Raw genomic sequence first — 51,951 nt, forward strand, 5'->3', positions numbered from 1 at the left:
AATATAATGTTTGGTGACGACAGCGAAGAGGTCACACCCGTTCCCATGCCGAACACGGAAGTTAAGCTCTTCAGCGCCGATGGTAGTTGGGGGCTGTCCCCCTGTGAGAGTAGGACGTTGCCAAGCGAATTAAAAGGAGTAGCAGAAATGCTACTCCTTTTGCGTTGTTATCGGTATTTTATACTTTGGAACAGGATATAACTGGCAATCGGACAATAAATGATGGTTCGCGGACAATAAATAGTTGAGTCCGGACAATAAAAGGTGAATTCTGGACAATAAATCACTTTACTTGGACAATAAATAGAATAGTGATTGAATTCTCGGTAGTATTTTCAAAAACCGGCCGCTAATAAGGCGTAATAACAGACAATATTAGCCAAATTTCTTCTTTTCCTAATAGACAGACACAAATAAATAATTCTTTTCATAAAATAACATTACCTAAACGTTTGTAATGACTATTAAGTTTATTCGGAATAGTGTATAAACTTTTTCTTAATTGGTAATACTGAGGCTGTGGAGGTGGACACCGGATGGATTCTAATACGAATGGAAAATCAAATTCGGATCAAAAATTAAACATAAATAAAAATACTGTTGGGGAAACGTGTGTCATTTGTGAACAAAAAAAAGAAAATGGCATTCATATATATACGCAATTTATTTGCAATGAATGTGAGCAGGAAATAATATCAACTGAAACAAATAATGAAAAGTACAAATATTATTTAAATCAACTGAAAAAGGTAATCGAGCCAACACTATATGCAAAATAAGGAACAGAGCCAATTAAGTTTAGGATCTGTTTTTTAGTATGTTTTCATACCATAGGCAATGCGTGTAACGTAAAATCCACAGTATTTTAATGATACGAATGATGTACTATATGTATGGATAAAAAAACAAATCATTCAGGCAAGAACTTGTGTCTATAATGTCCATTATCATATTGTGTGGTTGGTGAAGTATAGACGAAAAGTTCTCTTTAAAGAAATTGAAAACGATATGAAAAACTCTTTGAAGAAATCGCATCGGTAATTAATTCAAAAATTAAACACTATTGTTTGGAAAGTCCCGGTGAGGATAAGTATCATCGGGACTTTTTGTAAAATGGTGGAATATTATGATTACGTTAGGTGATCGAATTAAATGTTATTGCAAAATCGAGTTCTTTCCAAGGCAAATAAGTTGTTCCCTTGGTCAAATGAATTGTTCCCTAAAACGAGTGAAAGTTGGAGGATTGCCCCATTAGTGCATACGATTTACCCCAAGTCTAAAATGTTTCAGATTGAAGTATCTGATGTAGCTGATTGTATAGCGTTGCCATTTCTTCTTTAGTACCTATTGAAATTCGCAATTTGTCTAAAAGTCGTGGGGTTTCAAAGTAGCGAACATATATATTTCGTTCCAGTAGTTTATTGTATAATTCTTTAGCGCCATTTCTCCCAAGTTTTGAAGGAGGGGAACACAAAATAAAATTGGTTTTGGATGGGATGACGGCAAATCCCAATTTGCGTAAGTTATTGGAAAAGGCTTCACGAATATGTTTAACAGCGGTGGTTGTACGTACCAAGTGTTCCTGATCCATTAACGCTGCTAAGGCTAGTTTTTGGCTAATTACATTAACATTGAAAAGATTTCTCCCTGTTTCCAGAGCAGTAATAAATTCCTTATTAGAAAAACAGTAGCCAACTCGTATCCCGCATAAAGAATATACTTTTGAAAATGTACGGATAACTATCAAGTTATTATACTTTTTTAATAAAGGAATAGCAGATGAACTAGGGTTTGCAAAATCTATATAGGCTTCGTCTACAATAACTAGTCCAGAGAACTTACTAACAAGCCGTTCTACTTCTGCAATATCCAATAATCGTCCAGTTGGGGCATTAGGATTCACAAGGATAATGGCATTGGCTTTAGATTCCAATAATAAGTCGATGTCTACTGAAAAATCATCACGGGTTGGTATTTTCATACATTCGACTTGATAGATTGACGCTACACTATAATAAAGCGAAAAGGTGGGGTCTGGAATAGCAATTGATCTATGTGGACCTATAAATAATTTAAAGATTAATGAAATAATCTCACTCGACCCATTTCCACAAAAGGTTTGTTCCTTTGTTACCCTATACTCTTTTGCTAATGCTTCTCGAAGCTCATCACAGTGCTGGTCAGGATAAAGTCTTAATGTATCTTCCTGAATTGTATGAAGGACACGAAGGACATTTTGGGATGGAGGAAAAGGATTTTCATTTAGATTTAATTTAATCATTTTTCTTTTCTCGGATGGTTGTATCCCTGCTTCATAAGGTTTCATTTCCCTAATATGTGGAAGTATATATGTCATTGTTTTCTTCTCCTCACTTCATATTTTTTTGAATTATCTGTTCTTTCATTTCAATGAATAAGATGATATTATGATCATAATTGGAAATTGGCACTCTTAAAATAGACAGTTTTAGAATTTTTGAAATGTCAGTTGAAAGTAACGGGGAGGGAAAATGAATGATTGAATTAACGCCTATAATTGATAAATCATCCGATGAGGCGGTCTATATTCAACTTTATCATTATATTCGTGGGGAGATTGTAGCTGGTCGTATAGTCAAGGGTAGTAAACTACCATCTATTCGAAGGCTGGCGGCTCATCTTGGAATTAGTAGAACTCCTGTAGAGCTAGCTTTTGAACAATTAATAGCAGAGGGATATATTAAAAGTAAGCCAAGATGCGGCTTTTTTGCAGTTGAGGTAGATTCATTTATTTCATCGCAAAAATCAACGCATCTAATGTCTAGTTCTTCTGATAAACTTTCCCTTCCACATTTTTATCACGCATACCAAGACAAATTAATCCAATATGACTTTGGATACGGGAACATTGATTTGGCACATTTTCCACTAACTAAGTGGCGAAGAATAATGAATAGATGTTTATTGCCAGAGAATAGTCAATTTTTGTTGTATGGAAATGTCCAAGGAGAGCGGGAGTTACGGGTAGAAATTGCCTCTTACCTTCATCAAATACGGGGAGTTCGATGTTTACCTGAACAAATCGTAATCGGTGCAGGCACCTATCATTCACTTGATCTGCTTTTTCAGCTGATTAAGAGGGATATTATAAATATGGGAGTAGAAAAATCGGTTAACATTGGAGTAAAAGCGTTGCTGGAACAGTTTCAATTTAATTGCATCCCTCTTGAGTTAGAAAGTGACGGTATTCGAATAGAAGATGTATACAATAGTAATGCACAGGGAATTTATGTAACCCCTTCACACCAATTTCCTTATGGTATGACATTGTCTGTAAATAAACGGATTAAATTGCTGAAATGGGCACAAGAACGACGGGCATACATTATTGAAAATGACTACGGCGGAGAATTTCGCTATAATGGTCGTCCCATTCCTTCGCTACAAAGTCTTGATGATTTTGGAAGAGTTATTTATATGGGAACCTTTTCAAAATCATTAACCCCATCATTTCGTATCAGTTATCTTGTTCTTCCCCCTGAGCTTCTGGAGAAGTTTTTACTTAGAAAGCATAGTTATGACCAACTTGCTTCCCCAATTTTTCAAAAAACTCTTCAATGGTTCATGGAATCTGGGGACTTTGAAAGGCATGTGAGAAAAATGAAAAGATTGTATCATAAAAAACATGATGCAATGCTACAGGCTGTGGCTAAAGTTTTTCAAGACGATGTCGAGGTAATTGGTGCAGGTGCAGGTCTTCATATCATGCTGAAGGTAGAAAACGAAATGAATGAAGCAGAACTCATTCATACAGCTAAACAATTGGGTGTAAAAGTTTATCCTACGTCCATTTATGAATTAGAGAACAGTCAGAATAGTAGCGCCAAGGTTTTGCTTGGTTTTGGAGGACTGTCTGAAGCGGAAATTTTTGAAGGAATTGAATTACTCAAACAGGCTTGGTTTAACTAGAGGAACAAGGTAGTAGGTACTTTCTCATAAGTGAAACTATTTTATTCATAATAAAATTTTCAAACTAAGAGAGGAAAAAAATAAGAAGTTCGTTGTTTATTATTTTCATAATAGGATTAGTTAGTGCTACTTATTTTGAAACTTGCAAATTATTGGCAATGAAGGAGCAGAATCCAAATAAAATCGACTATATTGTTGTTTGTTGAACATGGTGTAAATAAGAGAATGATTGTCATGGAAGATCAATCAACAAGCACACAAGAGAATTTCGAATTTACAAAACAATTAATGCTCATCAAACATCCGAAAGTAATCGTAGTCACTAGCGATTTCCATTTGTACTGTGCAAAATATTATGCTAATAAAGCAGGCTTTGAACCATATAGTGCAGGAGCATCAACTCCTCTCAGTATTGTTCCATTAACTCACTCAAGAGAAACTTTAGCTGTTGGATTTATGAGTGTAAGGGATTAGGTGCACGGAATTAAATTCTGGATTGTTAAATGATTTATTCGTGAATGAGAGGGGATTCATTTGTATACGTTGGTAATCTTGTCGCTTACTTATAAAGAAATGAGAAAATGTAAAAAAGAAGTAGTTCCAATCCAACAAGCGGTTGGTCATATTGCAGCAACTTCCATCATCCCCTACCCGCCTGGAATACCGCTTATTTTTGAAGGTGAAAAAATAACAGAAAACCATATCGAACAAATAGTATCGTTGAAAAAGGCAGGGGCTTATTTTCAAAATGATAAGGATCTTTTAAAAAATGGACTTGAAGTTTTTAAAATGCAATAATAGACTTGCTGAAGACAAGATCAATAAAAGGATAGAAGATGTAGGAGAATTTTCATGAAAAATGGATTATTTATCACCTTTGAAGGCCCAGAAGGAGCAGGAAAGTCGACGATTATCAAGCGCGTAAACGATGAATTAGCAAACAGAGGCTTGGATGTTATTTTAACACGTGAGCCAGGTGGGATTGAAATTGCGGAGAAAATCCGTTCTATTATATTAGACCGGAGTCATACAATGATGGATGGACGAACAGAAGCTTTGCTATATGCGGCAGCAAGATGCCAGCACTTAGTTGAAAAGGTCATTCCAGCCCTACAAAATGGACAAATTGTCTTATGCGATCGCTTTATTGACAGCAGTCTTGCTTACCAAGGCTATGCACGCGGACTTGGCATCGATGAAATCCTATCCATTAATCAATTTGCCGTTGATGGCTATATGCCGCATTTGACGTTGTATTTAGATGTTACGCCTGAAACAGGCTTGGACCGTATTAATAAAAGTAAAGACCGGGAAATCAATCGCTTAGACTTAGAAACGATGGAGTTTCACTATAAAGTGCATGAAGGCTATCAACAGCTTATCAGCCGTTTTCCAGAGCGAATAAAAGCAATTAATGCGGAAAGACAAGAGAACGAAGTCTATGAAGATGTGAAAGCGATTATTGATCAATATATATAAATGTGGTGATGATAAATGCAAACTTGGGAGCAGTTACAAACAATGCAGCCCAATGTAGTAAGGATGTTGACAAATAGCATCACAAAAGACCGAATAGCCCATGCCTATTTATTCGAAGGTGGTCGTGGGACAGGTAAAAAAGAGGTCAGTCTGCAGTTTGCCAAAAGCTATTTTTGCAAAAATAGAAATGGAGCAGAGCCATGCTATTCTTGTATTGAATGCAAGCGAATTGAATCGGGCAACCACCCTGATGTTTATTTAGTATCACCAGATGGTTTATCGCTAAAAAAGGAACAAATTAAAGATTTACAGAAAGAGTTTTCAAAAAAGAGTGTTGAAGCAAAAGGGAAAATCTATATTATTGAGCATGCTGATAAAATGACAAATCAAGCGGCAAATAGTTTATTAAAGTTTTTAGAAGAGCCAGAGGGAAGGACAATCGCGATTCTTCTCACCGAACAGGTGCAGCAAATACTTCCGACTATTTTATCTAGATGTCAGATTTTGAATTTTAGACCGTTAACATCGGAATTGCTTTTAGAGAAATTAGCAGAACAAGGTATTCCTAGTTATCTTGGGAAAATTGTTGCCTCTCTTACCAATAATATTAATGAGGCCCTTGCGATTATTTCGGACGATTGGTTTGCACAAGCCCGAAACATAGTGATACAATTAAATGAGGTTCTTTTAAAAAGGAGCCACCATGCTTTCCTTTTTTTACATGAACATTGGCTGTTGCATTTTAAAGAAAAAGAACAGCTGAATATAGGCTTAGATTTACTATTATTATGGTTTAAAGACCTTTTATATATCCAAATTGGCGAAGAAAATAGCCTTATTTATATAGATCAAAAGGAATTACTTGAAGCGCAATCGATCAGGTTTTCACAAAAGAAGATTGCAGATCATTTATCCGTTATATTAGAAGCAAAAAAGCGGCTAAATGCTAATGTCAATCCTTCATTATTGATGGAGCAGCTGATACTAAAGTTGCAGGAGGGATAACGCTTGTATGAAGTAGTAGGGGTTCGCTTTAAAAAGGCGGGTAAAATATATTATTTTGATCCAGGAGAATTTAAAATTTCCAAAGGGGATTATGTAATAGTAGAAACAGTTCGCGGCATTGAGTTTGGTAGAGCCGTTATTAGCTCCAAAAAAGTCGACGAAAATGATGTTGTTCTGCCGTTGAAGAAAGTGATTCGTCTTGCAAATGAAGAGGATCTTATAAATGTTGAGGAAAATAAAAGAGAAGCAAAAGAAGCGTATGAGGCCTGTACGAAAAAAATAGAAGAGCATGGTCTAGATATGAAGCTAGTAGACGTAGAATATACGTTTGATAGAAATAAAATCATATTCTATTTTACTGCGGATGGTCGCATTGATTTTCGAGAGCTAGTAAAAGATTTAGCAGCCATTTTTCGGACAAGAATTGAGTTGCGCCAGATTGGTGTACGCGATGAGGCGAAAATGCTTGGAGGAATTGGACCATGTGGTAGGATGCTCTGCTGTTCTACGTTCCTAGGTGATTTTGACCCAGTATCGATTAAAATGGCGAAAGACCAGAATCTATCGTTAAATCCAGCAAAAATATCTGGGCTTTGTGGTAGACTAATGTGCTGTTTAAAATATGAAAATGATGAATATGAAACAGCAAAAGCAGAGCTGCCTGATTTAGGAGAACCAATTCTAACGCCGCAAGGAAGTGGCAAGGTTGTCGGTCTTAATATACTAGAAGGTATTATCCAAGTTGAGCTTTTTGAGCCTGAACGTGTTGTAGAGTATACGATTGGTGAATTAGTTGAGCAAGGGACCGTGTCGTTTTAGCCCACAAAATTTAGAGGTGTATTCAAGTGGACAAAAAACAATTATTTGATCAAGCGATTAAAATTGAGGAACAAATTGGTCAATTATACAAAGAGTTAGGTGAATTCAAATCCCATTTAGCTGAGCTATTAGAGGAAAATCATCATCTAAAAATGGAAAATCATCACCTGAGACAGCGGCTTGAGAAAGAGAACGGGCCAAGACCAGGCAATTCGAAAAAAAAGACGAATAAGAAAGAAGAGTCAGTAGCAGATATTGGTGAAGGATATGACAACCTAGCCCGTATTTATCAAGAAGGGTTTCATATTTGCAATGTCCATTATGGAAGCCTGCGAAAAGATGGAGACTGTTTATTTTGCTTATCGTTTTTAAATAAAAAATAAATGCAGCCTTTCCTGTTATGGAGAGGCTTTTTTAATAAAAAAGGAAGGTTACATATGATTGAATTACATGGTGATGAGCGCTTAGATTATTTATTAGATGAACGGATGAAAATTATACAAAGCCCATCGGTTTTTAACTTTTCATTGGATGCTGTGTTATTGGCGAATTTCGTTTATGTTCCTATTCAAAAAGGAAATTTACTTGATTTATGTACAGGCAATGCTGTCATCCCCTTGTTGTTAAGCGAACGTACGAAGGGGAAAATTACTGGGGTTGAAATCCAAGAACGGATTTATGATATGGCGCTTAGAAGCATCAACTATAATAATTTGGAAGAGCGTCTGACAGTTATTCATGGTGATCTTAAAGATATGCCAACCGTTTTAGGGAACGCTCAGTTTGATGTAGTTACTTGTAATCCGCCGTATTTTCCAACACCGAGTGAAACGGAGTATAATGAAAATCCTCATTTAGCAATTGCCCGCCATGAAATTTTTTGCACTTTAGAAGATGTTGTTAGAGTTTCAAGCACACTTGTCCGTCACGGCGGCAAAGTAGCATTTGTTCATCGCCCTGAGAGGCTGCTTGATATTGTTACATTCATGAGACAATATAAAATAGAGCCAAAGCGAATAAGATTTGTTTATCCAAAGGTGGGAAAAGAAGCGAATACATTACTAATAGAGGGTACAAAGTATGGGAAAGCTGGCCTGAAAATTTTGCCCCCTCTTTATGTGTATAAAGAAAATAATGAATATACAGAGGAGCTGCTTGAGATTTTATATGGAAAACGGGGATAGACATTATGTTTATATTTTGGAATGCAGCGATGGGTCGTACTATACGGGCTATACGAATAATTTAGAAAAAAGAATTGAAAGACATCAGGCTGGCAAAGGGGCAAAATATACAAGAGGACGAACGCCTGTACAGCTTTTATACTCCAAGGAATATGAATTAAAAACGGATGCGATGCAGGAAGAATACCGCATTAAACAATTATCAAGGGAGCAGAAAGAACAGATTATTAAGGAAAGGGAGGGATATTTTTGAGAAAGCAGCAAAAAAGCTTTAATTCAGCTAATCAAGGAGCGCTCTATTTAGTTCCCACTCCGATTGGCAATTTAGAAGATATGACTTTTCGGGCCATTCGTGTTTTAAAGGAAGCGGATTTAATTGCCGCTGAAGATACAAGGCAGACGGTTAAGCTTCTTAATCATTTTGAAATTCCGACAGCGCTAACAAGCTATCATGAGCATAATAAGCGGGAAAGCGGGATAAAAATACTAGATGAAATAAGGAATGGGAAAACAGTGGCATTAGTTAGTGATGCTGGTATGCCCGCTATTTCCGACCCTGGCTATGATTTAGTAGTCGATGCCCTCGCGGAAAATATCGCTGTTATTGCCTTACCCGGTGCAAATGCAGCCCTTACTGCTCTAATTGCTTCCGGGTTGCCGACCAATCATTTTTATTATTATGGTTTTTTGCCTAGAGGAAAAAAGGAAAGAGTCGCGGAGCTTGAAAGATTACAGGAAATAAACGACCCGATTATTTTTTATGAAGCCCCACACCGCTTAAAAGAAACATTATCAGCTCTTGAAAAAGCTTGGGGACCAGATCGGAAAGCGTCCCTTTCAAGGGAGTTAACAAAAAAGTTTGAAGAATATATTAGAGGAACGATAAGTGAGCTTATACAGTGGGCAGATGAAGAAGCAATCCGCGGTGAATTTTGTATTGTTGTTGAAGGTGCAAATATCGATGATTTTGCCACTGAGAATAATTGGTGGGCGGACTTACATATAAAAGAACATGTAGAGCATTACATGGAAAAGGAAGGTTTGCGTTCGAAAGATGCGATAAAGAAAGTGGCAGATGAGCGGGGAATACCGAAGCGAGATGTGTACCAATCGTTTCATATTGAATAACAAAAAGAGGCTAGCAAACTAGCCTCTAAAACTTTAAATCGTACTATTTCGCCACTGCAAGATTATCTTGAAGTTCTTGTAATAATTGTTCTGCTCCTTCACGGCTTAGGACAATTTTACCTTCGGCAAGTGTGAAATTGTAATCAGAAACTTCCCCAGTAATAAAGCAAGTCATATTAGGTTTATATTTCTTTAAAACAATGCGGTCATCATCTACATAAATTTCAAGTGCATCTTTTTCTGCGATACCTAATGTACGGCGTAATTCAATTGGAATAACCACGCGACCTAATTCATCAACTTTACGAACAATACCTGTAGATTTCATTTAATCATTCTCCCCTTAAAATAAAAATTTTATTTTTATAATTCGTCATGTTTCGACAAATTTCATCTGTTTTCATCATACCAATATTTCCAAAAGTAGTCAATTTTTATTTTGTAAAAAAGTGTAGATTATATAAAAAAAAGTATTTAGGATTCTTGTAAACTATTGATATATAGACTTTCTTTATTCTTATTATAAAAATAGTTAATAGACTTAATTTTACAGTTAATTACTGTTTTCCAAAAAACTGTATGTTTATATTATGACATAAAGAGACGACAAAACTCAACATATATTTCAACAAAAATTTTCGCAATTTGGCCGAATCTTGACATGATTACTTTCAGTTCGGTATATTTTGGTGATAATATAAAAGTACGAATACAAAAGGTTTAAAGGGGACATTAAGTATGAGTGGAAAAAAATCATTTTATTTAACAACACCAATTTATTATCCAAGTGACAAATTACATATAGGGCATGCTTATACAACTGTGGCTGGAGATGCAATGGCACGCTATAAGCGTTTGCGCGGTTTTGATGTGATGTACTTGACAGGTACTGATGAGCATGGACAAAAAATTCAAAGAAAAGCAGAGGAAAAAGGCGTTAGTCCACAACAATTTGTCGATAATATTGTTTCAGGAATTCAGGATTTATGGGAAAAGCTTGATATATCTTATGATGATTTCATTAGAACAACGGAAGAACGCCATAAAAAAATTGTTGAAAAGATTTTTGCCAAGTTAGTGGAGCAAGGGGATATTTATTTAGATGTGTATGAAGGTTGGTATTGTACACCTTGTGAATCGTTTTTTACTGAGCGTCAAATCGAGGAGGGCAATTGTCCGGATTGTAGCCGCCCGGTTGAAAAGGTGAAAGAAGAATCTTACTTTTTTAAGATGAGCAAGTATGTCGACCGGCTGCTTCAATATTATGAAGAAAATCCAGAATTCATTCAACCAGAATCACGCAAAAATGAAATGATTAATAATTTTATAAAGCCTGGCTTAGAGGATTTAGCTGTATCAAGAACAACATTTGATTGGGGTATTAAAGTGCCTGGAAATCCAAAGCATGTGATTTATGTATGGATTGATGCGTTATCAAATTACATAACAGCTTTAGGATATGATACTGAAAATGATGAAAACTATCGAAAGTACTGGCCAGCTAATGTTCATTTAGTTGGTAAAGAAATTGTCCGTTTCCATACGATTTATTGGCCAATCATGTTAATGGCGTTAGATTTACCGCTACCAAAAAAGGTTTTTGCACATGGCTGGTTATTAATGAAGGATGGAAAAATGTCAAAATCAAAAGGAAATGTCATTGACCCGGTTACGTTAATTGACCGTTATGGCTTAGATGCGCTTCGCTATTATTTATTGCGTGAGGTGCCGTTTGGTTCAGACGGTGTATTTACACCAGAAGGTTTCGTTGATCGCATAAACTTTGACTTGGCCAATGATTTAGGAAACTTATTGAATCGTACGATTGCGATGATTGATAAATATTTTGACGGTGAAATCCCAGAGTACAAAGGGCAAGTAACGGCTTTTGATGAAGTAATAGAAAAAACAGCAAAAGAAACAGTCGAAAAAGTGGAAGAAGCGATGGAAAAAATGGAGTTTTCCGTCGCCTTAACAGCAATTTGGCAGCTTGTTAGTCGCACGAATAAATATATTGACGAAACACAGCCGTGGGCTTTAGCAAAAGAGGAAGAAAAGAAAGTTGATTTAGCTTCTGTTATGTACCATTTAGCGGAGTCTTTAAGGCAAATTTCAATCATGTTGCAACCGTTTTTAACAAGAGCGCCTAAGAAAATGTGGGAGCAATTAGGTATTAGCGGGGACAAATTAACATCTTGGGAAAGTTTACATCAATTTGGTTTAATCGAAAGTGGTACGAAAGTACAAAAGGGAGAGCCTATTTTTCCACGATTAGAGGCTGAAAAAGAAGTTGCAGCCATTAAACAAGATATGCAGCCGCCGGCACAGGCGCAACAAACAGAAGCGAATTCGGCAAAAGCATCAAAGGACGAAGACGCTGTTCCTGAAGTTGAAGAAATAACAATTGATGATTTTATGAAGGTTGAACTTCGTGTTGCAGAGGTAATCAAAGCGGAGAAAATTAAAAAGGCAGATAAGTTACTAAGGCTGCAATTAGATCTAGGCTTTGAGAAGCGCCAAGTTGTTTCTGGGATTGCTGAATACTATTCCCCTGAAGAACTTGCGGGTCAAAAAGTCATTTGTGTAACGAACTTAAAGCCGGTGAAATTACGCGGTGAGCTTTCCCAAGGAATGATTTTAGCAGGTAAAGATGATGGAAAGCTAAAGCTTGCTTCCATTGATGCGAGCATTCCGAATGGCACAAAAATAAAGTAACAAGGGAGTTATTATATGTTATTTGATACCCATGTTCATCTCAATGCAAGTCAATTTGCAGACGATGTCGAGGAGGTCATAAAGCGAGCGCAATCTGAAGGTGTTTCGGCGATGGTTTGTGTCGGCTTCGATAGACAAACGATTCAAGAAGCGATTAGAATTGCTGAAAAACATGATTTTATATATGCTTCGGTTGGCTGGCATCCCGTTGATGCAATTGATATGCAAGAAGATGATCTACTATGGCTGGAGGAACTTGCAAGCCACCCAAAGGTCGTTGCCCTAGGTGAAATGGGTTTAGATTATTATTGGGATAAATCACCGAAGGATATTCAAAAAGATGTTTTCCGAAAACAAATTCGCTTAGCTAAAAAAGTGAAGCTGCCAATCATTATTCATAACCGAGAAGCAACGCAGGATATTGTGGAAATTTTAAAAGAAGAGGATGCCGCTGAGGTGGGCGGTATTATGCATTGTTTTAGCGGCAGTTTAGAAATAGCGAAGGAATGTATCGCCATGAATTTTTATATTTCATTTGGTGGTCCTGTAACATTTAAAAATGCAAAAAAACCAAAAGAAGTTGCTGCTGAACTGCCGCTGGAGAAGTTATTAATTGAAACGGACTGTCCATACTTAACACCGCATCCATATCGCGGAAAAAGAAATGAGCCTGCATACGTAAAATTCGTAGCCGAACAAATTGCTGAGCTAAAAGGAATTTCCTATGAGGAAGTAGCTCGTCAAACAACTTTAAACGCCAAAAGAGTTTTCCAAATTTCATAAAATGTCGAAAGGGGCTGTCTATAAATGAACAGCCCCTTTTTCTATTGCAATTAGCGAATAATGCTGTCGATATTTTTGGGTGGATTTTCAAAACAAAAAGCCTTTATAATGTGAAACAATAGACAATCACACATGTCTAAAATATTGTCAAGAAAAAGTGAGGTGGTAAATTATAGTTGACAACTTACGAAAGGCTCTTATATAATCACTCCGTATGAAGGAGGCAAATAAATGCTGAAATCGAAAACGAAAAAAGTTGCCTTATTTAGCATTCTAGCATTAGTATTGGCCTTGATACTAAATAATGAGGTGACGAAACAATCTGTTATGGTCGTCTTAGATGGGAAAGAGGAGAAGGTGCGAACGCATGCCAAAACTGTTAAAGAACTGCTTAAAGAGCTTGATTTGGAGATTTTAGAGCAGGATAAAGTCAGCCCATCATTAGATTCACCAATAATAGCAAAAATGAACGTCTCGTGGGACCCCGCAAAACCTATTAGATTAATAGCTTGGGGGAAAGAACAAACGGTTTGGTCAGCAGCAAAAACTGTAGGGGATTTTATTAAAGAACAAAAAGTCGTATTAAATGAACATGATAGAATCAGTCCAAGTAGGGATACAGAGCTAGATCAAAACACAGAAATTATCGTAGATACTGCTTTTCTTGTAACGATTAAAGACGGAAGTGGGAAGAAGCAAGTTTGGACAACTTCGACTACGGTCGTTGACCTTTTAAGGCACCAAGAAATTAAACTGAATGAACTTGACCGCGTTGAGCCAAAAGCCGATACTCAAGTCACAGAAAATATGGTTGTAAATGTTATACGCGTAGAAAAGGTCACCGATGTGGTGGAAGTACCAGTTGATTTTGCAGTTGTAACTCGAAAAGATTCATCCCTACCAGCAGGTGTTGAGCAGATAGTCACCAAAGGTGAAAAGGGACTAGAAAAGCAAACCTTCGAAGTAATCTTAGAAAATGGAAAAGAAGCTTCTAGAAAACTTATTAGTACAGAAAAAGTAAAAGATAGCAAAGACAAAGTGGTTGCTTTAGGGACAAAGCAAATAAAAAAGCAAACCGCTCGTGGTTATGATGGCCCGGTCAAAAAGGAATTCTATGTTAAAGCTACAGCCTATACAGCATACTGCAATGGGTGTTCCGGTAAAACGGCTACAGGAGTAAATTTAAGGACGAACCCTGATGCAAAAGTGATTGCTGTAGATCCTGATGTCATTCCTCTAGGTACAAAGGTATGGGTCGAAGGATATGGTCATGCAATTGCTGCTGATACCGGAAGTGCGATTAAAGGTAATAAAATTGATCTTTTTATTCCTGACGAAAAAACCGTAGACAGTTACGGCAACAAAACGGTATTAATTAAAATTTTAGAGTAGACTTTTATTTTTTACACAGGGGACAACTTAGCTCCTCTGTGTTTTTTATTTTTTGCAATTTCGCTTATACTTGTTAATATATAGACGTTAAATGGTCGTTTAAGGTTTCAATTTTTGGAGGAAAAAATGAAAAAAATAAAAGAAATAATCGTTGTAGAGGGGAAAGATGACACTGTCCGTGTAAGAAGCGCTGTTTTAGCTGATACGATTGAAACAAATGGCTCTGAAATAAGTGAAGCAACGATTGAGCAAATTCGTCTTGCGCAAAAACAGCGAGGGGTCATTATTTTTACAGATCCCGATTATCCTGGTGAACGGATTCGCAAAATCATTTCCGAAAGGGTGCCTGGCTGTAAACATGCCTTTTTACCACGGCATGAGGCAATCGCAAAGAAAGGCAAAGGGCTTGGTGTTGAACATGCTTCTGTCCTTGCTATTCAAAATGCATTAAATGCTGTGAAGCAAGAAATGATTGAGGTGATAGAGGAAATAACCCAAGAGGACCTACTTGAGGCTGGTCTAATTGGAGAAGCCCGTTCGAAAGAAAGGCGGGAAAAGCTCGGGTCCATTTTAAAAATAGGCTATACAAATGGGAAACAGCTTCATAAACGCTTAAATATGTTTCAAATAAAAAAATCGACTTTTATAGAGGCGGTACTTCAAGTATTGCAGGAGGAGAAGGAATGACGAAGGATATTGCAACCCCGGTACGAACTAGAGCAATCTTGGAAAAACACGGATTTTGCTTTAAAAAAAGCTTAGGGCAAAACTTTTTAATTGATTTAAATATTTTAAATCGTATTGTTGACTTTGCTGAATTAACAGAGGAGAGTGGGGCGATTGAAATCGGCCCTGGCATTGGAGCGTTAACAGAACAGCTGGCAAAGCGTGCTAAAAAGGTTGTCGCTTTTGAAATCGATGGACGCTTACTGCCGATTTTAAAAGAAACACTTGAACCATACCCACATGTAAAGGTCATTCACGAAGATGTCTTAAAAGCAAATGTAAACAAAGTTATTACAGAAGAATTTACTGACGGACAGGATATAATGGTTGTTGCCAATCTCCCTTATTATGTAACAACACCAATCATTATGAAACTGCTGACCGAGCATTTGCCGATTCGGGGGATTGTTGTCATGCTCCAAAAGGAGGTTGCAGATCGGATTGCCGCCTCCCCAGGGTCTAAGGATTATGGTTCGCTATCAATCGCCATTCAATACTATACAGAGGCAAAAACTGTGATGACCGTGCCGAAGACAGTCTTTATTCCACAGCCCAATGTCGATTCGGCTGTCATTAGGTTAACAAAAAGAACAGCTCCTGCCATTCAGGTGAAGGACGAAGATTTTTTCTTCACGGTTGTCAGAGCAAGCTTTGCCCAAAGAAGAAAAACAATTTTCAATAATTTATCCAATCATTTCGCTAATAAAATAGACAAGCAGGCAATTGAAAAAGCGTTGCTTGCGGCAGAAATTGATCCAAAAAGACGCGGTGAGACTTTAAGCATGATGGAGTTTGGAAAGTTGAGTGATGTGCTTTATACTTTGTATTCAGAACAACGATAATCAGGCTATCGTGCTTTCGTAGTTTTTTATCACATTTTCCCCATTGATACATAGGCTATAAAAGGCTGCTAATGTAGCTCTCCATGTGAAGGAGGGGAACTATGAAAAGTAAAGTAGGTGATATCGTTACTCGTAAATCATATAAACACGATTTACTTTTCCGAGTAACGGAAATAAATGATTCCACAGCTATTTTATTTGGTGAGGATGTTAGGCTAATTGCCGACGCACCGATAGCTGATTTAATAAGTATTGATGATAAAGAATATGAAAGCAGACAAAAAAGAGAAAAAGAAAAAGTAGAAAAATCAAACAGATTATTTCGCCAAGATTATAACTTAATTCGGCAGCGAAATGAATACGATGCGTCGAGTGGCTATAGCCATCATGAATTGTTTTTTCAAATGCCTGGCCGCGTACTCCACTTAGATGGGGATGCTGTTTATTTACAAAAATGCCGGGCCTTATATGAGAGACTTGGTGTCCCAATGTATGGTGTCCACATGAATGAAAAAGAGATGCCGGAAAAGGTAAGTAGGCTGATTGAACAATTTAGACCTGATATTTTAGTTGTGACTGGTCACGATGCCTATATTAAATCAAAAGGCAAGCAAAGTGATTTAAAGGCTTATCGCCATTCCCGCTATTTTGCCCAAACAGTCTTTGAGGCTAGAAAAAAAGTTCCGCATTTAGATCAACTTGTTATTTTTGCAGGTGCATGTCAATCGCATTTTGAATCGTTAATCAAAGCTGGGGCTAATTTTGCAAGCTCACCAACGCGTGTTAATATTCATGCGCTTGACCCAGTGTATATTGTTGCCAAGATTAGCTATACCCCTATTAAAGACCATATAAATGTTTGGGATGTGCTGCGCAATACATTAACAGGTGAAAAAGGCTTAGGTGGCGTCGAAACAAGAGGGCTGCTTCGTGTTGGAATGCCCTATAGTGAACCGGAATTTGAATAATAAAGCTGTCTAAAAAAGTTAGCATTGATCACACGTCTAATCAATGCCTGACAGTAAAAGACAGCTTTTACTATTTGAAAATATTCTCGAAAAATACATAATTTTGACAATTGGTGGCATATTATAAATATGTTCACAAAAAATAAATAAAAATAATCAGTTATAACTAAAAAACCCATTGACAGTAAAAAGGTGTCACTGATATAATTTTAGTTTTATTTGACTGAAATGATATTTAGTGATAAACTATACATAGTGAGGTGGAACGAATGGGAAAAACTTTATTAGATATTAAACGGATTCTCGACAATAATCTTGGGAAGCGCCTAACATTAAAAGCGAATGGGGGGCGGCGCAAGACAATTGAAAGATCTGGGATCTTAGCTGAAACATATCCTTCGGTTTTTATTATTGAACTGGATCAACAAGAAAATTCATTCGAACGAGTATCATATAGTTATGCCGACGTTTTAACCGAAACGGTTGAATTAACCTTTTTAGATGATAATACAGGAAATATTGCAATCAGCGGACAGTAAACTTTGTTTACTGTCCTTTTCATTAAATGAATGGCTTAATGATAATTTCCTAATACTAAGACTGTCGCAGTTTTAGGAGGGGGACTCATTATGGGCAGACGAAGAGGTTTAATGTCCCAACAATTTAAAGATGAACTCGCAAAGGAACTTGGGTTTTACGATACTGTTCAAGCTGAAGGCTGGGGTGGTATTACAGCTAGACAAGCCGGAAGCATGGTCAAGCGCGCTGTAGAAATTGCACAGCAAAGTTTAGTAAATCAGCAAAAACAGTAAATTCGTGTTCTGAAACAACTAAAATACTGCGATAACCGGAGCTGCATAAAGCTCCGGTTTTTTTTAAGTAAAAAATGGTTATACTGTATGTTTATGATACAATATACGAAAAAGAAGAAGTTGTAGTTAGTGGGTGAATCGTAGGATGGGCAATCGAATTTTAGCAAAAGCACCAGCAAAAATTAATTTATCATTAGATGTTCTACACAAGAGGGACGATGGGTATCATGAAGTCAATATGATTATGACAACAATCGACTTGGCGGACTGGATTGAACTAGAGGAGTTACCAGAAGATAAAATAAGCATACTCTCACAAAATCGCTTCGTACCCGATGATGAACGGAATTTGGCTTATCAAGCGGCAATGCTATTAAAAGAGCGATTTACAGTGAAAAATGGTGTATCCATCTCCATCTCTAAAGTAATTCCTGTTGCCGCTGGGTTAGCAGGGGGAAGTAGCGATGCAGCTGCAACATTAAGAGGTTTAAACCAATTGTGGGGCTTAGGTCTAACATTAGATGAGCTTGCTGAACTAGGAGCGGAAATTGGTTCAGATGTTTCTTTTTGCGTGTATGGTGGTACGGCGATAGCGTCTGGGCGGGGTGAAAAAATTGAGCATATTGCCCCGCCGCCGCCATGCTGGGTCATTTTAGCCAAACCTACTATCGGCGTTTCGACAGCAGAAGTTTACCGGAATTTAAAGCTGGATCAAGTAGAGCATCCCGATCTTGATGCAATGGTAAAGGCTATTCAAAATCATGATTTCAAAGGAATTTGTAAAAATGTTGGCAATGTTTTAGAGAGTGTTACATTAAAACTTCATCCAGAGGTCAGCCATATTAAAGCGCAGATGCAGCGTTTTGGGGCAGATGCTGTCTTAATGAGCGGCAGCGGGCCAACCGTTTATGGACTAGTCCAATACCAATCACGCCTGCAACGAATTTACAATGGATTAAGGGGATTTTGTGATCAGGTGTATGCAGTTCGGATGTTAGGGCATAGAAATGAACGGTAAAACTTGCCGGCCCTTGATTAAATCCGTATAAAAATGATATAGTAACTATAAAATATTCGGGTTTTAGGGGGTGTACGGGAATGAAAATTAGGCGAAGCGGGAGATTAGTAGATATGACAAGCTATTTGTTAGATCATCCCCGCCACTTAGTATCACTTTCTTTTTTCGCGGATCGATATGGAGCAGCAAAATCATCCATTAGTGAAGATTTAGCCATTATTAAACAAACATTTGAAGAGCAAGGAATTGGTTCTTTACATACAGTACCCGGAGCAGCAGGCGGGGTCAAATATATACCACATGCTTCAGAAACGGAAGCCCACCAGTTTATCGGAATGCTGCAGGAGCAGATTGCGGAGTCAGATCGCTTGCTTCCGGGCGGATATTTATATTTAAATGATTTATTGGGAAATCCGCGAATTGTAAATAAAATTGGTCGGTTATTTGCTTCTGTTTTTGCGAATAGAAAAATTGACGTCGTCATGACGGTGGCAACGAAAGGAATCTCCATTGCCTATGCGGTCGCCTCCTATTTGGATGTTCCAGTTGTTATTGTACGCCGTGATAGTAAAGTGACGGAAGGCTCAACTGTAAGTATTAATTATGTCTCTGGCTCAACGAAGAGAATTCAAAATATGGTACTATCAAGAAGAAGCTTGGCAGAAGGCTCGCATGTTCTTATTGTTGATGACTTTATGAAAGCCGGGGGAACGATTAACGGCATGATTAGCATGCTTGAAGAATTCAATGCTACTGTCGCTGGAATTGGCGTGTTAGTAGAGGCTGAAGATACGGAAGAACGTTTAGTAGATGAATATATTTCATTAATACGTTTATCGAAAGTGAATGTAAAGGAAAAGCAGATTGAAGTGGAAGAAGGGAATTATTTTAAATTTGCTAAACCATTGAGTATAGAAATGTAATCGATCAAGGAGGAATAGGAAATGAAAGCAGTTCAAACAGAAAACGCACCAGCAGCGATTGGACCGTATTCACAAGGAATTATTGTCAATAATCTATTTTATAGCTCTGGGCAAATTCCACTAACACCAGCGGGAGTAGTGGTCACTGGCGATATTGAAGCACAAACACATCAAGTTTTTGCTAATTTAAAGGCTGTTTTAGCTGAAGCGGGGGCATCATTAGATACGGTTATTAAAACGACTGTTTTTATTAAAGATATGAATGATTTTGCTAGACTAAATGAAGTATATGCTGAATATTTCAAGAATCATAAGCCCGCAAGATCATGTGTAGAAGTAGCTAGACTTCCAAAGGATGCATTAGTAGAAATCGAGGTTGTAGCCTTAGTTAAATAATAGTTTGTTCACAAAATGTCCAACTTTTGCTATATAAGTTGGATTTTTTTTGTAAATTTTTTGTGAACAAGAAGGATTTGCCTGAAATTTGTTGAATTACTGGTAATATGTTTTTATTTAGGGAAAAGGTGGTGATACAGATGGAAGTAACTGACGTAAGATTACGCCGCGTGAACACCGAAGGACGCATGAGAGCCATCGCCTCCATTACGCTTGATCATGAATTTGTTGTTCATGATATTCGAGTCATTGATGGGAATAACGGTTTATTTGTGGCTATGCCAAGTAAACGCACTCCTGACGGGGAATTCCGTGATATAGCTCATCCAATTAATTCTTCCACGCGTGGAAAAATTCAAGATGCAGTTTTAGCAGAGTATCATCGTTTAGGAGAGCTTAATGAAGTGGAATATGAAGAGGCTGGAGCTTCGTAAAAATTAGAATTTAAAAACAAAGGCTGTCTCAATAGTATCTAGTGTAAGTACCCTATTTTTGCAATTGGTATGTGTTACTAGGTTCTTTTGAGGCAGCCTTTTTTAATATATTTTTATAGAAATGTTGAAATACATAGTTTTTTACGATATATTCGAAGGTGGTAAAAAGGTGACGAGTGGGGGTTTGCTATGAATCGTTATGCCGTTATTTTAGCAGCTGGTCAAGGAACAAGGATGAAATCAAAGCTTTATAAAGTGTTGCATCCTGTATGTGGAAAGCCGATGGTCGAGCATGTCATTGATCATGTTGCTAAGCTTAATATGAAAAAAATTGTGACAGTTATTGGCCATGGGGCGGAAAAGGTGAAGCAATATTTAGGAGAAAAATGCGAGTATGTTCTTCAAGAAGAGCAGCTTGGTACTGCACACGCGGTTAGACAAGCAGATTCCCTTCTCAGTGATAAAGAAGGAACAACCCTTGTCATTTGTGGTGATACACCTTTAATTACCCCTGACACAATGAAAGCTCTTTTCGAGCATCATACAAAAACAAATGCGAAAGCGACTATTTTAACTGCCTATTCCGACAATCCAACTGGATATGGACGAATTATTCGGGGTGAGAGTGGATTAGTAGAAAAGATTGTTGAGCATAAAGATGCGAATGAAAGCGAGCTAAAGGTAAAAGAGATTAATACTGGCACTTACTGTTTTGATAATTTATCCCTTTTTCAGGCTCTTAAAGAAGTAAAAAATGATAATGTGCAAGGGGAGTATTATTTACCTGATGTGATTGAAATTTTGAAAAATAAAGGTGAAACAATCTCAGCTTATCAAACAGATGATATGGAAGAAACTTTAGGTGTAAATGATAGAATTGCCCTTTCAGAGGCTGAGAATATTATGAAGCGGCGTCTCAATACATTCCATATGAAAAATGGGGTAACGATTATTGATCCTGCTAATACTTATATATCAGCAGAAGCGATAATTGGAAGTGATACGGTTATCTATCCAGGGACTGTCATAAAAGGGAAAACTATTATCGGTGCTGATTGCACCATCGGTCCAAATAGTGAAATTGATAACTGTAATATAGGTGAAAGAACTGTTGTGCGCCACTCTGCGGCTTATGATAGCGAAATCGGCAATGATGTAAACATCGGCCCATTTGCCCATATTAGACCGCAATCTACTTTACACGATGAGGTAAAGATTGGCAACTTTGTTGAGGTCAAGAAATCTATTTTAGGAATAGGAAGCAAGGTCTCCCATCTTAGCTATATTGGCGATGCCGAGGTTGGCAAGGATGTGAATATCGGCTGTGGTTCGATTACTGTTAACTATGATGGCGAGAAAAAGCATATAACGAAAATAGAGGACGGTGTATTTGTTGGCTGCAATACGAATTTAGTTGCACCAGTAACCGTCGGGAAAGATTCTTTTATTGCGGCAGGGTCAACAATTACAGAAGATGTCCCTGAGAGCAGTTTATCAATTGCTCGCGCAAGACAAGTTAATAAAATCGGATATATTGAAAATAAAAAAAATAATAAATAAAAATTTTTACGGAGGGTTTTTTCTAAAATGCCAAACCAATATCTTGACCCAAATTTAAAAGTGTTTACTCTAAACTCCAATCCTCGTTTAGCTTATGAAATTGTTGAACATATTGGAATTGAAATGGGAAAATGCTCTGTTTCTCGTTTTAGCGATGGAGAAGTACAAATCAACATTGATGAAAGTATTCGCGGTTGTGATGTGTATGTTGTGCAGCCGACAAGTGCACCTGTTAATGAGCATTTGATGGAAGTGTTAATTATGATTGATGCGCTTAAACGCGCTTCGGCAAAAACAATTAATGTTGTAATGCCGTATTATGGCTATGCTCGTCAGGACCGCAAGGCACGTGCCCGTGAGCCGATTACTTCCAAATTAGTTGCAAACTTACTTGAAACAGCTGGTGCATCACGTGTCATCCTTCTTGATCTACACGCACCGCAAATTCAAGGGTTCTTTGATATTCAAGTTGACCATTTACAGGCTGTGCCGATTTTAACTGAATATTTTCAAGCGAAGAACTTAGAGGATATTGTCGTAGTTTCACCTGACCATGGCGGTGTAACACGGGCAAGAAGGATGGCAGACCGTTTGAAGGCGCCAATTGCGATTATTGATAAACGCCGTCCACGTCCAAATGTCGCGGAAATTATGAACATCGTCGGTAACATTGAAGGCAAAACAGCCATTCTAATCGATGATATTATTGATACGGCTGGAACAATAACCCTTGCTGCCAATGCGCTTGTAGACCATGGTGCAAAAGAGGTATATGCATGCTGTTCACACCCAGTTCTATCTGGCCCGGCAATGGATCGCATTATGAATTCAAAAATTAAAGAGCTTGTCGTTACAAACACGATTGCAATTCCGGAGGAAAAGATGATTCCAAAGCTTGTTCAGCTTTCGGTTGCGCCATTAATAAGTGAGGCGATTATTCGTGTTCATGAAGAACAATCAGTAAGTACCTTGTTCGATTAATCACAACAATGCCGTCCATTTTTTAAAAAAATAATGTTTGCTTTTCAATCCTTTTGGAGAAATTGATAGATAGGGATAAAAAATACGATTGAAAAAGGTGATTATCTTTGTCTACAATTTCCGCAATGAAAAGAGAAGACTTTAAAAAATCAGCGCTTACGACGCTTCGTCGCGGTGGTAAAATACCTGCTGTTGTTTATGGGAAAAACAAGCCTACAAAACATATTTATTTTGACTCACTTGAATTTATGAAGACAATGAGGAAGTCTGGTAGGAACGGAATCATCCAACTTAAAGTTGAAAATGATAATCCTGAGTCTGTTATGCTTCACGATGTGCAAATAAATCCACTTAACGGTGAAGTGGTCCATGCCGACTTTTTCATTGTAAATATGGCTTCGGAAATTGACGTTGAAGTCATTGTTAATTTAATTGGCGACGCACAGGGAATAAAAGATGGTGGCACACTGCAACAGCCATTGTACAAGGTGTCTGTACGTTGTTTACCAGGTGATATTCCAGAAAAAATTGATATCGATATTACACAGTATAATATTGGTGATGTTATTACCGTCCGTGATATTAAGATTGATGGCAAATATGAAATTATTGATGATGGTGACACCGTTATTGCTTCAATTCTCGCACCAAAGGTTGAAGATGAAGTTGGCAGCGGCGAGGTTCAAGACGAGGGCGGAGCAAAAGACATTGATGAAAATTCGAATACTGAGGTAGAAAAATGATATAATAAGACGTAGCTAAAACATGGCTACGTCTTTTAGATTTTATTTAGCAGCTGTAAGGAGAGGTAATAAACTTGAAATATATCGTTGGTTTAGGTAATCCAGGCAAAAATTATGAAAAGACAAGACATAATGTCGGCTTTATGGTCATTGATGAGCTTTGTCGGCGTTGGAATTTACCGTTAAATAAAGAAAAGTTTAAAGGAATTTATGGAATGGGCACGATAAATGGCGAAAAGGTCATATTATTAAAGCCGCTAACATATATGAATTTATCAGGGGAAGCGATTAGACCTCTCTTAGACTATTATGATATTGATATCGAAGACCTTATAGTTATTTATGATGACCTTGATTTGCCGACTGGAAAAATTCGATTGCGTACAAAAGGGAGCGCTGGTGGACATAACGGTATCAAATCAGCTATTCAGCATCTAGGCACACAAAATTTTAACAGGCTAAGAATGGGCATTGATCGGCCTAAAAATGGGATGCAGGTTGTTGACTATGTTTTAGGCGTATTTAGCGAAGAAGAGCGCCCAGACATTACAGAGGCAATCACGAAAGCTGCAGATGCTTGTGAAAAATGGCTCTCAACGTCTTTTTTGGAAGTCATGAATGAATTTAATCAAAAATAATATGGAGCGTATACAATCCCCTTAAGGTGATCATAATAAATGGTAAAGGTCTCTTTGAGGAGGTTTACTATGCCTATTCATTATTACTGCAGGCATTGCAAAATCCAAATGGGTGAAGTGGATAAAGATAGTATTGAATCTCAAAAGTTAGGATTCCATGTGTTAAGCGAAGAAGAAAGAATGGATATGATAAGCTATGATACAAATGGGGACATTGTAGTTCAATCGATATGTGAGGATTGTCAAGAAGCACTGGAACGAAATCCAGATTTTCATTCTTTACATACCTTCATACAATAATAAAAAAAATAGGGTAGTGGCTTTGGCAAAAACCAAAGCATTTTTCTGTTTATATATGCTCAAGTCATTTGCGCTTTTCTTACTAGGGGGGAATGATTCGTTTTGTTAGGATTACGATCGTATATTATAAAAAATGGAGAAGTAAAAACGGTTGCAAGCGGGTTCAATGAAGGACTTAAAGAACAATTAGTAGCTGGGTTATCCGGCTCAGCAAGAGCCTTGTTTATTGCAGCAATGTATATCGACACGAAACAACCGCAGCTCGTTGTCACCCATAATTTATACCAAGCTCAAAAAATATATGATGATTTAGTAGAGATTCTCGGTGAAGACGAGGTTTATTTATATCCTGTTAATGAATTAATTGCTGCGGAAATTGCAATTGCCAGTCCTGAGTTAAAGGGACAGCGCATCGATGCTTTAAATCATTGGTGTTCACGAAAAAACGGTATTTTAATTGCGCCTGTTGCAGGGCTTCGGAGAGTTTTACCACCGTTAGAAATATGGAAAAAAAGCCAGATTTATTTAGAGGTTGGTAAAGAACTAAACATAGAATCGTTCTTACTAACGCTTGTCAAAATGGGCTATGAGCGTGCGTCAATGGTGTCGACGCCGGGTGAATTTAGTATTCGTGGTGGGATTATTGATATTTACCCATTGACTGAAGAACGACCGCTTCGGATTGAGCTGTTTGATACGGAAATTGATTCGATTCGTTATTTTGATATTGAAGACCAACGCTCACTGCAAACGGTTAAGGAAATAGCGCTAGGCCCTGCAACGGAAGTGATTTTGTTTGACGAACATTTTGCTAAAGGTGCTGAACTATTAGAGCAGGGGCTTGCAAAAAGCTTGAAAAAAGTATCAGACCGCGCCGCAAAAGAAGCGCTTTCCGAAAATATTGCGTATGAAATTGAGCAATTAAAAAGATGCCAGCCGTTTCCAGAAATGTACAAGTATATGGCGTTATATTATGAAAGTCCTGCTAGTTTACTAGATTATTTACCGGAAAATGGAATTGTTGTTATGGATGAAATTAGCCGGATTCAAGAGATATCACAAAGTCTTGATAAGGAAGAGGCTGAATGGCAAATATCGCTTATCCAAGCAGGGAATTTTATTGTTGACTTATCCATTCATCATCATTTTCACGATTTATTAGAAAAGGCAAGACATCCGTTACTCTATTTATCTCTTTTTCTACGGCATGTACCACATACACATCCTGAAAATATTATTAATTTTACTTGTAAAACAATGCAAAGCTTTCATGGACAAATGGACTTGTTAAAAGGCGAGTTAGAGAGATGGAAAAAAGGGAATTATGCTGTTGTTTTTCTAGCTGCTAATGATGAGCGCATGGGGAAATTAGCCAATGTTTTAGCTGATTATAATATTGACGCTGAGATTCTTGCGAGGGATTCTGATCTTTCAACAGCCCGCTTTCAAATCATGCAAGGCGCATTAAGCAGCGGATTTGAATTGCCAATGCAGCATTTAGCAGTGATAACGGAAGAAGAACTGTTTAAGAAAAGGGCGAAAAAAATAGCCCGACGGCAAAAACTTTCTAACGCCGAACGGATTAAAAGCTATTCTGAGTTAAAAGTTGGCGATTATGTCGTTCATATTAACCATGGTATTGGCAAATATTTAGGAATCGAAACTTTAGAAATCAATGGGGTTCATAAAGATTATCTTCACCTTCGCTATTCAGGGAATGATAAGCTCTATGTGCCTGTTGAACAGATTGATCAAGTTCAAAAATATGTTGCGTCCGAAGGAAAAGAACCAAAAATATACAAGCTTGGCGGCAGCGACTGGAAAAAGGTTAAAACAAAGGTACAGAAATCCGTCCAAAACATTGCTGATGATTTAATAAAGCTTTATGCCGAAAGGGAAGCAAGTAAAGGCTATGCATTTTCGGAAGATGGCGAGGAACAACGTGAATTGGAAGCATCCTTTCAATATCAAGAAACAGAAGATCAACTGCGTTGTATTGAAGAAATTAAAAAGGATATGGAAAACGAGCGACCGATGGATCGTCTTCTTTGCGGTGATGTTGGTTACGGTAAAACAGAAGTGGCAATACGGGCCGTATTTAAAGCGATATTGGATGGCAAGCAAGTTGCCTTTTTAGTGCCAACAACGATTTTGGCACAACAGCATTACGAAACCATTCGCGAACGTTTTCAAGGTTTCCCTATTGAGGTCGGTCTACTTAGCCGTTTTCGTACAAAGAAACAGCAGACGGAGACGATTAAAGGTCTTAAAGCTGGGACGGTCGATGTCGTCATTGGTACTCACCGCATTTTGTCTAAAGATATTGCCTATCGAGATTTAGGCTTACTTGTAATCGATGAGGAACAGCGCTTCGGTGTTACTCACAAAGAAAAAATAAAGAAGCTAAAAGCAAATGTCGATGTCTTGACATTAACAGCAACACCAATTCCAAGGACACTTCATATGTCGATGTTGGGAGTCAGAGATTTATCGGTCATTGAAACACCGCCGGAAAATCGCTTTCCTATTCAAACCTATGTTGCAGAATACAATCTAGGTCTTGTCAGAGAAGCGATTGAGAGGGAATTAGCCCGTGACGGCCAAATTTATTTTCTCTACAATCGTGTCGAGGATATCGAACGTAAAGCGGAAGAGATCTCGATGCTTGTACCAGATGCAAGGGTAACATATGCTCATGGTCAAATGAACGAAAATGAGTTAGAATCGGTTATTTTATCATTTTTGGAAGGAGAATACGATGTTTTAGTGAGCACAACGATTATTGAAACAGGTGTCGATATCCCGAACGTCAATACATTAATTGTTTATGATGCCGACAAAATGGGACTTTCACAGCTATATCAGCTTCGCGGACGTGTTGGCCGTTCCAATCGGGTAGCATATGCGTATTTTACTTATCAAAAAGATAAAATTTTAACTGAGGTTGCTGAAAAACGACTTCAGGCCATTAAGGAATTCACAGAGCTTGGTTCAGGCTTTAAAATTGCCATGCGGGATTTATCGATTCGCGGTGCAGGTAACCTATTAGGCGCCGAACAGCACGGTTTTATTGATTCAGTTGGGTTTGATCTATATTCCCAAATGTTAAAAGAAGCGATTGAAGAAAGAAGAGGCAAACAAGACGAGCCTGTTTCTTATGATGTGGAAATTAATCTCGAAATCGATGCTTATATTCCAGCTGCATATATTCAAGATGAAAAGCAAAAAATTGATATGTATAAACGTTTCCGTTCATTAGATACTATCGAGGATGTAGAGGACTTACAGGATGAAATGATCGACCGCTTTGGTGAATTTCCTAAAGAGGTTGAGTACTTGTTCCGCATTTCAAGGCTTAAAGTTCACGCTAAAAAGCAAAAAGTAGAATCCGTTATTCAAAAGAAAAATGAAATTTGGATGTTGATGGATGCCACACCGGAGCAAATTAGTAAAGTGGTGGAGCTATCAGCAAAGTATGTGAAATATATTCGCTTAGGTCAAGAAGGGGATAAGTTAAAAATCATTACTGAGCAAAGAGGACAATCGATTGAGGGGCAATTTAAAGTAGTTGAGTCATTTCTGACGGAATTAAATAGGCTTGAACAGCAAGTAAGTTAATCGGCACTGGTAATCATTCCCATGTAGTAAATGATGAATTTTCACTTTCATGATGAATAGAACCGTAAACGTGTAAGATACTAAACACAAGAAAATGGTGATTTCTTCAATCAAAGGTGTTAACAACTAAATCACCAAAGATTTTCAATCATCAGATGAAAGTGAGGCATCGTGAATGAAAGCAACAGGTATCGTTCGTCGAATTGATGATTTAGGAAGAGTCGTAATCCCGAAGGAAATAAGAAGAACACTTAGGATTCGGGAAGGAGACCCATTAGAAATTTTTGTGGATCGAGATGGGGAAGTCATTTTAAAGAAATATTCACCTATTAGTGAACTAAGCGATTTTGCCAAGGAATATGCTGAAGCATTGTATGATAGCCTAGGACATATAGTACTAATCACTGATAGGGATTCATTTATTGCCGTTGCCGGTGGTTCGAAGAAGGAATACTTAAACCGTAATATTGGCCAAGTTATTGAAAAAGCAATGGAGGACCGACAAGTATTTTTAGAAACAGCGGAAAAAGATATTGAGATTATTGACGGTATAGAAGAAAAGGTGTCCTCCTATTGTATTGGACCAATCATAGCCAATGGAGACCCAATTGGAGCTGTCTTTATTATGTCTAAAGAAGGTAAACAGATTGGGGAAATTGAAAAAAAGGCAGCTGAAACAGCAGCAAGCTTTTTAGCTCGTCAAATGGAACAATAATACTTAAGGAAGCAGGGGACGGACGGTTCTCTTGCTTCCTTCTTTTATGCCCTTATATGGTGTATAATACCTTTTTGGGTAGCTATGTTGAAAGGAAGTGGGCTATGAATAAGCACGGTATTTTAAATGAAAAGCAGATTTTAAAAAGCGCCCTTATTTTAACAATAGCTGGTGTAATTACAAAAATATTAAGCGCCGCCTACCGCATTCCTTTTCAAAACATAGCTGGTGACATTGGTTTCTATATTTATCAGCAAGTGTATCCTTTTTATGGGATTGCATTGATTTTATCTACATACGGTTTCCCAGTCGTCATTTCAAAAATAATTGCCGAAGTAAAAGAGCGTAAGGAAAGTGAAGCTAGTCATGTAATGGTCGTTTCCTTTGTTTTTCTTTCATTATTCTTTATTGGCTTATTTTTGCTTTTATATACAGGTGCAGAAAAAATTGCTTCCGTAATGGGAGATTTGGAGTTATCAATACCGTTAAAAGTTGTTTCGTTTTCTTTATTATTCATACCAATTTTATCCGTCTTAAGGGGGTTTTTCCAAGGTCATCATAATATGACACCGACCGCGATTTCGCAAATTGGTGAACAAACGATTCGAGTTACGACAATCTTACTGGTTACTTATTTTCTACTATCAAAGGGATATTCTAGTTATATAGGTGGAGCTGGTGCCGTTTTTGGGTCAATTATAGGTGGTTTTTGTTCCACGCTTATTCTTCTCCTTTTTTGGATAAAAATGAATAAAGGTAATTGGAGCAGCGTTCCTAAATTATTGCCGTGGAAAAGTAGCTTTATAATGGTTAAAGCCATAGTGGTGCAGGGCTTTACTATATGCATTAGCAGCTTGTTTTTAATTCTTTTGCAATTGGTTGACGCGATGACATTATACTCACAGTTGCTAGAGAGCGGGAACTTTTCAATCACAGCGGCAAAAGTGGCGAAGGGTATATTTGACCGTGGACAGCCGCTTGTTCAATTAGGCACGGTTGTTGCCACATCATTATCATTGACGCTTGTTCCCCTTATTTCAAGCGCAAAGGCAAGAAATGATTTTCAATATATTAAGGAAAACGTGCATTTGTCCATCCGCATTAGTATCGTCGTTGGACTTGGGGCAGCGCTTGGTTTAATTGCTATTATAAAACCAACAAATTATATGCTATTTACGAATATGGATGGCTCATCGGTATTAGCTATTTTAGCTGTTACGATTCTTTTCAGCTCGATAACGATGACAGCAGCGGCGATTATTCAAGGACTTGGAAAACCATTTGCCCCTGCTATTTATGTGTTGATTAGTGTATTTTGTAAAATTATTTTTAACTATTTGCTTATTCCTTCTTTTGGAACGACAGGAGCAGCATTTGCCACGGTCATTGCTTATATAGTAGCTACTGTTTTACATATACGTTTGTTGGCAAATATGCTTCATTTGCAGTTCTTTTCAAGCTATATAAAGAAATCGTTGTTTGCCGGATTATGTATGGTCTTTTGTTTGTATAGCTATCAATTTTTGTTGACTCAGTTTTTTACTGCCTTTCAGGAAGGCAGCCGAATAGTAGCAACATTCCAATCGTTTTCGGCGGTGATCCTCGGAGGAATTATATATTTATTTTTAATTGTTAAAACAAATATTTTTTCTGAACAAGAGTTGCGTGCACTTCCGTTTGGAGAAAAATTAACGAAAGTAATGTAAAGGGGGAATGATTTACGATGGTGAATAAAATAACTGTGCTTGGCCTTGGTGCTGGAGACATTGAACAGTTGCCAATCGGTATTTACCGTAAGTTAAAAGAGGCCGATTGTTTGTTTTTGCGAACAAAGGAACATCCAGTTGTGAATGAGCTAGTGAAGGAAGGCCTTACCTTTCAATCATTTGATGAAATATACGAGAAAAATGAACAATTTGAAGATGTTTATGAGCAAATTGTTGGGATTTTAGTACAGAAGGTAAAGGAAGCTTCTATTATCTATGCTGTTCCTGGTCATCCACTTGTAGCTGAAAAGACGGTGAAAATGCTGCTAGAGTGTGCGGTTGATGAAGAATTTGAGGTTAAAATTGAAGGCGGTCAAAGCTTTTTCGATGCGATGTTTGCGGCATTGGAAATTGACCCAGTAGAAGGGTTTCAATTTTTGGATGGAACAGATCTTCATGAAAGTGATTTACAGCTTAGGCAGCATATGATTATTGGGCAAGTATATGATAGTTTCATCGCTTCTGAAGTTAAGCTAACGTTAATGGAACGGTTGCCGGATGATTATGAGGTTGTCATTGTTACTGCAGCGGGAAGTAAGAATGAAATACTTAAGCGAATTTCATTGTATGAGTTGGACCGTGAAGCTGAATTAAGTAATTTAACAAGCGTTTATGTTCCGCCTGTCCGTGATGAGGAGCTGTTATATGGAGAGTTTCAATCATTGCGTGCGGTAATCGCAGCTTTAAGGGGACCGAATGGCTGCCCGTGGGACCGTGAGCAGACGCATGAATCGCTGAAAAAATATTTAGTTGAAGAAACGTATGAAGTGTTAGATGCTATTGATCATGGCGACGATGATTTGCTCATTGAAGAATTGGGAGATGTTCTTTTGCAAGTGCTGCTTCACGCGCAGATTGGTGAAGATGATGGCTACTTCACAATTAACGATGTCATTCGTGCGATTACCGAAAAAATGATTAGAAGACATCCGCATGTTTTTGGTGATGTATCTGTTCATTCGGCAGCTGATGTCATGCGAAATTGGGAAGAAATAAAGCGGACGGAGAAAAAGGCAGAGGAACAAAACGAATCAATTTTAGACGGTATTCCAAAAGAACTGCCAAGCCTTTACAGAGCCTATGAACTTCAGAAAAAAGCCGCAAAAGTTGGCTTTGACTGGGAGGAAATTGGGCCGATGTGGGCGAAAGTAAAAGAGGAGCTTGCTGAATTTCAAAATGAAGCAGCAGCCGGTAATAAAGAAAAGCTTGAAAAGGAATTCGGTGATATTATTTTTGCACTTGTGAATATTGCTCGCTTTTATAAAATTGATCCAGAAGAAGGTTTGCGGGCAACAAATTTTAAATTTTATAATCGTTTTCGTTTTATTGAGGAGACAGTTAAACAAAAAGGTTATGATATTACAACGATGTCGCTTGAAGAGTTAGATGCCATATGGGAAGTGGCAAAGAAGCATCATCTTTAAATATTTTCAAAAAAAAGGGTGAGTTTTGGCATGGAAATGCGCTTAGATAAGTTTTTAAAAGTTTCAAGACTAATAAAACGAAGAACATTGGCAAAGGAAGTTGCTGACCAAGGAAGAATCTCGATTAATGGAAATCAAGCAAAAGCAAGTTCAACCGTTAAAGTTGGCGATGAGTTGGCAATTAAATTTGGCCAAAAGCTAGTCACTGTGAAAATTGAAGCGATTAAAGATACGACAAAAAAAGAAGAAGCCGCATCGATGTACACAGTTTTGAAGGAAGACCACTCCGTTTTTTAGGGTGGTTTTTCTTTTTTGCCTATAAAAGTAATGCTTGGTCTAAATTGTTTTTTTCTATCATATAGTTGAATAGAGGACTTGTGCGTCTAGCGAAAAGGTCCAAAAGTCCCTTTACAATTACTATTCATTACATTTACTATAGGAGGACAAAGTGATGGATCATTATTATGATATGGGAAATTCAAATAAGGGAACGACTCCCCAGCATGATGTCGTTATGAGAGGTAGAAGGACATTAGAAATATCGGGTGTAAAGCAAGTAGAAAGCTTTGATAATGAGGAATTTCTGTTAGAAACCGTTATGGGCTTTTTAGTGATTCGCGGCGAAAACCTACAGATGAAAAATCTTGATGTTGATAAAGGTGTTGTATCTATTAAAGGAAAGGTCTCTGCGTTTTCCTATATTGATGACCACCATGGGGAGAAAGCTAAAGGATTCTTTAGCAAGTTATTCAAATGAGTTTAACAATCCAGTTCAATACGATGATTGCCATGATTATAATGGGTGCATGGTTAGGGGCTGCACTTGATACATATGGTCGCTTCTTAAAGCGACCTAAGCGAGCCTCATGGTTCCTGTTTGTTAATGATATTTTGTTCTGGGTTGTACAGGCCTTGCTCTTTTTTTATGTACTTTTACATGTAAATGAGGGACAGCTTCGCTTTTATATAATTCTCGCAATTTTATGCGGATTTGCTGCTTATCAAAGCCTATTGAAAAATATATATGTAAAGCTATTAGAGTCTGTTATTAAAGCTTCCATTTGGACGTATCAGTTTATTCATCGAATCATTATTAATTTAATTGTACGTCCAGTCAAAATGTTAATTCAATTTTTATTAGTAACCATTATTTTTTTAGGAAATGTCATTGTTAAAATACTAAAGCTCGTATTTTTCATTATATATACGCCAATAAAATGGGTTTTTCAAATTTTGTGGCGATTTATGCCGCAAAAGTTCACAATATTTTTAAGAAGAATAGCAGGGTTTTTTATTAGAAGGAAGAATAATATAGTAAAATGGTGGAAGAGTTTCCGAAATTAGGGAGGGCAGTTGTGATGGAACCACTGCGAAGTCGTAAAATAACTACACTTCATTCCAATTACATAGATGAGCAAAAAGAACAGCAGCAAGAACTTAAGAGAAAGCGACGTGGTCTTTATCGCAGGTTAACAGTAATGGGGGTCATTGCTGTTGCTGCTTGTTATATCATCAGTTCCATTCTGCTTTCACAAACAGATGTTTTACAGAAAAAGGTTGAGGAAAAAATAGAGTTTGAAAAAAAATATGCTAATTTAAAGAAACAAGAGAAAAATCTCCGCGCGGAAAAGGTGAAGCTAAATGATAATGAATATGTTGCAAAGCTAGCGCGAAGTGAATATTTTCTATCAGAAGAAGGAGAAATCATTTTCAAGCTACCAAATGATAAAGAGTCATCATATTGACCGTCTTTTTTTGATTTAGTATAATGATAACAAAATGATTTTTAACAATTCAAGGAGGAGCATTTTTTTTATGTCAATTGAAGTGGGCAGCAAGTTACAAGGAAAGGTAACAGGAATCACCAATTTTGGCGCGTTTGTAGAGCTGCCAGAGGGTTCAACAGGTCTTGTTCATATTAGTGAAGTTGCTGATAATTATGTGAAAGATATAAATGAGTTCTTAAAAGTTGGCGACGAGGTAATGGTCAAAGTTTTAAATGTTGAGAAGGACGGTAAAATTGGATTATCAATCAAAAAGGCAAAAGAACAAGAGGAAACAGTTGCTTCTGAACGGCCACAACGTCAGCAACGCCCGCAGCGTTCACGAAATTCAAAGCCTGATAAGCGCAGTGGTGGAACTGTCGAGAATTTTGAATCAAAAATGTCTCGCTTCTTAAAGGATAGTGAAGATCGCTTAGCATCATTGAAGCGCCACACAGAATCAAAACGCGGCGGCCGTGGCGCGAGAAGAGGATAGAACGACGGAGTACTAGCACTTGCTATTAATTTTTAAAGCAAGTTTATATACAAATAATGGAAAGGCAAGCACCCAGTTTGGGTGCTTTAATTTTTTTGCTGTTTTTAGTATTTTGTTTTGGTACCTGCATATGATAGTAGAGATTAGGAAGTTATAATAACTTTTATTCAAGGGGGATATGATTGTGTGGGTTTTAACGCAATATGCACAAGACAGCATTAAAATGTTCGAGTTTGAAAATAAGGAAGAGGCGAGGAAAGAGTACGAAAAAATGGGAGGAAACAAAGTTCTTTCTGAAGTAATTTATTTTACGGATTTTGCAGAGGCGGATCTTATGAAAGAGCAACAATTATCATTTTCCTGAAATTGAAGGAAGCAGGGGACGATTCCCCCTGCTTCCTTTCTTTTCGCTAAATTCGACTACAGCAAATAGACAATTTTAATACTATGTTTATGTTGTTTCAAATTTTTATAGACGACAATACACATTTTCCAACAAAACACGTAAGGAATTGCAATGAAGCGGGTTACTTTTTTGACAAGCGAACATAAAAATGAGTCGAATAGTTTTTCTGCACTACCCTGATGATTTGACAAAAAAATAAAAATCACTGTGGTTTAATAGGAGACAATTATTTCTAGTCAGGGGAGTGTATTGAAATGCAAAAAGTAGAAAGGGAGTTGATTTTTCAGCCGCAAACCCGGGGGACAATGGAAGGTTGGTTGGACCGTTTAGGAACAAAGCTGGAACATCTTTTCATTAAAAAGGGTTTACTACTAGTAATTGTCGGCTTTTTACTTGGACGAGCATTAATTTTAGCGAAAATAGCGCCATTTGCATTGCCGTATTTTGCAGCTGTCTTTTTAATGAGAAGGGGAAAAACGGGACAAGCTGCAATTGCTGTCGTTCTTGGTGCATTATCAACATCGATTCCTAGCGGCGGTTTTACATTTGCTTCTATTGGGGCGTTTTTTATTTTTTACATTATTTTCTCAAAAATAAGCTCTAATCAAGTAAAGCTGCTTCCAACAATTGTTTTTGTTGCCAGTTTGGCAACAAGGCTGTTATTAACATATGTATTAAATCATGAGCTTTTCTACTACGATGTCATGATGGGCTTCGTAGAAGCGGGTTTAAGCTTTATTTTGACATTAATTTTTATTCAAAGTGTACCTTTAATAACAGCACGACGCAGGAAACAAGCTTTAAAGAATGAGGAAATCATTTGTTTAATCATTCTTTTGGCTTCTGTTTTAACAGGTACGATTGGTTGGTCTATTTATGATATTTCGGTTGAACATGTTTTATCAAGATATTTAGTGTTGTTATTCGCTTTTACTGGTGGGGCTGCGATTGGTTCTACTGTTGGTGTCGTCACTGGTTTAATTTTAAGCTTGGCGAATGTTGCTAGCCTTTATCAAATGAGTTTACTAGCCTTTTCCGGCCTTTTAGGTGGCCTTCTAAAGGATGGAAAAAAGATTGGTGTCGGAATCGGCTTGTTGATCGGAACATTATTAATTGGTTTATATGGGGAAGGCACAACAGATCTTTTGCCTACGATAATGGAGTCTTGTATGGCGATGGTGCTATTCTTTTTAACGCCGCGGCAAGTGTTCGTGAAGATTGCTAAGTTTATTCCTGGTACGGAGGAGCATGCACAGGAACAACAGCAATATATGCGAAAAATTAGGGATGTAACCGCTAAACGTGTTGAACAATTTTCAAATTTGTTTCAAGCACTTTCGAATAGCTTTAATTACCATGGGCTAGTTAGGAATGAAGATGATGATCATCGTGAGATTGATTATTTCCTAAGCAATGTTACCGAAAAAACTTGCCAAACTTGTTTTCGAAAAGCAAAATGCTGGGAAGACAACTTTACTACAACATATGATTATATGGTTGCGATTATGCATGATTGTGAAAAAAATGGTACGAAAACTTCAAATCGTTTATTGCAAAGAGACTGGGACAAGCATTGTGTCAAAGGTGCAAAGGTTTATGAGGAAATTAAGCAAGAGTTATCTTTTTACCACGCCAACCAAAGGCTAAAAAAGCAAGTAAAGGAAAGCAGGAAATTAGTAGCGGACCAACTATTAGGTGTCTCACAAGTGATGGATGATTTTGCAAAAGAGATTCAAAGGGAACGGGAAAATCACCAACACCAAGAGGAGCAAATTGTCGAAGCCTTGGCTGGAATGGGCATTGAACTTGGACAAATTGATATATATAGCTTAAAGTTTGGCAATGTAGATATTGAATTAAGTATTCCATATTGCCATGGCACTGGTGAAGCTGAAAAGGTGATTGCCCCAATGTTATCCGATATATTAGGAGAAACAATTGTTGTACGAAAAGAAGAATGTGCCCCATTTCCACAAGGGTTTTGTCAAGTAGCGTTAGGTTCATCAAAAGCGTTTATTGTAGAAACCGGTGTGGCCCATGCAGCTAAAGGTGGGGCATTTGTATCAGGAGATTGTTATTCAACGATTGAATTAGGAGCAGGCAAATATGCTATCGCGATAAGTGATGGAATGGGTAATGGCGAGAGGGCTTTTTTGGAGAGCAATGAAACGATTGTGTTGCTCCGAAAGATTTTGCAGTCTGGCATTGAAGAAAAAGTAGCCATTAAGTCTGTAAATTCAGTTTTATCACTACGGACAACAGATGAAATTTTCTCAACATTAGATTTGGCGATGATTGACCTCCAGGATGCCAATGTAAAATTTCTTAAAATCGGCTCAGCGCCGAGCTTTATTAAAAGAGGAGATATTGTTAAAAAAATTGAAGCAAGCAATTTGCCAATTGGCATTATTCAAGATTTCGAGGTAGATGTTGTTAGTGATCAGTTGAAATCTGGTGATTTATTAGTGATGATGAGCGATGGTGTGTTTGAAGGGCCATCACATGTGGAAAACTACGATGTTTGGATGAAAAGAAAGTTGAAGGAAATTGCAACAGATGATCCACAGGCCATTGCTGATATTTTATTGGAGGAGGTTATCCGCACGAGCGGGCAAATTAAAGATGATATGACCGTCATTGTAGCGAAAGTGAAGCATAATATCCCAAAATGGGCTTCTATTCCGGTGTATTCTAGTAAAAAGGCACTATAGTGTATATTTCCCTTTTTATTCGTTAAAAATGGTAACAGATTATGATGGAGGAGATAACGAATGAAAAAAGGGACATTAAAACAAATTTTACTTATTACGGATGGGTGCTCGAATTCAGGAGAAGATCCAGTAGCAATGGCGGCCCTTGCAAAAGAGCAGGGAATAACGGTAAATGTGATTGGCGTAGTGCTAAATGATTCTGTCGGTGACCAAGGTAAATATGAAATAGACGCGATTGCGATGAGCGGGGGCGGCATAAGTCAGATTGTCTATGCCCAACAGCTTTCGCAAACCGTGCAAATGGTAACGAGAAAAGCGATGACGCAAACTCTTCAAGGTGTTGTAAATTCAGAACTAAAGCATATTCTTGGTAATCAAAGTTCAATCGAAGATCTCCCACCAGAAAAACGCGGTGAGGTGATGGAAGTAGTTGATGAACTTGGCGAAACTGTTAATTTGGAAGTATTAATTTTAGTAGATAGTAGCGGAAGTATGCGGGATAAAATACCAACTGTAAAGGAGGCATTATTTGATTTATCAATTAGTTTAAATTCAAGAATTGGTCAAAATCGTTTTTCGATGTTTGCTTTCCCGGGAAAGCGGGATGAGGTTGATAAAATACTAGATTGGACGCCGAAGCTAGATTCAATCTCAAGCGTTTTTCCAAGATTAACGTCAGGTGGTATTACCCCAACAGGGCCTGCTATTCGTGAGGCAATTCAATACTTTACTAAGAAGAAACCACGTTCATTAAGGAGCTGGATTTCTCGTGATGATGAATACATCGAAGAAACCGGCCTATAATGTAACGCCAGGCACTATTATCGAAGGCAAGTGGCATCGTAAAAGCTATTTTGTTGTTAAGTCTCTAGGATATGGGGCAACGGGAAGCGTTTATTTGGTGAAAGGGAGGGAAGGTTTAGTTGCCTTAAAAATAAGTGACGATAGTATGGCGATTACTTCTGAAGTAAATGTGCTCCGTCACTTTTCTAAGGTCCAAGGCTGCCTTGGGCCTTCTTTGCTTGATGTGGATGATTGGGTGTTGCCAGGAGGTAGAATTGTTCTTCCATTTTATGTAATGGAATATTTAAAAGGGCTTGATTTTTTATCATTTATAAAGAAGAATGGTCAGGAGTGGCTAGGTGTCCTTGTACTACAGCTTTTATCAGATTTAGAGCAACTTCATCAAGCAGGATGGGTCTTCGGTGATTTAAAGCCGGATAATCTGCTTGTTGTCGGTCCACCACCAAAAGTCAGATTGCTCGATGTTGGCGGAACAACAATAAAGGGCCGCTCCATTAAGGAATTTACGGAGTTTTATGATCGTGGCTATTGGAATTTAGGCTCACGGAAAGCGGAACCTTCCTATGATTTATTTGCGGTTGCGATGATTATACTGAACACAGCTTATCCACACCGTTTTTCAAAAAAAGGGGAGGTAGGCGATTACTATTCACAGCTAGTTAGGGCCATCCAAACAGCATCGTCATTAAGAAAATACGAAAATGTGATGGTCAAAGCCATTAAAGGACGTTATCTTTCTGCACGGGAAATGAGGTCTGATTTAATAGTAGCAATCAGCCCCCAGTACAATAGGAATAAGGCGGTGGCTCCTCCGGTAAATAAAAAGATAAATTACTCTAAATTCATCCCAAAGCAAGAGGTTATTCCAAAGTCAACTAGAAATAAATTTAAGGGTGTCATTGAAACGATTATTATTGCTGTTTTTTTACTTGTTGCCTACTTTCTTTATATTGCTGGACAAATCATGTAATTTTTCTGTTAAAATATACTACTGAAATGAATATAATTTTTATAAAGGAAGATTAATAATGAAGCGTGAAAAAGTTGAGCAATTTATTGAAAAGCATAGGCTGTTAACGAAGGAATCCGTCGTTGTAGTCGGTGTTTCAGGAGGATCGGATTCGATTGCCCTGCTTCATTATTTGTGGACGATAAAAGACAAATGGGCTTTAACAATCATCGCTGCTCATGTTGATCACATGTTTCGGGGAGAGGAATCTTATCAGGACTTACTTTTTGTGAAGGCATTTTGTGAGGACTATCATATTCAGTTCGAAGGTACTTCCGTTGATGTACCTGCCTATATGAAGATGCACAATGTAAGCGTACAGGTTGCAGCGCGGGAATGTAGGTATGATTTTTATAATAGAGTTTTAGAAAAATATAATGCAGATTATTTGGCATTGGCACATCATGGTGATGATCAGGTGGAAACAATGCTAATGAGAATGGTGCGCGGCAGCTACGGCAAAGCTTTGGCAGGAATACCTGTAAGGCGCGATTTTCACAGAGCGACAATTATCCGTCCATTCTTATGTTTGACTAAGGTAGAAATAGAACAATATATAGATGAATGTAATCTCTCCTATCGGCTTGACCCTAGCAATAAGCAAGATGATTATCAAAGAAATCGATTTCGACACCATATTCTTCCTTTACTGAAAAAAGAAAACCCGAACGTTTCGGAGCGGTTTCAGGCTATAAGTGAATTATTATTTGAAGACCAAAAGCTGTTAGATGAGTACGCAGCGCGGGAATTAGAGAAGATAATAATTGAGAAAACGGGGACAAAAGCAGTCTTCCTTATAAATAAGTTTCAAGACATGCCTATTTCTTTACAAAGAAGGGCTATTCATCTAATATTAAAATATCTTTATAAAGGAATCCCTTCCAATTTAGCTACAATACATATTAATCAACTATTATCGTTGCTAAATCATAAACATCCTTCAGGTACATTACATTTTCCAAAAGGCATGATTGTAATAAAGTCCTATAACGAATGTACATTAACAATTGAAAAGGATGAAAAGCAGCAATTATTTTTTTCTTATTCTTTATCAGTGCCGGGGGAAGTTTATATAACAGAGGATTCTTCAATAAAAGCTGAATGGATTCAGTCTATTCCGGAAAACATAGACGGAATTGATTTTTTTATCTGTAATCCTGAAGAAATTGCCTTTCCACTACATATTCGCAATCGAAAGACGGGCGACAGGATGACCTTAAAAGGAATGAGTGGAACGAAAAAAATTAAAGATATTTTCATTGATGAAAAGCTTCCAAGGGACAAAAGAGATTCTTGGCCAATTGTTGAAGATGCAAATGGTCAAATACTTTGGCTTCCATTATTAAAAAAATCAGCCTTTTCCTTGAGGAAACAACATAGTGAACAGTGTAAGAGTCATTATTTTTTATTATTACAATACATAGTGTACAACCAAGAGCTCTAGGAGGAACAAGGAATGAAGCATGATATTAAAGAGGTACTTATTTCAGAAGGGGAGATTCAAAATAGGATTAAAGAACTTGGAGCTATTTTGACTGAGGAATATCAAGATCGGTTTCCGTTGGTGATTGGCGTATTAAAAGGCGCGGTTGCTTTTATGAGCGATATTGTCAAAAATATGAACATCCATCTTGAAATGGACTTCATGGATGTTTCAAGCTATGGAAGCTCAACTGTTTCATCTGGTGAGGTTAAAATAGTGAAAGACTTAAATACATCTGTTGAAGGTCGGGATATTATTATTGTTGAGGATATTATTGATAGTGGTCTTACATTAAATTATCTCGTCGAACTTCTTCATTATCGCAAAGCTAAATCAATTAAGATTGTAACATTACTTGATAAACCAACAGGTCGTAAAGTTGATCTTAATGCTGATTTAGTTGGTTTCAATGTACCAAATGCGTTCGTCGTCGGCTATGGATTAGACTATGCTGAGAAATATCGTAATCTTCCTTATATCGGTGTTTTAAAGCCTGAGGTTTACGAAAGTTAGTAATTTCGCGCTATAATAGAAAAAATATCCTTTTTATAATTGTAATTTGTTGTGTTTTTTTAATTTTGTATGGTACCATTTACTATAGTTTGTTTGCTTCGCAGGAGGAGGTAAGTGATGAATCGGATCTTCCGTAATACAATTTTCTATTTATTAATTTTCTTGGTTGTTATCGGAGTAGTAAGCTTCTTTAGTGGCACTGGTCAAAAACAAGAACAACTAACATATGACCAATTCATGTCCCACGTAGAAAAAGGCGATATAAAGTCAATAACAATACAACCGGAAAGACTAGTATATGAAATAAGGGGCCAGCTAAAATCATATAGTGAAGGCCAATATTTCGTTTCATATGTTCTTCAAACAGAGACGGCTTCAAATTTCATCGAAATGATAAGGCAAAGTGGTGCTAAAGTTGAACCTTTACCAGCTGAAGAAACGAGCGGGTGGGTAACCTTCTTTACATCGATTATTCCTTTTATCATTATCTTTATTTTGTTCTTTTTCTTGCTAAATCAAGCCCAAGGTGGCGGAAGCCGGGTTATGAACTTTGGTAAGAGTAAGGCAAAGCTTTATAGTGAAGAAAAGAAAAAGGTTCGTTTTAAAGATGTTGCCGGTGCAGATGAAGAAAAGCAAGAACTTGTTGAAGTTGTAGAATTTTTAAAAGACCCACGCAAATTTGCAGCATTAGGGGCTCGTATTCCAAAAGGTGTTCTGCTTGTCGGACCTCCGGGAACTGGTAAGACGCTACTTGCTCGTGCTGTTGCAGGTGAAGCAGGAGTGCCGTTTTTCTCTATAAGTGGTTCGGACTTTGTGGAAATGTTTGTCGGTGTCGGTGCCTCACGTGTTCGCGATTTATTTGAAAATGCGAAAAAGAACGCACCATGTATAATTTTCATTGACGAAATCGATGCTGTCGGTCGTCAACGTGGCGCTGGCCTTGGCGGTGGTCATGATGAACGTGAACAAACATTGAACCAGTTACTTGTTGAAATGGATGGTTTTGGTGCGAATGAGGGTATCATTATTATTGCGGCAACAAACCGCCCTGATATTCTAGACCCAGCGTTACTACGTCCTGGTCGATTTGACCGTCAAATTACAGTCGACAGACCAGATGTAAAAGGTCGGGAAGCGGTTTTAGGCGTCCATGCTAAAAATAAACCGTTGGCAGAGGATGTAAATCTAAAAACTATCGCATTACGTACACCTGGATTTTCAGGTGCTGATCTTGAAAATCTGTTAAATGAAGCAGCGCTTGTCGCCGCAAGATTCGATAAAAAGGTGATTACGGTTGAGGATATTGATGAAGCGATTGACCGTGTCATTGCCGGGCCGGCAAAAAAGAGCAGGGTAATTTCTGAAAAAGAACGTAAAATCGTTGCTTATCATGAGGCGGGACATACAATTATTGGGGTTGTGCTCGAAGAAGCGGACATGGTCCACAAGGTCACCATCGTTCCGCGCGGGCAAGCAGGTGGATATGCTGTTATGCTTCCGAAAGAAGACCGTTATTTTATGACAAAACCAGAGCTGCTTGATAAAATTACCGGTTTGCTTGGCGGACGTGTCGCTGAGGAGATTGTGCTTGGTGATGTAAGTACAGGTGCTCATAACGACTTTCAAAGAGCAACAAGTATTGCCCGGAAAATGGTAACAGAGTATGGTATGAGTGACAAACTTGGACCAATGCAATTCGGGAACGCATCTAGTGGTCAAGTATTCCTAGGCCGCGATATAAATAATGAGCAAAACTATAGTGATGCGATTGCCCATGAAATTGATATGGAAATTCAACGTATTATTAGAGAATGCTATGATAAGGCTAAGAGAATTTTAACTGAACATTCCGAGCAGCATCATTTAATTGCAAAAACACTGCTAGAAATTGAAACGTTGGATGCAGAACAAATTAGGCACTTATTTGATCATGGAACATTGCCTGAAGGCAACAATGGAAAAGAGAAGACTCCAACTTCATCTAAAGATGAAACTACGAAAGATGACGTGATTGTTAACATCAATACAAAAAATGATGATAACGAACCGCCGAAAGAGTAATTTTTAAAAATGAGGCTGACCCCTATGTTTTGGGTTAGCCTCATTTTTAGCTCCTATTTCGAAAGCGTTGTAAAAATCTTGATACAGGGTGATGATATATGATTTTTGTTTTTGATGTTGGAAATACAAATACAGTACTCGGTGTCTTTGATGGCGAAGTTTTAAAGCATCATTGGAGAATTGAAACAAGCCGACATAAAACGGAAGATGAGTATGGGATGATAATTAAGGAGTTATTTACCCATGTCGGAATTAAATCTACCGATATTAGCGGCATCATTATTTCCTCCGTTGTTCCGCCGATTATGTTTTCATTAGAAAGAATGTGTGAAAAATACTTTCATATTACCCCGATGATTGTAGGACCTGGTATTAAAACGGGATTAAATATCAAGTACGATAATCCGAAAGAGGTTGGTGCAGATCGGATTGTCAATGCGGTGGCAGGCATTCATCAATATGGGGCTCCGTTAATTATTGTTGATTTTGGTACCGCTACAACATATTGCTACATCGACGAGGACAAGCATTACGTGGGGGGGGCAATCGCGCCGGGAATTAATATTTCTACAGAGGCTTTATATACAAAGGCAGCTAAATTACCTCGTATTGAAATTGCTAAACCAAATGGAGTCGTTGGCAAAAATACAGTCCATGCAATGCAGGCAGGTATTTTGTATGGTTATGTTGGTCAGGTTGAGGGAATTGTAAGAAGGATGAAGGAACAAGCCGTCGCCGCGCCAAAGGTTATCGCAACAGGTGGATTGGCACCGCTTATTGCCAAGGAATCAGATGCCATTGATATCGTTGATCCATTTTTAACATTAAAGGGCTTGCAAATGATTTTTGCCCGTAACCAAGCCGGTGAAAGGAGTAAACTCGATGTCTGATTATTTAATAAAAGCATTGGCTTATGACGGCCAAGTGAGAGCGTATGGTATTAATTCAACAGAAACGGTTTCTGAAGGGCAAAGGCGCCATGATACATGGGCTACTGCATCAGCAGCACTTGGACGCGCAATGACCGCGGCAACAATGATGGGAGCGATGTTAAAAGGGGACGATAAAATTACCGTAAAAATTGAGGGCGGCGGTCCAATTGGCGCCATTCTTGTTGATGCCAACGCAAGAGGCGAGGTGCGCGGCTATGTTTCAAATCCACATGTTGACTTTGAATTAAATGAACATGGAAAATTAGATGTTACTAGAGCAGTCGGTAATACTGGCTTTTTATCTGTCGTAAAGGATTTAGGGATGCGTGAACATTTCACAGGCCAAGTACCGCTTGTATCAGGTGAATTAGGTGAAGATTTTACATATTATTTTGCTGCTTCTGAACAAGTACCATCTGCAGTCGGGGTAGGTGTATTGGTAAATCCAGACCATTCTATCTTGGCAGCTGGAGGATTCATTATTCAGTTACTGCCAGGGACAAGCGATGAAACGATTGATAAAATTGAAAAACAAATTAATTCGATTCCGCCCATTTCCAAGTTAATTCAAGATGGATTGACACCAGAAGAAATTTTAGAAAAATTACTTGGTGAAATAAAAATTTTAGAAAAAATGCCTGTTTCGTTTAAATGCACATGCTCAAAGGAAAGACTAGCTAATGCGATTGTGAGTTTAGGGGCGGATGAAATAAAAGCAATGATTGAAGAGGATGGCAAGGCAGATGCCCATTGTAACTTCTGTAATGAGGAATATCATTTTACGGTGGCAGACTTAACAGAGCTTTTAGAACGAAAAAACTATTGACAATAATTAAGAATACTGATAAGGTTTACTTATTAAATCTTAAATACCGATATAATTACTTGGAATTGGAGTGGGACGAATGCGAGTAGCGAACTCTATTGATGAATTAATTGGATTTACACCGATTGTTAAGCTTAATCGTTTAACTAGTGAGAATGATGCAGATGTATATGTAAAATTAGAGTATTTTAATCCTGGCAGCAGTGTAAAAGACCGGATTGCCTTAGCGATGATTAATGCTGCCATTGAAAAAGGAGATTTAAAAGAAGGAAGTACAATTGTTGAACCAACTAGTGGTAACACAGGGATTGGTTTAGCGATGGTTGCCGCTGCAAAAGGATTAAGAGCAATTCTTGTAATGCCAGATACGATGAGCTTGGAAAGACGCAATCTTCTTCGTGCTTATGGTGCAGAGCTTGTGTTAACGCCTGGAGCTGAAGGTATGAAGGGTGCGATTGCCAAAGCGGAAGAACTTGCAAAAGAAAACGGTTATTTTATGCCGCAACAATTCAATAATGAAGCAAATCCGCAAATTCACCGTGAAACAACGGGAAAAGAAATTGCTGAACAAATGGATCAATTGGATGCTTTTGTTGCTGGAATTGGAACTGGTGGTACGATTACTGGTGCGGGTGAAGTTTTGAAAGAGAAATTTCCAGATGTTAAAATCTTTGCTGTAGAGCCAACGGATTCACCGGTTTTATCTGGAGGAAAACCAGGTCCTCACAAAATCCAAGGAATTGGAGCTGGCTTTGTTCCTACGGTTTTAAATACAAATGTTTATGATGAAATATTAAAAATTGACAATGAAGAAGCATTTGAGCATGCCCGCCGTGCCGGAAAAGAAGAAGGTGTATTATGCGGGATTTCTGCAGGCGCTGCTATTGCGGGAGCCCTAAAGGTAGCGAAGCAATTAGGTAAAGGAAAGAAAGTTTTAGCGATTATTCCGGACAATGGAGAGCGTTATTTAAGTACAGCACTTTATCAGTTTGAAGATTAATGGTCGTGTCGAAAGATTATTTTGATAAAAACAGTCCTTTTTGCTAATAAGGACTGTTTTTTTTGCATGAAGTTTATTACAATGAAGTGGCAAATATTTTTATGAGATGAGTTTAGAAAATGCTGAGTAGAGGTGAGTAAAGTGATTTTAATGATTGATAATTATGATTCGTTCACGTTTAATTTAGTGCAATATTTAGGCAAATTAGGGCAGGAGCTTGTTGTAAAAAGGAATGATGAAATTAATACCCGGGAAATAGAGGAAATGGATCCGAACATTTTAATGATATCGCCTGGACCGTGTACTCCGAATGAAGCGGGAATTAGTATGGAAGCGATTCGGACGTTTGCTGGAAGGATTCCAATTTTCGGCGTATGTTTAGGACATCAGTCGATTGCACAAGTGTTTGGCGGCGACGTCGTCAGGGCAGAGCGTCTTATGCATGGGAAGACATCTGAAATTTTCCATGATGGGAAAACAGTATTTGCAAATATAGCACAGCCTATAACTGTTGCCAGATATCATTCTTTAATTGTGAAAAAAGAAACGCTGCCAGACTGTTTCGAGGTTTCGGCATGGACGGCGGATGATGAAATTATGGCAATCCGCCATAAAGAGCTACCGATTGAAGGAGTGCAATTTCATCCAGAATCGATTATCACCTCCTATGGGAAAGAGATGCTTCGGAATTTTATCGAAACGTACAATCAGAAAGTACATCAGGGTCAAGTGTAAAACTTGAGCTGATTTGGAACAATAAAATTGAGTCTTTATACAATGTAGACCAGATGCTTAAGCAAATGGTCTTTCATTGTTTATGAAAGGATTTGAAAGAAATGGAAACAAGAAGGCCGTTGTATATTACTTGTGGCGGTAAAAAGCTTGATATGAACAGTAAGACATGGATTATGGGGATTTTGAATGTTACTCCAGATTCTTTTTCAGATGGCGGTCGCTATAATAGTGAAGAGAAGGCGTTATTTCAAGCGGAACGGATGATAAATGAGGGTGCTGATATTATTGATGTTGGCGGCGAGTCGACAAGGCCCGGCTACGAAAGAATAAGTGATGATGAGGAAATAAGCCGGGTTGTTCCGATTATTAAAGCATTGAAAAAGAAAATCAATAAACCGTTGTCGGTTGATACATATAAGTCTGAGGTTGCAATCCATGCGGTGGAGGCTGGAGCGGATATTATTAATGATATTTGGGGAGCGAAAGCAGATCCAAGAATGGCAAAGGTTGCTGCCCATTATAATGTGCCAATTATTCTTATGCATAACAGAGATAATATGAACTATCAGAACTTTCTGGAAGACTTAATCGCTGATGTGCGAGAAAGCATCGCCATCGCCAAAAATGCCGGTGTTCGCGATGAAAATATTATTATTGACCCAGGCTTTGGCTTTGCCAAAAACTATGAGCATAGTTTAGAATTGATGCGTAATTTAAATTTATTAGTTGATTTAGGTTATCCTGTCTTGTTAGCAACCTCAAGAAAAAGATTTATAGGTACTGCTTTAGAATTACCTGTAAATGAAAGGGTTGAAGGTACTGGGGCAACAATTTGTCTCGGCATCGAAAGAGGCTGTCATATCGTCAGAGTCCATGATGTTAAGGAAATAACGAGAATGGCAAGAATGATGGATGCAATGTTAGGAAAACCAACTAAGGTGATGTCAAATGGATAAAATCTATTTAAATAAAATGGAGTTTTATGGTTATCACGGCGTATTGCCAGAGGAAAATCGACTCGGGCAACGATTTATTGTTGACCTCGTTTTAGAGTTGGATTTATTAAAAGCTGGGCACACGGATGACCTTAATGAAACGGTAAATTATGCAGAAGTCTATATAATTACGAAGGAAGTGCTTGAAGGCCCTCCTTATCAATTAATTGAAAAAGTGGCAGAACAATTGGCGCAATCGCTATTAACCGCTTTTTCCCAAATTGCTTTTTGTACAGTTAAACTTATCAAGCCGGACCCGCCGATACGAGGTCATTATGAATCTGTTGCCATTGAAATTCGAAGGGGAAGAACATGAATAATATTGCATACATCTCACTTGGTACAAATCAAGGGAATCGAAGGCGGTTTCTAGAGGTGGCCATAAACATGTTGGATGGACACCAGAATATTTTCATAAGTGATTTTTCGTCTATTTATGAAACAGAGCCAATTGGTTATACTGAACAACCGAAGTTTTTGAATATGGTTGTGAAGTTAAAAACCTCTTTAACCGCATTTGACTTACTGGCAGTTACACAAAATATTGAGAATGAGCTTGGTCGAACGAGAGAGATTCGTTGGGGTCCACGAACAATTGACCTTGACATTTTGCTTTTTAATAATGAAAATATAAATTCGGAGCAGTTAATTGTTCCACATCCACGAATGTTTGAACGAGCTTTTGTTATGATTCCTTTGCTCGAAATTAATAAGGAGCTATTATCACAATATAAGCTTGATGTTGATTCTTTTCAGAAAGATCAAGGTATATCGTTATACATCGAGCGCAAGTAAAGTACTTCAACAGTAAAGAGGTGACTGTAATGTTTAAAATAGGCGATATTAAGTTGAAGAACCAAGTTGTTTTAGCGCCAATGGCAGGGGTATGCAATGCAGCCTTCCGCCTAATCGTAAAAGAATTTGGAGCAGGACTTGTATGTGCGGAAATGGTCAGCGATAAAGCGATTTTATATAAAAATGAAAAAACAATGGACATGCTTTATATTGATGAGCGTGAAAAGCCTTTAAGTCTACAAATCTTTGGCGGCGAAAAAGAAACTCTTGTTGAAGCTGCTAAATTTGTAGAGAAAAATACGACAGCTGACATTATTGATATCAATATGGGTTGCCCTGTCCCGAAGATTATTAAAAGCGACGCTGGTGCAAAATGGCTTTTAGATTCAAATAAAATTTATGAGATGGTTGCGGCGGTTGTTGATGCTGTGGAAAAGCCGGTTACGGTAAAAATGCGAATGGGTTGGGATGACAACCATATTTATGCTGTTGAGAATGCCCAAGCTGTAGAACGGGCTGGGGGAAAAGCGGTGTCACTGCATGGCCGGACTCGTGTGCAAATGTATGAAGGAAAAGCGAACTGGGATATTATTAAGCAAGTAAAAGATGCAGTAAATATCCCGGTTATTGGAAATGGTGATGTGAAAACTCCTGAGGATGCCAAAAGAATGCTAGACATGACAGGTTGCGACGGGGTGATGATTGGCCGGGCTGCACTTGGCGACCCATGGATGATTTATCGAACAGTTCATTACCTAGAAACAGGTGAGTTAATGGCACCTCCGTCTCCACAGGAAAAAATTAAAGTATGTATGCTCCATGCTGACCGCTTAATTAATCTGAAAGGTGAAAAAGTTGGTATAATGGAAATGCGCAAGCATGCTTCATGGTATTTAAAAGGGCTGCGCGGAAATGCTAAAGTACGCAATGCCATAAATGAATGTGAGGCAAGAGCAGAATTGGAATCTTTACTTCAGGAATATATATCGTTTCTGGAAGAAAGATATGATGAAGGTGTTCAGGTTGGATAAAGCTATTTGACACATTAATAACTCTACCATATAATACCGATGAGATTATTTTTATCTGATTACTGCCAGTACCCACTGGCAGTTTTTTATATTATTTGATTAACTTTATATATAACCTACCTTTGGAGAATAAGATGTGGAGATGATGAAATGAGTCATGAAGAATTAAACGATCAATTAATAGTAAGGCGCGAAAAGCTAGAGCAACTTCGAGACAAAGGTATTGACCCATTTGGTAAACGATTTGAGAGAACTGATTCTACTAAAACTCTAAAAGAACAATATGATCAGTTTACAAAAGAAGAACTTGCAGAAAAGACGATTGTAGTATCAATGGCAGGCAGAATTATGACGAAGCGCGGCAAAGGGAAGGCTGGGTTTGCCCATATTCAAGATTTACATGGCCAAGTACAAATTTACGTTCGCCAAGACACAGTAGGCGAGGAACAGTATGAAATTTTTGATAAAGCTGATTTAGGCGATATCGTCGGGGTAAGCGGGGAAGTATTTAAAACACATGTTGGGGAATTATCGATAAAAGTAAAAGAATTTACATTTTTATCAAAAGCACTTCGCCCGTTACCTGAAAAATACCACGGTTTAAAAGATATCGAGCAACGGTATCGTCAGCGCTATCTTGATTTAATTACAAGTATGGAAAGTAGAGAAACATTTGTAACTAGAAGTAAAATACTACAATCTATGCGTCGATATTTGGATGATAGAGGCTATCTTGAAGTTGAAACGCCAATGATGCATTCGATTGCTGGTGGTGCTGCAGCTAGACCGTTTATAACACATCATAATGCATTAGATATGCAATTATATATGCGTATTGCGATAGAATTACATCTGAAACGCCTCATTGTTGGCGGCATAGAGAAAGTTTACGAAATTGGCCGCGTTTTCCGCAATGAAGGAATCTCAACACGCCATAATCCGGAGTTTACGATGATTGAGCTTTATGAGGCTTATGCAGATTTCCATGATATTATGAACCTTACGGAAAACTTAATTGCTCATATTGCCAAAGATGTTCTTGGAACAACAACTGTCCAATACGGTGATAATGAAATAAATCTTGAGCCGAAATGGACTCGACTTCATATTGTGGATGCAATTAAAGAATATGTCGGTGTTGATTTCTGGAAGAAAATGAGCGATGAAGAAGCACGGGCATTAGCGAAAGAACACAATATTGAAATTAAAGATAATATGACATTTGGTCATATTGTGAATGAATTCTTTGAACAACGAGTAGAGGAAAAATTAATTCAACCAACGTTTATATACGGACACCCAGTAGAAATTTCACCATTAGCGAAGAAAAATGATGATGATGAACGTTTCACAGACCGATTTGAATTGTTTATAGTTGCTAGGGAACATGCGAATGCCTTTACAGAGTTGAATGACCCGATTGACCAAAAAGAAAGATTCGAAGCTCAATTAAAAGAAAGAGAAGAAGGAAACGATGAAGCTCACATGATGGATGAGGATTATATCGAAGCAATGGAGTACGGTATGCCTCCAACAGGTGGATTAGGAATCGGTATAGACCGTCTAGTAATGTTACTTACGAATTCTCCTTCGATTAGAGATGTATTATTATTCCCATTAATGCGCCATAGAGACTAAAGCTAAGGGACTTACACCATTTGTTCAATTATAATTCAGAAGACAAAGGTGCTAGTCCCTTTTTTCTTTTCTGCATCGATAAAAATACTTGATAATTATATTTGAAGCTGATATAGTATTAAACGTTGTCACAAAAATACTTTAAGATTTAACTATTAAAAAGTGTTGACAATGAATAGGCAATAATGATATATTGAAAAAGTCGCTGTTGAAAACAATGTCGAAAAAAGATTAAAAATCTTGTTGACTTCTATGAAACTACGCGATATAATTAAAAAGCCGCCAGAAATTGACGGCAAAACAAATGATATGTTCTTTGAAAACTAAACAAAATGTCAAGCGTGCAAAAAAAAGGTTGGATAGTAGAATCCAACAAGCAAGTCAGTAAAATTTTTGAGCAATCAAACCCTTTTTGGAGAGTTTGATCCTGGCTCAG

At 37.8% G+C, this 51,951-nt stretch carries 56 protein-coding genes and 1 rRNA gene; 55 read left to right on the forward strand and 2 right to left on the reverse strand.

All coding sequences use genetic code 11. From position 1 onward, the window contains the following. The first annotated feature begins 9 nt into the window (after positions 1-9). The 3 genes from rrf to GX497_18000 all read left to right on the forward strand — a co-directional run bounded on the left by rrf (position 10) and on the right by GX497_18000 (position 1,041). Positions 10-126: ribosomal RNA gene (rrf, locus tag GX497_17990) — 5S ribosomal RNA — on the forward strand. Between the two features lie 410 nt (positions 127-536). Further along, complete coding sequence (locus GX497_17995) at positions 537-779, forward strand: carnitine--CoA ligase (protein HHY75069.1); 243 nt, start codon at positions 537-539, stop codon at positions 777-779. Positions 780-897: 118 nt separating this feature from the next. Beyond that, complete coding sequence (locus GX497_18000; GenBank protein ID HHY75070.1) at positions 898-1,041, forward strand: hypothetical protein; 144 nt, start codon at positions 898-900, stop codon at positions 1,039-1,041. Between the two features lie 235 nt (positions 1,042-1,276). Here GX497_18000 and hisC read toward each other — a convergent pair whose 3' ends face one another. Next, a complete protein-coding gene (gene hisC, locus GX497_18005; protein ID HHY75071.1) occupies positions 1,277-2,356 on the reverse strand; it encodes a histidinol-phosphate transaminase in 1,080 nt (359 codons plus the stop codon). Between the two features lie 158 nt (positions 2,357-2,514). Here hisC and GX497_18010 point away from each other — a divergent pair, with 158 nt between their 5' ends. From GX497_18010 to rsmI, 10 genes are all read left to right on the forward strand, one after another. Further along, positions 2,515-3,948, forward strand: a complete 1,434-nt coding sequence (locus tag GX497_18010) for a PLP-dependent aminotransferase family protein (GenBank protein ID HHY75072.1) — start codon at positions 2,515-2,517, stop codon at positions 3,946-3,948. A 225-nt stretch (positions 3,949-4,173) separates the two neighbouring features. Next, complete coding sequence (locus tag GX497_18015; protein HHY75073.1) at positions 4,174-4,422, forward strand: YdcF family protein; 249 nt, start codon at positions 4,174-4,176, stop codon at positions 4,420-4,422. A gap of 99 nt (positions 4,423-4,521) precedes the next feature. Beyond that, a complete protein-coding gene (locus tag GX497_18020; GenBank protein HHY75074.1) occupies positions 4,522-4,746 on the forward strand; it encodes a hypothetical protein in 225 nt (74 codons plus the stop codon). Between the two features lie 54 nt (positions 4,747-4,800). Beyond that, a complete protein-coding gene (locus tag GX497_18025) occupies positions 4,801-5,427 on the forward strand; it encodes a dTMP kinase (protein ID HHY75075.1) in 627 nt (208 codons plus the stop codon). A 15-nt stretch (positions 5,428-5,442) separates the two neighbouring features. Beyond that, positions 5,443-6,432, forward strand: a complete 990-nt coding sequence (gene holB / locus GX497_18030) for a DNA polymerase III subunit delta' (protein ID HHY75076.1) — start codon at positions 5,443-5,445, stop codon at positions 6,430-6,432. 3 nt (positions 6,433-6,435) lie between these two features. Beyond that, complete coding sequence (locus tag GX497_18035) at positions 6,436-7,251, forward strand: stage 0 sporulation family protein (protein ID HHY75077.1); 816 nt, start codon at positions 6,436-6,438, stop codon at positions 7,249-7,251. Between the two features lie 26 nt (positions 7,252-7,277). Further along, complete coding sequence (yabA, locus tag GX497_18040) at positions 7,278-7,634, forward strand: DNA replication initiation control protein YabA (GenBank protein ID HHY75078.1); 357 nt, start codon at positions 7,278-7,280, stop codon at positions 7,632-7,634. Positions 7,635-7,691: 57 nt separating this feature from the next. Beyond that, positions 7,692-8,435: a tRNA1(Val) (adenine(37)-N6)-methyltransferase gene (locus GX497_18045; protein ID HHY75079.1), complete on the forward strand. Its 744-nt coding sequence runs from the start codon at positions 7,692-7,694 to the stop codon at positions 8,433-8,435. Next, a complete protein-coding gene (locus GX497_18050) occupies positions 8,386-8,688 on the forward strand; it encodes a GIY-YIG nuclease family protein (protein ID HHY75080.1) in 303 nt (100 codons plus the stop codon). The genes GX497_18045 and GX497_18050 overlap by 50 nt, the downstream gene beginning before the upstream one ends. Further along, on the forward strand, positions 8,685-9,563 hold the full coding sequence (gene rsmI / locus GX497_18055) for a 16S rRNA (cytidine(1402)-2'-O)-methyltransferase (GenBank protein ID HHY75081.1): 879 nt from the start codon (positions 8,685-8,687) through the stop codon (positions 9,561-9,563). The genes GX497_18050 and rsmI overlap by 4 nt, the downstream gene beginning before the upstream one ends. 43 nt (positions 9,564-9,606) lie before the next feature. Here the strand turns inward: rsmI and GX497_18060 are convergent, their stop codons facing one another. Beyond that, a complete protein-coding gene (locus tag GX497_18060; GenBank protein HHY75082.1) occupies positions 9,607-9,891 on the reverse strand; it encodes an AbrB/MazE/SpoVT family DNA-binding domain-containing protein in 285 nt (94 codons plus the stop codon). A 410-nt stretch (positions 9,892-10,301) separates the two neighbouring features. On the opposite strand from GX497_18060, the gene metG reads away from it, so the two are divergent. From metG to lysS, 42 genes are all read left to right on the forward strand, one after another. Then, on the forward strand, positions 10,302-12,278 hold the full coding sequence (gene metG, locus GX497_18065; GenBank protein HHY75083.1) for a methionine--tRNA ligase: 1,977 nt from the start codon (positions 10,302-10,304) through the stop codon (positions 12,276-12,278). Between the two features lie 15 nt (positions 12,279-12,293). Beyond that, entirely contained in the window at positions 12,294-13,061 is a 768-nt protein-coding gene (locus tag GX497_18070) for a TatD family hydrolase (GenBank protein HHY75084.1), read from the forward strand. 231 nt (positions 13,062-13,292) lie between these two features. Continuing rightward, on the forward strand, positions 13,293-14,453 hold the full coding sequence (locus GX497_18075; GenBank protein HHY75085.1) for a DUF348 domain-containing protein: 1,161 nt from the start codon (positions 13,293-13,295) through the stop codon (positions 14,451-14,453). Between the two features lie 126 nt (positions 14,454-14,579). After that, on the forward strand, positions 14,580-15,140 hold the full coding sequence (gene rnmV / locus GX497_18080; GenBank protein HHY75086.1) for a ribonuclease M5: 561 nt from the start codon (positions 14,580-14,582) through the stop codon (positions 15,138-15,140). After that, complete coding sequence (gene rsmA, locus GX497_18085; protein ID HHY75087.1) at positions 15,137-16,021, forward strand: 16S rRNA (adenine(1518)-N(6)/adenine(1519)-N(6))-dimethyltransferase RsmA; 885 nt, start codon at positions 15,137-15,139, stop codon at positions 16,019-16,021. The genes rnmV and rsmA overlap by 4 nt, the downstream gene beginning before the upstream one ends. Positions 16,022-16,122: 101 nt before the next feature. Further along, entirely contained in the window at positions 16,123-16,989 is an 867-nt protein-coding gene (yabG, locus tag GX497_18090) for a sporulation peptidase YabG (protein HHY75088.1), read from the forward strand. A gap of 269 nt (positions 16,990-17,258) precedes the next feature. Beyond that, entirely contained in the window at positions 17,259-17,528 is a 270-nt protein-coding gene (locus GX497_18095) for an ABC transporter permease (protein ID HHY75089.1), read from the forward strand. Between the two features lie 90 nt (positions 17,529-17,618). Next, positions 17,619-17,801 (forward strand): small, acid-soluble spore protein, alpha/beta type, encoded by a 183-nt coding sequence (locus tag GX497_18100; protein HHY75090.1) that lies wholly within the window; start codon positions 17,619-17,621, stop codon positions 17,799-17,801. A gap of 145 nt (positions 17,802-17,946) precedes the next feature. Beyond that, positions 17,947-18,819, forward strand: a complete 873-nt coding sequence (locus GX497_18105) for a 4-(cytidine 5'-diphospho)-2-C-methyl-D-erythritol kinase (protein HHY75091.1) — start codon at positions 17,947-17,949, stop codon at positions 18,817-18,819. A gap of 80 nt (positions 18,820-18,899) precedes the next feature. Then, positions 18,900-19,742, forward strand: coding sequence for a pur operon repressor (gene purR, locus GX497_18110; protein HHY75092.1), 843 nt, complete (start codon positions 18,900-18,902; stop codon positions 19,740-19,742). A 21-nt stretch (positions 19,743-19,763) separates the two neighbouring features. Then, complete coding sequence (locus tag GX497_18115) at positions 19,764-20,138, forward strand: RidA family protein (protein HHY75093.1); 375 nt, start codon at positions 19,764-19,766, stop codon at positions 20,136-20,138. A gap of 140 nt (positions 20,139-20,278) precedes the next feature. After that, the gene (spoVG, locus tag GX497_18120) at positions 20,279-20,572 is read left to right on the forward strand and encodes a septation regulator SpoVG (protein ID HHY75094.1); all 294 of its coding nucleotides are present in this window, start codon (positions 20,279-20,281) and stop codon (positions 20,570-20,572) included. Between the two features lie 189 nt (positions 20,573-20,761). Continuing rightward, positions 20,762-22,132, forward strand: coding sequence for a bifunctional UDP-N-acetylglucosamine diphosphorylase/glucosamine-1-phosphate N-acetyltransferase GlmU (glmU, locus tag GX497_18125; GenBank protein ID HHY75095.1), 1,371 nt, complete (start codon positions 20,762-20,764; stop codon positions 22,130-22,132). Positions 22,133-22,159: 27 nt separating this feature from the next. After that, the gene (locus GX497_18130; protein ID HHY75096.1) at positions 22,160-23,113 is read left to right on the forward strand and encodes a ribose-phosphate diphosphokinase; all 954 of its coding nucleotides are present in this window, start codon (positions 22,160-22,162) and stop codon (positions 23,111-23,113) included. A 125-nt stretch (positions 23,114-23,238) separates the two neighbouring features. Next, a complete protein-coding gene (locus GX497_18135; protein ID HHY75097.1) occupies positions 23,239-23,856 on the forward strand; it encodes a 50S ribosomal protein L25/general stress protein Ctc in 618 nt (205 codons plus the stop codon). 74 nt (positions 23,857-23,930) lie between these two features. Beyond that, a complete protein-coding gene (locus GX497_18140; protein HHY75098.1) occupies positions 23,931-24,494 on the forward strand; it encodes an aminoacyl-tRNA hydrolase in 564 nt (187 codons plus the stop codon). Positions 24,495-24,563: 69 nt separating this feature from the next. Then, the gene (locus GX497_18145) at positions 24,564-24,794 is read left to right on the forward strand and encodes an anti-sigma-F factor Fin family protein (protein HHY75099.1); all 231 of its coding nucleotides are present in this window, start codon (positions 24,564-24,566) and stop codon (positions 24,792-24,794) included. A 102-nt stretch (positions 24,795-24,896) separates the two neighbouring features. Further along, positions 24,897-28,412 carry a transcription-repair coupling factor gene (gene mfd / locus GX497_18150; protein ID HHY75100.1) on the forward strand — a complete coding sequence of 1,172 codons (3,516 nt, stop codon included), beginning with the start codon at positions 24,897-24,899 and terminating at the stop codon, positions 28,410-28,412. A 175-nt stretch (positions 28,413-28,587) separates the two neighbouring features. Further along, positions 28,588-29,127, forward strand: coding sequence for a stage V sporulation protein T (spoVT, locus tag GX497_18155; GenBank protein ID HHY75101.1), 540 nt, complete (start codon positions 28,588-28,590; stop codon positions 29,125-29,127). Positions 29,128-29,231: 104 nt separating this feature from the next. Then, positions 29,232-30,833, forward strand: coding sequence for a polysaccharide biosynthesis protein (locus GX497_18160; protein ID HHY75102.1), 1,602 nt, complete (start codon positions 29,232-29,234; stop codon positions 30,831-30,833). Positions 30,834-30,853: 20 nt separating this feature from the next. Beyond that, a complete protein-coding gene (gene mazG / locus GX497_18165; protein HHY75103.1) occupies positions 30,854-32,317 on the forward strand; it encodes a nucleoside triphosphate pyrophosphohydrolase in 1,464 nt (487 codons plus the stop codon). A gap of 36 nt (positions 32,318-32,353) precedes the next feature. Then, positions 32,354-32,614 (forward strand): RNA-binding S4 domain-containing protein, encoded by a 261-nt coding sequence (locus tag GX497_18170; protein ID HHY75104.1) that lies wholly within the window; start codon positions 32,354-32,356, stop codon positions 32,612-32,614. Between the two features lie 154 nt (positions 32,615-32,768). Further along, the gene (gene yabP, locus GX497_18175) at positions 32,769-33,074 is read left to right on the forward strand and encodes a sporulation protein YabP (GenBank protein HHY75105.1); all 306 of its coding nucleotides are present in this window, start codon (positions 32,769-32,771) and stop codon (positions 33,072-33,074) included. Beyond that, positions 33,071-33,661 carry a spore cortex biosynthesis protein YabQ gene (gene yabQ, locus GX497_18180; GenBank protein HHY75106.1) on the forward strand — a complete coding sequence of 197 codons (591 nt, stop codon included), beginning with the start codon at positions 33,071-33,073 and terminating at the stop codon, positions 33,659-33,661. The genes yabP and yabQ overlap by 4 nt, the downstream gene beginning before the upstream one ends. A 14-nt stretch (positions 33,662-33,675) precedes the next feature. After that, on the forward strand, positions 33,676-34,062 hold the full coding sequence (locus GX497_18185) for a cell division protein DivIC (GenBank protein ID HHY75107.1): 387 nt from the start codon (positions 33,676-33,678) through the stop codon (positions 34,060-34,062). Between the two features lie 70 nt (positions 34,063-34,132). Then, entirely contained in the window at positions 34,133-34,576 is a 444-nt protein-coding gene (locus GX497_18190) for an RNA-binding protein S1 (GenBank protein ID HHY75108.1), read from the forward strand. A 184-nt stretch (positions 34,577-34,760) separates the two neighbouring features. After that, entirely contained in the window at positions 34,761-34,940 is a 180-nt protein-coding gene (locus GX497_18195; protein ID HHY75109.1) for a hypothetical protein, read from the forward strand. A gap of 296 nt (positions 34,941-35,236) precedes the next feature. Continuing rightward, positions 35,237-37,693, forward strand: a complete 2,457-nt coding sequence (gene spoIIE, locus GX497_18200) for a stage II sporulation protein E (protein HHY75110.1) — start codon at positions 35,237-35,239, stop codon at positions 37,691-37,693. Positions 37,694-37,753: 60 nt separating this feature from the next. Then, entirely contained in the window at positions 37,754-38,497 is a 744-nt protein-coding gene (locus tag GX497_18205; GenBank protein HHY75111.1) for a VWA domain-containing protein, read from the forward strand. Then, a complete protein-coding gene (locus GX497_18210; GenBank protein HHY75112.1) occupies positions 38,466-39,467 on the forward strand; it encodes a protein kinase family protein in 1,002 nt (333 codons plus the stop codon). Before GX497_18205 ends, GX497_18210 begins: the two co-directional genes overlap by 32 nt. Positions 39,468-39,525: 58 nt before the next feature. Beyond that, the gene (tilS, locus tag GX497_18215; protein HHY75113.1) at positions 39,526-40,950 is read left to right on the forward strand and encodes a tRNA lysidine(34) synthetase TilS; all 1,425 of its coding nucleotides are present in this window, start codon (positions 39,526-39,528) and stop codon (positions 40,948-40,950) included. Positions 40,951-40,962: 12 nt separating this feature from the next. Further along, a complete protein-coding gene (hpt, locus tag GX497_18220) occupies positions 40,963-41,502 on the forward strand; it encodes a hypoxanthine phosphoribosyltransferase (GenBank protein HHY75114.1) in 540 nt (179 codons plus the stop codon). A 117-nt stretch (positions 41,503-41,619) separates the two neighbouring features. Continuing rightward, entirely contained in the window at positions 41,620-43,563 is a 1,944-nt protein-coding gene (locus GX497_18225; protein ID HHY75115.1) for an ATP-dependent metallopeptidase FtsH/Yme1/Tma family protein, read from the forward strand. Positions 43,564-43,661: 98 nt separating this feature from the next. Continuing rightward, positions 43,662-44,453, forward strand: coding sequence for a type III pantothenate kinase (locus tag GX497_18230; GenBank protein HHY75116.1), 792 nt, complete (start codon positions 43,662-43,664; stop codon positions 44,451-44,453). Further along, complete coding sequence (gene hslO / locus GX497_18235) at positions 44,446-45,321, forward strand: Hsp33 family molecular chaperone HslO (GenBank protein HHY75117.1); 876 nt, start codon at positions 44,446-44,448, stop codon at positions 45,319-45,321. The genes GX497_18230 and hslO overlap by 8 nt, the downstream gene beginning before the upstream one ends. Before the next feature lie 79 nt (positions 45,322-45,400). Beyond that, a complete protein-coding gene (gene cysK, locus GX497_18240) occupies positions 45,401-46,321 on the forward strand; it encodes a cysteine synthase A (GenBank protein HHY75118.1) in 921 nt (306 codons plus the stop codon). A 141-nt stretch (positions 46,322-46,462) separates the two neighbouring features. Continuing rightward, positions 46,463-47,056 carry an aminodeoxychorismate/anthranilate synthase component II gene (pabA, locus tag GX497_18245; protein HHY75119.1) on the forward strand — a complete coding sequence of 198 codons (594 nt, stop codon included), beginning with the start codon at positions 46,463-46,465 and terminating at the stop codon, positions 47,054-47,056. A 101-nt stretch (positions 47,057-47,157) separates the two neighbouring features. Continuing rightward, on the forward strand, positions 47,158-48,012 hold the full coding sequence (folP, locus tag GX497_18250; protein ID HHY75120.1) for a dihydropteroate synthase: 855 nt from the start codon (positions 47,158-47,160) through the stop codon (positions 48,010-48,012). Then, positions 48,005-48,367 carry a dihydroneopterin aldolase gene (gene folB, locus GX497_18255; protein ID HHY75121.1) on the forward strand — a complete coding sequence of 121 codons (363 nt, stop codon included), beginning with the start codon at positions 48,005-48,007 and terminating at the stop codon, positions 48,365-48,367. Before folP ends, folB begins: the two co-directional genes overlap by 8 nt. Beyond that, positions 48,364-48,846 carry a 2-amino-4-hydroxy-6-hydroxymethyldihydropteridine diphosphokinase gene (gene folK, locus GX497_18260; GenBank protein HHY75122.1) on the forward strand — a complete coding sequence of 161 codons (483 nt, stop codon included), beginning with the start codon at positions 48,364-48,366 and terminating at the stop codon, positions 48,844-48,846. Before folB ends, folK begins: the two co-directional genes overlap by 4 nt. Before the next feature lie 29 nt (positions 48,847-48,875). Next, positions 48,876-49,877 (forward strand): tRNA dihydrouridine synthase DusB, encoded by a 1,002-nt coding sequence (dusB, locus tag GX497_18265; GenBank protein HHY75123.1) that lies wholly within the window; start codon positions 48,876-48,878, stop codon positions 49,875-49,877. A gap of 150 nt (positions 49,878-50,027) precedes the next feature. Further along, the gene (gene lysS / locus GX497_18270) at positions 50,028-51,515 is read left to right on the forward strand and encodes a lysine--tRNA ligase (GenBank protein ID HHY75124.1); all 1,488 of its coding nucleotides are present in this window, start codon (positions 50,028-50,030) and stop codon (positions 51,513-51,515) included. Positions 51,516-51,951: the final 436 nt, after the last annotated feature.

Source organism: Bacillus sp. (in: firmicutes) (genome assembly GCA_012842745.1).
GTDB lineage: Bacteria > Bacillota > Bacilli > Bacillales > Bacillaceae_J > Schinkia.

Coding starts and splice junctions, on each gene's coding strand:
- GX497_17995 (HHY75069.1), top strand. CDS start 537: ATGGATTCTAATACGAATGGAAAATCAAATTCGGATCAAAAATTAAAC.
- hisC (HHY75071.1), bottom strand. CDS start 2,356: ATGACATATATACTTCCACATATTAGGGAAATGAAACCTTATGAAGCA.
- GX497_18010 (HHY75072.1), top strand. CDS start 2,515: ATGATTGAATTAACGCCTATAATTGATAAATCATCCGATGAGGCGGTC.
- GX497_18015 (HHY75073.1), top strand. CDS start 4,174: ATGATTGTCATGGAAGATCAATCAACAAGCACACAAGAGAATTTCGAA.
- GX497_18020 (HHY75074.1), top strand. CDS start 4,522: ATGAGAAAATGTAAAAAAGAAGTAGTTCCAATCCAACAAGCGGTTGGT.
- GX497_18025 (HHY75075.1), top strand. CDS start 4,801: ATGAAAAATGGATTATTTATCACCTTTGAAGGCCCAGAAGGAGCAGGA.
- holB (HHY75076.1), top strand. CDS start 5,443: ATGCAAACTTGGGAGCAGTTACAAACAATGCAGCCCAATGTAGTAAGG.
- GX497_18050 (HHY75080.1), top strand. CDS start 8,386: ATGAATATACAGAGGAGCTGCTTGAGATTTTATATGGAAAACGGGGAT.
- GX497_18060 (HHY75082.1), bottom strand. CDS start 9,891: ATGAAATCTACAGGTATTGTTCGTAAAGTTGATGAATTAGGTCGCGTG.
- metG (HHY75083.1), top strand. CDS start 10,302: ATGAGTGGAAAAAAATCATTTTATTTAACAACACCAATTTATTATCCA.
- GX497_18070 (HHY75084.1), top strand. CDS start 12,294: ATGTTATTTGATACCCATGTTCATCTCAATGCAAGTCAATTTGCAGAC.
- GX497_18075 (HHY75085.1), top strand. CDS start 13,293: ATGCTGAAATCGAAAACGAAAAAAGTTGCCTTATTTAGCATTCTAGCA.
- rnmV (HHY75086.1), top strand. CDS start 14,580: ATGAAAAAAATAAAAGAAATAATCGTTGTAGAGGGGAAAGATGACACT.
- rsmA (HHY75087.1), top strand. CDS start 15,137: ATGACGAAGGATATTGCAACCCCGGTACGAACTAGAGCAATCTTGGAA.
- yabG (HHY75088.1), top strand. CDS start 16,123: ATGAAAAGTAAAGTAGGTGATATCGTTACTCGTAAATCATATAAACAC.
- GX497_18095 (HHY75089.1), top strand. CDS start 17,259: ATGGGAAAAACTTTATTAGATATTAAACGGATTCTCGACAATAATCTT.
- GX497_18100 (HHY75090.1), top strand. CDS start 17,619: ATGGGCAGACGAAGAGGTTTAATGTCCCAACAATTTAAAGATGAACTC.
- GX497_18105 (HHY75091.1), top strand. CDS start 17,947: ATGGGCAATCGAATTTTAGCAAAAGCACCAGCAAAAATTAATTTATCA.
- purR (HHY75092.1), top strand. CDS start 18,900: ATGAAAATTAGGCGAAGCGGGAGATTAGTAGATATGACAAGCTATTTG.
- GX497_18115 (HHY75093.1), top strand. CDS start 19,764: ATGAAAGCAGTTCAAACAGAAAACGCACCAGCAGCGATTGGACCGTAT.
- spoVG (HHY75094.1), top strand. CDS start 20,279: ATGGAAGTAACTGACGTAAGATTACGCCGCGTGAACACCGAAGGACGC.
- glmU (HHY75095.1), top strand. CDS start 20,762: ATGAATCGTTATGCCGTTATTTTAGCAGCTGGTCAAGGAACAAGGATG.
- GX497_18130 (HHY75096.1), top strand. CDS start 22,160: ATGCCAAACCAATATCTTGACCCAAATTTAAAAGTGTTTACTCTAAAC.
- GX497_18135 (HHY75097.1), top strand. CDS start 23,239: ATGAAAAGAGAAGACTTTAAAAAATCAGCGCTTACGACGCTTCGTCGC.
- GX497_18145 (HHY75099.1), top strand. CDS start 24,564: ATGCCTATTCATTATTACTGCAGGCATTGCAAAATCCAAATGGGTGAA.
- spoVT (HHY75101.1), top strand. CDS start 28,588: ATGAAAGCAACAGGTATCGTTCGTCGAATTGATGATTTAGGAAGAGTC.
- GX497_18160 (HHY75102.1), top strand. CDS start 29,232: ATGAATAAGCACGGTATTTTAAATGAAAAGCAGATTTTAAAAAGCGCC.
- GX497_18170 (HHY75104.1), top strand. CDS start 32,354: ATGCGCTTAGATAAGTTTTTAAAAGTTTCAAGACTAATAAAACGAAGA.
- yabP (HHY75105.1), top strand. CDS start 32,769: ATGGATCATTATTATGATATGGGAAATTCAAATAAGGGAACGACTCCC.
- yabQ (HHY75106.1), top strand. CDS start 33,071: ATGAGTTTAACAATCCAGTTCAATACGATGATTGCCATGATTATAATG.
- GX497_18185 (HHY75107.1), top strand. CDS start 33,676: ATGGAACCACTGCGAAGTCGTAAAATAACTACACTTCATTCCAATTAC.
- GX497_18190 (HHY75108.1), top strand. CDS start 34,133: ATGTCAATTGAAGTGGGCAGCAAGTTACAAGGAAAGGTAACAGGAATC.
- spoIIE (HHY75110.1), top strand. CDS start 35,237: ATGCAAAAAGTAGAAAGGGAGTTGATTTTTCAGCCGCAAACCCGGGGG.
- GX497_18205 (HHY75111.1), top strand. CDS start 37,754: ATGAAAAAAGGGACATTAAAACAAATTTTACTTATTACGGATGGGTGC.
- GX497_18210 (HHY75112.1), top strand. CDS start 38,466: ATGATGAATACATCGAAGAAACCGGCCTATAATGTAACGCCAGGCACT.
- tilS (HHY75113.1), top strand. CDS start 39,526: ATGAAGCGTGAAAAAGTTGAGCAATTTATTGAAAAGCATAGGCTGTTA.
- hpt (HHY75114.1), top strand. CDS start 40,963: ATGAAGCATGATATTAAAGAGGTACTTATTTCAGAAGGGGAGATTCAA.
- GX497_18225 (HHY75115.1), top strand. CDS start 41,620: ATGAATCGGATCTTCCGTAATACAATTTTCTATTTATTAATTTTCTTG.
- GX497_18230 (HHY75116.1), top strand. CDS start 43,662: ATGATTTTTGTTTTTGATGTTGGAAATACAAATACAGTACTCGGTGTC.
- hslO (HHY75117.1), top strand. CDS start 44,446: ATGTCTGATTATTTAATAAAAGCATTGGCTTATGACGGCCAAGTGAGA.
- cysK (HHY75118.1), top strand. CDS start 45,401: ATGCGAGTAGCGAACTCTATTGATGAATTAATTGGATTTACACCGATT.
- folP (HHY75120.1), top strand. CDS start 47,158: ATGGAAACAAGAAGGCCGTTGTATATTACTTGTGGCGGTAAAAAGCTT.
- folB (HHY75121.1), top strand. CDS start 48,005: ATGGATAAAATCTATTTAAATAAAATGGAGTTTTATGGTTATCACGGC.
- folK (HHY75122.1), top strand. CDS start 48,364: ATGAATAATATTGCATACATCTCACTTGGTACAAATCAAGGGAATCGA.
- dusB (HHY75123.1), top strand. CDS start 48,876: ATGTTTAAAATAGGCGATATTAAGTTGAAGAACCAAGTTGTTTTAGCG.
- lysS (HHY75124.1), top strand. CDS start 50,028: ATGAGTCATGAAGAATTAAACGATCAATTAATAGTAAGGCGCGAAAAG.